Below are 49723 nucleotides of genomic sequence, written 5' to 3'. Positions count from 1 at the left end.
ATTTACTTATATTTAACAAAACAAAAAATGCAAATTATCCAAAGCCTTCATACTGCTATTCTGGTAACTGATTTAGAACGTGCTGAATATTTTTATAGTCAGGTATTAAGATTAAATAAAGTAGAACGTCCTCTAAAATATCCCGGTGTCTGGTATCAAATTGGTAATTATCAACTGCATCTGATTGTCGCACCTACTGTACCAACCGATCAGCAACAGGAAAAATGGGGGCAAAATCCTCATATTGCTTTTTCTGTGGTTGATTTGCAGGTTGTGAAAGATGAGTTAATCGCTAAAAACTATCCTTTTCAAGCTAGTGCTTCTGGTCGGGCGGCGATTTTTATTAAAGATCCAGATAGAAATATTATTGAACTTAGTCAACAATGAGATTATTTTCCATGACAAAAGTTAAAATGGATGGATTGTGAAAAGATAAATAGCAAATGTTTTGGGCTGATAAAATTGCTGCTGATGCAGTAGGCGACCAGGTAGTTAATGATTCTAAGACTCCATCAGGACGGGTACACGTTGGGTCTTTACGGGGTGTGGTTATCCATGATGTAATTTACCGTGCCTTGAAACACGCAGGTAAGCCCGTTAAGTTCTTGTATGGTGTGGATGACTATGACGCACTGGATACGGTTCCAAAATACTTAGATCAGGAAAAGTTTTCTCCTTATTTGGGTTTTCCTCTGTGTAATGTGCCTTCTCCTGGTGATAATGCTAGTGATTATGCTAAATATTTCATTGGTGAATTTTTTGAAGTTTTTGAGTATTTAGGAATTAAACCAGAAACTTATTTTCTTCGGGATTTATATCGTTCTGGAAAACTTAATTCTCATATAGATACTTTCTTGAAAAATGCTCATTTAGTAAGAGAAGCATATAAAGAAGTAAGTAAAGCTGACCGTCCAAATAATTGGTATCCTTTTCAAGTTATTTGTGAAAATTGCGGTAAGATTGCCACAACTGTCACTACAGATTATAACGGTTCAGAAGTATTTTACACCTGTAAACCAGATGCAACTGACTATGTAAAAGGTTGTGGACATTCTGGTTGGGTTTCTCCTTTTAATGGTAATGGTAAATTACCTTGGAAAGTTGAATGGGTGGCTAAATGGGATGTGTTGGGTGTAACTATCGAAATGGCTGGGAAGGATCACTCTCAAAAAGGTGGTTCTAGAGATGTTGCTAATGCTATTAGTCGCAAGGTTTTACAAAAGCAACCTCCTTTCCATTCTCCCTATGAATTCATTCTTGTGAATGGGACAAAGATGAGTTCTTCTAAAGGAGTTGGTTCGAGTGCAGAAGAAATTGCGGCTTTACTTCCACCGGAATTACTGCGCTTTTTAATGTTGCGGACTCAGCCAAGAACTGTAATTAACTTTGCGCCAAATTATGAAACTACTACTCGTTTATTTAGAGATTACGATACTTTAATTAACAAGTATTCTAAATCTCCTGAATTAACAGAGGAGTTAATGTCGTTATTTTACGCGCAATTAGGGGATGAAGTTAAAACTTTCCAACCTTTTGATTTTAGTACGTTGATTTCTCTGTTGCAAGTTCCGCGTTTAAATATTCAGGATGAGGTTATACAACGTAGTCCACAGCCTTTAAATGAGTATGATCAGCAAATTATTAATCAGAGAATTGCTGCTGCACAATTATGGTTACAAGATTATGCAGATGAGGAAGAAAAGTTAGTTCTTTATTTGGAACAAGTTCCTGATAAAGCTAATGATTTGAATGAAGAACAAGTTGCTTATTTGCAAAAGTTGATGGAGAATTTGCAGAATATTCCTAATTGGGACGCTGAGGAATTACAAACTATAATTTTCTCGACTACTAAGGAGTTAGGAATTCAACAACCAATTGCTTTTAAGGCTTTGTATCTATCTTTTTTAAATAAAGAAAAGGGTCCAAAAGCTGGTGGCTTATTTTCTTATCTGGAGAAGTCTTTTGTGCTTTCGAGGTTGCAGGATGTTGTGGCTTTGAATGCGGGTAAGGAAAAAGCGGAAGTTTAAATTATTCTTGTTTCTTGTTCCCTGTCTCTGACAGGGAATACAGTTTATGAGGCTCTGCCTCTAGATTATCAGAAGTCAGAGCCTTCTTGATAGCATTCCCAGGTAGAACCTGGGAACGAGAAAAACGTAAAAAAGATTATACAGAAAGTTTCCGTATAATAAATAGTTAGGCTAAAAATTATTGTTAGTTCTCAATCAATCAGGGAGATGATGTATCATTGAATGTAGATAAATATATATTTTTATGAAATGAAAGACCTTTCAAAGAAAATAAATACGGTTAACTTTGAAGCTTCAGATGCTATCACTAAGGTTCTAGCGAAGGAAACTTCCATTTTCCCAAGATTTTATACAACTAATCTTAGGAAAATGTCCAAAATTGATACTTCAGTGTGTCAGGAAGCATTTAATACGGTTATTGTTGAATTAAAAAACGATCATAGCAAAAAGAAATTTATACGTAATGAAGAATTTAATCAGTCTTGGGATCAAATTCCAGGCGAAGTCCGAAACCTCATAATTGAGCTTCTAGAAAGATTTTGTGCTTCTGAGTACTCTGGCTTCATATTATATAAAGAGCTATCCCATCAACTTAAGGAGACAAACAGCATCCTTTCAGAGGGATTTTCCTTGATGTCTAGAGACGAAGCCCGTCATGCTGGTTTTCTGAATCAGGCTTTCCTCGATTTTCATATTAAACCTTGTTTAGACTTCCTGAAAAAAGGAAGAAGAAAGTATACTTCGCTCCCATTTTCGTGGTTTATTTATACTACTTATTTATCTGAGAGAATTTCTAGTTGTTATTACATAACAGTTTTCGAGCATCTAGAAGCCTACCCTGAATACTCTATCTATCCTCTTTTTCAATTTTATCAGGCATGGAGTGAAGATGAGAATAGGCATGGAGATTTTTTCGGGGCAATCATAAAATCACAATCACAGCTTTCTGATGGTTTAAAGGCAAGATTATCCTGCAAGTTCTTTTTGCTATTGAGCTTCAGCATGATGTACTTAAAGTATAAACATCATAGTGAATTCTATATGTTGCTTGGTTTAGATGCTCGCGAATACAGTATTCTCGTAATAAAGAAACTTAATAAAACTATTAAAAAAGATTTGCCGACAACTCTTGATGTTGAAAATCCAGATTTTTTTCAAAAACTAGATAATTGCATTTTACATATTGCAGAGAATGAAAAGATAAATGTATCAAGTCAGCATAAATTATTTCAAATAATTAGGAAAATTCCGCATTATTTTTCTCTTCTATTAATTTTTCTAAGTCTATTTTCCATGAAATCAAATAATACTACTGTAGATAATGGTCTAGGATTAAAAGATGCGGATTAATAACCTACAGATTCTTGGGCAGTGGTGTAGCCTAAATTTACAGTTTATATTGTCTATTTCTAATTAATTGTCAATAAATGGAGATTATTGACAATTAATAACAAGTTATTTAATCCTGAAACTTTTGTCAATCAACACTTGCAGATTATTATCTTACGTCGAACTCAGGTGACGCACCCTACGATATTTTGGTTTTGATAATTTCACCGTTTGGCTAGTTGTGGAGTTTTTCCTTTTAAGCCAATCATTAATTTCAGGGCGAATATTTTAATAATGGGAACTCGCTGCATGATCCATAAACCTAAACGGCGAATTATGACTATTGGGAAGAAGTTGTTAGAAAAAACTCGATCTAATAAATCGGTGAAACCTAATATGGCGAGATTTTCTTTTTTTCTCCAGCTTTCATATTGCTTGAGTATGGAAATATTTCCAATATCTTGACGGTTTTGATGGGCGGTTTGGATAATTTCAGCTAATGCGGCTGCGTCACGTATTCCCAAATTTAAACCTTGTCCGCCGACGGGATGACAATTATGGGCAGCATCACCAATTAATGCTAATCTAGGGAGAACATAGCGATCGCTCTGCATTAACTGTACCTGAAAAATAAATCTGTCTCCCAATAATTCCAATTTGCCCATTTGATCACCATAGCGTTTAGTCAGTTCCGCTAGAAATTCCTGATCATTCAAGGCACACAAGGCTTTTGCTTCTTCGTGGGGCGCTGTCCAAACAATCCGACAACGGTTTCCTGGTAAGGGTAAAATTGCAAAGGGACCACTTGACCAAAACTTTTCGTAAGCGGTGTTATTATGAGGGTTTTCTGGTTTTACAAAAGCCACAATACATGATTGCCAATATTTCCAGCCTTTCGTTTTAATGCCCGCAGCTTGACGAATTGGTGATTTTGAACCATCGGCAGCTACTAACAATTTACTGCGAATTATCCGATTTTCGTCGGCAATTTTCATATTAATAGTAACTATATCTCTCTCATTTTTTGTGCTGACTACTTCCGCTGGACACAAAATAGTTACATTTGCACAACTTTGGACAAATTCCTGTAAGGGTGCTAACAGTGCATAATGTTCTGCAACATAACCTAACTCCTGTGTACCTAAATCAGCAGTTTGGAATTTGACTACATCGGGATAATCAGCATCGGAGAGACGAACTTGGTTATATTTGGCGACATTGGGCAGAATTTTATCCCATAAACCAATGCCTTGGAAAATTTGTGCTGATAACATATGTACAGCATAAGCCTGGCCTTTTGCTACTGCGGCTGATGCCACCCTAGCTTCAATTAACAGGATATTTAAACCAGAATCTTTTAAGGCTGCGGCTAGAGTTAAGCCGACAATTCCACCACCAACTATGACTAAATCATAGTCATATCCCCAATAGTTTTCTGTGGGGAGGTGGGGAGAGGTGAGGGTGGGAGTTAGGGACATTGTGAGGGACATTGTGAAGATAAATTACAGGGTTTTAATTATTATTGTGACGCGATCGCATCTTCCTCGCAAGGTGACAGCACAAAATTCTACGCCATGCTTAAAACCATCAAATTATCAGCCATTTCAAAGTTAGCTGTCACATTTTGGACATCATCTAACCCTTCTAGGGTATCAATTAATTTGAGGAGAGATTTAGCTTGATCTGCATCAGTAACTTCTACCTGATTTCCAGGAATCCAGCGTAGTTCTGCATCTGTGACTTGAAAACCTTTTACTTGCAATATTTGGCTAAGTTTTTCTAAATTCCCTATTTCCGTAAATACCTCAACGGTTTCCTCTGCAATCATTTCATAGGACTGGGCATTTCCTTCTAGGGAAGCTTCTAAAAGCTGTTCTTCATCAATTACACCTTCAACTACACAAACACCTTTTTGGGAAAACATCCAACTGACACAACCTATTTCTCCCAAATTTCCGCCATTTTTACTAAAGGATACTCGCAAATCCGCAGCGGTACGATTACGATTATCTGTAAGGGCTTCAATTAAAATTGCCACACCACCAGGCCCATAACCTTCATAGCGAATTTCTTCGAGGATATTACCATCACTGAAAGTACCTGCACCTTTAGCAACGGCTCTATCAATATTATCATTAGGAATCCCCGCCGCCTTGGCTTTATCAATGGCTGTTCGGAGTTGAAAATTGCCGGCTGGATCTGGGATACCGTTTCTAGCCGCAACTATAATTGCCCGTGATAGTTGGGTAAATATACTTCCCCTTTTTGCATCTACTACGGCTTTCTGGCGTTTAATAGTTGCCCATTTACTATGTCCTGACATAATTAAAAAAATATTTATAGTCTATTCAAATATAGAATAAACCTAGCAGCGCAGGGTAGAACTCAAAAGAGTAGAATTAAAAATTTCAAATTCTTCCTTTCTGAGACTCTGCGCCTCTGCGTGAGGTAAAATCTGTTTTAAAATAATTGAGAAAAGTTAAATCTGCAAAAATAAAAATGTTTTTCATCCCTAACAATTTTCGGCGACAAGTTAAAAAATACCTGAAACCCTTATTGCTAGTGTTATTTTTGGGGATTCTATCTTTAGGTGGATGTCAAGCTATTCGATCTAATAAAGTTATTAATATCACCTTGTGGCAGGGGGTAAATCCACCCCAAAATCGGGATGTTTTGCAAAAGCTGGTGGACAAATTTAATAAAAGTCACCCGAATATTCATGTTGAATCTCTTTATGTTGGTCAACAAGATCAGCAAATGCCAAAGATTTTAGCGGCTGTAGTTGGAAATGCACCGCCTGATTTATTATGGTTTAATCCCACAATTGGCGGTCAATTGGTGGAATTGGGGGTGCTTTTACCTTTGGATGATAAATTAGCTAAGTCAAAGGTGAAAGACGAAATAGATCCGGCTTTGTGGACATCTATGAAGTATAAAAATCAAACTTGGTCTGTGCCATTTGCCACAAATAACGTTGGTGTTTATTACCGTCCTAGTTTGTTTAAAGATGCAGGAATCACGAAGTTACCGCAGACTTGGGAGGAATTGCGACAAGTTGCGAAACAATTAACTCGTGATACTAATCATGATGGAAAAATCAATCAACATGGAATTATACTACCTGCGGGTAAGGGAGAATTTACAGTATTTACCTGGTTGCCATTTATGTGGAGTGGTGGTGGTAAATTGGTAAGTGATAATTCTCAAAGTGCAGCAGATGTGGTTTTGGAAAATAATCAAGGGGCGATCGCTGCTTTGGAATTATGGCAAAATTTAATTAAAGATGGTTCGGCTGTTTTATCTGGCATAGAACGGGGTTATGAAATCGAAAGTCTGGTCAAGGGTAGAGTGGCAATGCAGGTAACTGGCCCTTGGAGTTTGGGAGAATTTAAACAAAGTGGTGTAGATTTTGCAGTTTTTCCCATTCCCATGAATCAAAAACCGGCTACTGTGATTGGTGGTGAAAATCTCTTCTTATTTAAAACCACACCAGAACGAGAACAAGCGGCTTTTAAGTTTGTGGAATATACTTTAAGTGCCGATTTTCAAACAGAATTAGCTTTAGGAACTGGCTATTTACCGATAAATTTAAAATCTCGTCAAAGTCCAGCTTATCAAGAATTTCTCCAGAAACAACCACAAATTCAAGTATTTTTAGATCAAGCTAAATATGGACGTTCTCGCCCTATTTTTCCTAACTATACTCGCATTTCTGACAGTTTAGGACGGGCAATTGAAGCTGTACTCTTGAGTAAAAGTTCTCCAGAACAAGCTTTGAAAGCAGCCCAGCAACGTTTAGATTTAATTTTTAAGTAAGGGTTGAAGGGTTGCTGATGCTAATTACCAATTTCCAATTAAGGTCTAACAACCAAGTTAAAGGAATTTAAATAGCCTGTAATAGTTTTATTTAAAGTTTCATGCTGTTTTTTAGAAGTGATTGCCATAACTTTATATAATCTATTATGAGCAATAAACATCCTAGTTTTCGTAACTTTACCTATGGCATTGACATATTCAATTTCTTTGCCAGGATGAAAGTTAGAACTGCGAATATTCCGCTGATTTAATAATCTACTTTTGGTAGTTGTTAATTCTACATATTGGGCTTCATCCATAATTTTTTGAGGGCTATTCATCTGCACATAGCTATGAGGAAATTCATTGTATGTAACTATATATGCAGCTTCTTGTTCTGGTGGTTGGATTAAAAATATTTCTAATTTTATTTCCCCCATATAGGTTTTTTGAATTTGGGTTTTCCGTTTAGGCATTCCGGGCATTAAAACTGTAAAATGTCCATCTGGTGCGGTGAATTCCCGCCATTTAGGCTGTACTACTTGAGGAATAATGGGCCTTTTCTCGGTAATTGTCGGTTTAGGTGAATGCACCCCAGCGACAGCGTAACCGCTAGATAAAAAAGTGGCAGCAATCAAAGATAGTAAAATTTTGCTATTCATAAGTTATAAAATTTGTAGATGCAGATTTTACTGTTCTTGCTAGTTATAACCTAGAGGCAGACAAAGCCGCACCAATTAATCCGACTTGTTGATTAAGAATTATATGCACGGGGATTTCTGCCAGAAGAGAACCCATTCTCCCTTTTTGGGTAAAATTCACCAGGAAACTACCATTTTGCATTAAAGGTAAGATTTTAGGAGCGATACCACCAGCAATGTATAATCCTCCATAGGGTAGGAGTTTGAGTGCTAGATTGCCGGCTTCTGCACCGTAAGCTTCCACAAATAATTGCATGGTTTGTTCAGAAAGGCGATCACTTTTTTCCAGTGCCGCACTCCCAATAAAAGCACCAGGATCAAGGGTTTTTTCGGTTGTCTGTGCTTCTTGTTCCCAAGTTCTGACTGCTTGGGCAATTTCTGGAGATTCAGTGGCTATTTGTTGATCTCGTAAAAATTGGTAAATAGCCGGAATCCCCAAACCAGAAACAACTCTTTCTACAGAAACTCGTTGAATATTATATTTATCTACAATATATTTCAACAGTTGAAACTCTAACTCATTGCGAGGGGCAAAATCTGCGTGTCCACCCTCGGAAGGAAAGACTTGATATTGATTTCCCTGTTTAATCAAAAATCCCTGTCCTAACCCAGTTCCTGCACCAATTACAGCCATTGGTGCTGCTGGTTGATATTTACCAACTTGCAAAGTCAGTAAATCCTGTTTAGTTAAACCAAAAATCCCATAACCCACAGCCGCAAAGTCATTAATTAGGGAAATCGAAAGAATACCCAATTCTTTTGCTAAACGATCTGTATCCAAAAACCATGATAAATTAGTTAACTTAGCAGTATTTTCTACTACAGGCCCGGCGATCGCAAAACAAGCTTTTTCTGGTGTGCTAGAGTTAGCATTAGTCAAAAACTTTTGGACTATGGGAACTAAGTCGGGAAAATCTCCACTGCGAAAACTCTCTTCATGCAGAGTTTTTAAACCTAGTGTTTCTGAGAATTCCACCAAGCGCAAAATCGTTTTTGTTCCGCCTATGTCTCCGGCTAGTAGCAATGTCATAAAATTTATCAGCTAGTAAGTTACTTTTGCTTAGTTAGTATCAGTTGCGATTTAGAGAAAATCCCCATTAAAATATTTACACAAATCGCACCAATTCCTCAACTTTCGTCAAATGGGAAGTATCTCCCTTTAGTTCTAGCAACCATTCTGAATCTTGACGCACAACTTTTACCAAAGAACATAGAGAAGCTTTAACTTCAGTTTTAGCGATGTCTCCCACTAATCCCATGGCTGCACCCAACACAGAAGCACCATGTGCCACCAATAGGATATCATGGGGGGAAAATTCAGTAGATAGACACCTGGCAGTTTGCGCTGAACGTTCCCGCACCTTTTCATGAGTTTCCGGGTATTTTGCAGCTATGCGTGATGTGTAGCTAGTATCAATTCTGGGAAATAATTTTACTAAAGCTGAAGTTGAGAGTTTTTCTGGTTCTTCAGTCATCCATTCAGGATTAAGCCATTCACTCAAACCTACTTCTAGTTTAATCTGTAAATCCAAAACTTCAGCGATCGCATTGGCAGTTTGGATAGTTCGCAAAAACGGAGAAGCAAAAATATGGGTGATTTTTTTCCCCTTCAGTCGTTTTGCTAATTGCTGCGCCTGAATTATACCATCATCTGACAAAGGTGGATCATACCGTCTTTCGGCGGTGAGAAACCAATCGGGATATACGAAATCGAGACGGTTAGCGTGTCTTGCTATCCAAACTATTTGACTCATAGATAAAAATACGAGTGTTAATTTTTGTTATGTGGTTATAATACGATACTTTGCAAACCTTTGACTAATCTTTCTATACCTGCTTTGGCTGTATCTGCTTGTAATGCACCATAAGCAACCCGCAAATAACAAGCATCTTCCATCCCAAAGGTTGTTCCCGGAATCACCGCTATTTTATATTCTTGAATCAGTTTTTTCACTAATTCCAAATCGTTAATTTTGGTATGCACTTTCAAGAAAAAGTAAAATGCACCATTAGCAGTTGTAATAGTACATAAATCTTCCAAAGATTCTAGTGCATGAATCACTATTTCTCGAACTTGAGAAATTGTCCGAATATTATCTTTTAAATAATCATCTTTTACTTGTAATGCACCCAAAGCTGCATATTGAGAAACCACAGGTGGACAAATTAAAATAGTATCTTGGACTTTTTTTACAGCAGTTAATAAATGTTGGGGAATTACCATATAACCAATTCGCCAACTAGCAAAACCATAAGCTTTTGATAAACTAAAAAGAGAAATTGTATATTGATTACTGCCTATAAATGACCCAGGAGAAATATGTTTTATACCGTCATAAGTAAAATATTCATAAGCCTCATCACTAATATGATAAATTCCCCTATCTCGACAAATTTGATTAACTTGTTTTAATGCTGACTCTGCATAAATTACCCCTGTGGGATTATTCGGAGAAATCGTCACCACTGCACGGGTTTTATTTGTAATTGCTGCGGCTATAGCTTGGGGAATTAATTGATAATCTGTATCTGTGGCAACTAATATCGGATGACAACCCGCCATTTTAATCGCCATTTCATGATTAAAATAGTAGGGAGTATTTAAGATAATTTCATCACCGGGAGAAGTAATTGCTAAAATAGCATTCATAAACCCCATATTGCTACCTGCTGTCACCACAATAGCATTTTCATCGTTAATATCAATCCCATTGAATATTGATAATTTTGCCGCTAATGCTGTTAATAATTCAGGAATCCCGACAACAGCTTGATAAAGATGATTTTTGGGTTCAGAAAGGAATTTTGGTAATAGTTCAATTGCTGTTAATGGTGGCTGATAATGAACCACACCTTGTCCTAAAGAAATTGTTCCTGGAGAGTTTTTAATTAATTCTCCCACCACCGGAATAATTGGCGATTGAATCGCCTCCATTCGTGATAATTTATAATTCATAACTTATAAAAGGTATGTGAAGTATCTTATTCAAGAATATCATCCTTTATCCAATGTTTTTAAAATATCAGGTGCTTCATGCGTAGAGATTCCATTTTTTACAAACTATTCCAACAATATCCATCTGTGCTATTTCAACTATTAGCACAACCGCCAAAAAATGCCGATAACTATAGATTCGATTCCGTAGCAGTTAAAGAACCTAAATTTGAAATTGATGGCGTGTTTTTACCACCAGAAAATGATAGTCCAGGAGTAGTATATTTTTGTGAAGTACAGTTTCAAAAAGATGAACAACTTTATGAAAGAGTATTTGCCGAATCTCATTTATATTTCTATCGTAACCGCAATAGATTTAGTGATTGGCAAGCAGTAGTAATTTATCCAACTCGCAACACAGAACAAGGTGATATTTACCCTCATCGGGCATTGCTAAACAGCGACCAAGTACATAGAATATATTTAGATGAATTGGGAGACATTCACCAATTACCTGTATGGGTAGCATTAATGGTACTGACAACTTTAGAAGAAAGTCAAGCACCAGAAGCAGCCAGGTATTTGTTAACAAAAAGTAATCAAGAAACGTCATCTTTATCAAGTCAGGTCATAATAGAAATGATCACGACAATAATGATGTACAAATTTGAAAAACTTACTTTAAGGGAGGTTGAAGTCATGCTAGGAATTTCATTAGAAAGAAGTCGCGCTTACAGAGAAATTAAACAAGAAGGAATAGAACAAGCAACTTTCAATCTAGTTATTCGACAGTTAACAAAACGGTTTGGAGAATTACCAGAAGAACTACGCGTTTCTATTTTGGCTTTACCTTTACCTGTAATGGAAAATTTGAGTGAAGCATTGTTAGATTTTACCAGTTTAAATGATTTACAGGTTTGGTTAGCAGCAGTCAAACACTAAAGTATTTCTGATGCCGAATTGCTGGTTATGGTAAGGGTTTAGGATTGCTAAACCCTTACGTAAATTTTAATTACTCAAATGTCAATTTTTTCACTCCGCTGTAAATCTATTGATAATTTTTAGGAATACCAACTTGTGATAAACCAGCAATTGCTTTCAGGTTCTGACAACGAATTAATTCACTAAAATTTAAACCAGAACGCCCTTCTATTGTCGCTACTGTTTCAATCGCTGTTAACAAATGTTGGGCGGCTTCCGTTTCTGAATAACCCCGTCTTTGGGCGATTCTAATAGCGGCTGTATCAGCATTTAATTCTGCTTCTTGGGATTTATTCATGCGCCAAATCCGCATAGCCGCTACAGCACTTAATCCCCCAGCTATGACCACACCTACCACATCAGACTGGACTGCTTCCAGTATTCCCCCCACAAGCCCCGCTAACACCACACCTTGATAAATATTAGGTTGTAACCATTTCACCCCTATTAACCAGCTTACCTTCTGTAATAGGAGTAAATCTCGTTGGGGTTTTGTTAACCGTCGCCACAAATCGAAATTAATATATATCGGTCTTGCTTGACTTAAAGGCAGGGGAAAAGCAGCATCTATTACCTGTTTTTGTTCTGGTTTACTGACGATTTTAGTCATCATGCGCCCAGAAGCAGGCATCACATCTAACAAACGACGAATTTCAATATTTGGCTCCATAGCATCCATTATTAGTGATAATTATGTATATTCATTGACTACTTAAGATTACACTTTATATTTATATGGACGCTTTTGATCCGAATCCGCCAGAATGGACAAATCAAGCAGTACACGCCTATCAATTTCATTGTCCCAAATGCCACGCTAGTAGTCGAGAAGCCGTTAATGTGTGGTTAAATAGGCGATCGCCTGTAACTACCGCAGATCGTCGTCGGAAGTGGCAAGAATTCTATCATTGTCATTGCAATTACGTCTGGTGGGCTTGGAGTAATGATAGACCACCAACAGATTTATCTGGGGAAAAATAGAATTAAAAAATATAGGGGTTTAGCAATGCTAAACCCCTAATACAAAATCCTAAGGACTAACCTAAGTTGATTCTAGAAGCTGAAGGTAGTCCGTAGAGTACCAACATATTCAGTGCTGTTATTGTCGTTATGCTCAGGATTGAAGATTACCAATACACCAGGGGTAACAAGAATATTGTCGGAAAGCTTCATTTTGTACAAACCTTCTAAATGATAAGAAGTGCCGGAGTCAGCAGCAACGTTTTTACCACCAGTTAATTTAGGTGGTTGACCGAAGATTAAACCCAAGGTATTGCCTTGTCTACCAAAGTCTTTTACTCCCAAAGTACCAGCCCAGTACCAAATATCTGCATTGCTGCCACTACCATTTAAAGTGCTGGCAGATGTGTAACCACCCCAACCCCCAAGAGTAATATTCTTACTTGGTTGCAAGCTAAGTTGCACACCATAGTTGTTGGATTCAGTTTTGACACCACTGAAGGGATTATTAGCAATACTACTGCCAGTAGAACCAAAGAGACTGCCATCCGTACCTGCATAAGTATGGGCGTAGGTTAGACCAAGGTTAATGGCTTTGTTGGGCTTGAAAGCCAATTGACCAAGGATGGTGTTACTACCATCGAATAGTCCTTTTCCTCCGATAGGGTCAGCAGCACTATTTCTATTTGTTGCAACATAGGCTGCACTTAAGGTGAAAGCTTCAGTAGGCTTGACATTAACGGTAATACCAGCACCATCACCTGCTTGACGATAAATAGGGCTGAAACGTCCATAACGAGATAAAGCGCCTGTACCACTACTTTTAAAGTCAGGGTTGAAAACTTCTATGTTTTCGTTAAATTCAGCGCCAACAGCATCAATTTTAACGTTGATTTTATCACTCAAATTGAAAGCGTAGTTGAGTTTGTCAATAGTTACACTGTTATTACCACTAACGTCATGACCCAACCGAGTCATGTTAGTTCCTGTTACACTGGAATTATTAGTAATATTACCTGCATTTAACCGTGTTTGTAATTTATCTGTACCCATAAAGCTACTTTCTAAGCTTAAACGGACACGGTTGCCAAAAGTGGTGTTGGAATCTAAATCTGTTGTTGCACCTGCTTTTTTATCCCCAAAAGCCTGAGATACGGTGAAAAGAGCCTCACCTTTGAGCTTGGTGGTGGTGGAGAACTGATTCGCTTCCAGTTCACTTGTCCGAGCTTCTAAAGCGTCTACCTGACCACGCAGAGTTGCTAATTCAGTAGAATATTCTTCTTGTAAACGCTGTAAGGTGGCTAAATCTTGCTTGCTCACCATGTCAGCAGTAGCTGTAGCAATGAGTTCATTAACGCGGTCTAAGCAAGAATTTAAACCAGCGGCAAATTCATACCGACTCAAAGCGCGATTACCACGGAAAGTACCGTTAGGATAACCAGCTACGCAACCATAACGTTCAACTAAGGATTGTAAAGCTTGAAACGCCCAATCTGTGGGTTGTACGTCGGAAAATTGAGAAACAGATGTTACTTGACCCAGGTTGTTGGAATCTTGGGACAACTGAGCAACACTTGTTACTTGTTCGTTAGCTTCACCAGCAAAGGCACTATTACCAGTTACTAAGCTCAAAGCAATAGCGGGGCTAACTTTAAGGATATTCCAGAATGCTTTTTTCATAAATTTCAATCTCTCTCACACCTAAACGAATCCAGCTTATGGTAAATTCTCGACTAAAGAAGTTACACATAAATGTTCTGTGGAGATTGTACAACATAAATAACACTTAACACAAGTAAACATGAGAATTTTATACAAAGTTATGATTTATTTATGGTTGGGTAAACATAAGATTATACTGAGTTTATTAATCAGCCCGTTTTGTCAAGAGTAATCTATTGTTTCTATTCATATTTATCTATTCAAAATCTCATATTCAGAAGTTTAAGAATAGATGATCTTTAAGTTAAATGTATATTTTTATGCGTTTAAATAGTGATATATGTGGTGGGGAGGAGTTTTGATGGGAATTGTGAATTAATTTCTCCCCAGAATCCAATTTAACAACGTTGACCTGTAACAATATACGTGACTCGTTGCGCGATATTAGTAGCGTGATCTGCCATGCGTTCCAAACAACGAATTGCTAAAGTTAAGAGGAGAATTGGCTCAATTACTCCGGGAACATTTTCTTGGTGGGCAAAGGTTTGATAAATATCCTCATAAGCATTATCTACAGCATCATCTAATTGCTTCATTCGTTGCCCACTGGTTTCATCTAAGTCTGCCAAAGCGACCAAGCAAGTTGCTAACATTGCTTGGGCGTGTTGAGACATAATCGCAATTTCTGGTAAAGAACTATGTTGAGGATAGGGAAAGAGTTTAATGGCAATTTCCGCTAAATCCTGGGCATAATCCCCAATGCGTTCTAAATCACGAACTAACTGCATAAAAGCACTTATACACCGCAAATCTTTTTCTGTGGGTGCTTGACGGATAATAATCGTGGTGCAGTCTGATTCTATTTGCCGATAAAAGCGATCAATTTTTTTATCTAATCGGGGTATTTGTTCTGCTGCGATTAAATCACCGGCAAATAGGGCTTGGTGACTGAGCCGAAATGATTGCTCTACTAAAGCACCCATACGCAGTAAATCCCGTTCTAAACGCCTAATAGAGCGTTCTATTTGCGGTATTTCATGGTTTGGTGGATGAAAGACAGTTTTCACACTGGTCATATCAAAAGAGGATATAATTTTTTAACTATAGTCTTGACTAGGCGAATTTGTCATGATTTGAGAAAATTGAACTTGTATCCAAGCGCCACCTGTTTTTGGATGGTTCATGGCTTTAATTACACCACCATGAGCAATGACTATTTGCTGGACAATGGCTAAACCCAAGCCACTGCCGACAATTCCGGTTGTAGAATTTACTTCATTGACTGGTGAACGATAACGGGCTTTATCACCTCGGTAAAACCTTTCAAATACATGAGGTAAGTCGGCAACAGCAAAGCCCACACCGGAGTCAATAATATTTATTTCCAACATTTGGCCGTTATCAGTAGAAATTATTTTAGTCTCAATGTCAATAGTTGTCGCCGCTGGGCTATATTTGATGCTATTATCTAGCAAGTTGATAAATACTTGATAAAGTCGAGATTTATCTGCTTGAATGCAGATGCTTTCTAGACCAGAATAGGTTACGTTCAAAGACTGACGTTGGGCAATTGGTTCTAGAGTTTCCCATGCTGAGGTGATCAGCGATCGCATTTCCACCATTTCTAAATTTAACTGCATGGTGGGATTATTTTCCATTTGCGTCAGTTCCAACCAACTTTGTACCAAATTAATCAGTCGGTCAACTTCTTGCATCAGCCTATTAACCCAACGGTCTAAAGGTGGTTCTAAGCGGGTGAGGAGAGTTTCCACTACTAAACGAATTGCCGTGAGGGGCGTTCTCAGTTCATGGGCTAAATCGGAAAAAGAGCGATCTCTGTCTTGCTTCATATCTAGCACAGGTTGACAATTTTCCAAAAATACCCCCACCTGTCCTTTTGGTAAAGGTAAACTAGAAGCCCGCAAAAACATGGATTTTACTGCTGTCATTACCTTGGCATCTTCACAAGAAGGATGAAAAACCCATTCTTGCACCTGGGGCTTTTGCCAATCACGAGTTTGTTCAATTAACTGATCTAATTCATAGGATCTGACTAACTCTAGCAACAACCGCACCTGTCCTGGTTGCCATCTTTGGAGATATAAAATTTCCCGCGCTTGCTGATTGCACCACAGCAGTTGATTTTCTTCGTCTACCTGCAAATATCCCAGGGGGGCAAAATCTAGCAATTCTTGATAAGTGGATAATGACTGCTGCAAATCTTGTTGCTGTCTATTGACAATAGAAATTTCCTGCCGTAAGCGAGGTCTCAGCAGCAGTTTAATGTTGGTAATTTTATGGGAATGGCAACTTAACGGTTGCAGTAATCGCTCTAAATACCAGTTCAGATGAACCTGTTGCCAAACCCAAAAACCAAGCCCGACAGCTAAACCCAGTAAAAATCCCAGTAAAAACATTGAAGTCGTTAGTTGCTTTGTGATTAATCAAAACTAACAACTATCGTCAACAATTAACCAAATCTGTAGCCAAAACCTCTCACAGTAATAATATATTCTGGATGGCTGGGATCTTCTTCCAACTTCTCCCGTAACCAGCGGATATGAACATCCACAGTTTTGCTATCCCCAACAAAATCTGGCCCCCATATCTGATCTAACAATTGCTCCCGTGACCATACCCGACGGGTATAACTCATAAATAATTCTAACAGCCGGAACTCCTTGGGAGACAAATTCGCCTCTTCTCCACGCACAGTTACCCGACACTCTTGAGCATTTAAAGTTATATCTTTGTGCTTGAGGACAGGAACTTGTGGTAATGCACTTAAACGCTGGCGGCGAAGTAACGCCCGACACCGGGCTACTAATTCCCGCATACTAAATGGTTTTGTCAAATAGTCATCAGCACCCACTTCTAAACCCAATACTCTGTCAGTTTCACTACCTTTCGCACTGAGCATTAAAATCGGCACTGAGTTGCCTTGGTGACGCAAAAAACGGCAAATATCTAGACCATTAATTTGCGGTAACATCAAATCCAATAGCACTAAGTCTAAAGATAATTCTTCAGAATTATTTTCATAACTTTTCAGATATTCTATCGCGGCTCGGCCATCACTAGCTGTGATTACCTCGTATCCTTCCCCTTCCAAAGCGACAACTAACATTTCCCGAATCAGTTCTTCGTCTTCGACTATCAGGATACGGCTGGTTTGTCCAATATCCGTTCTCACAGAATATTTAGCTAATTCACTGGTATACATTAATTTTTTCAGTGTATAACAAAACCTAGTATATTATAAATCATACCAACGATAGATTTATTTTGTTTTTCTTTGTATTTTGTTAAATTGTAAATTTTTATATCAGTAATCCCTAACCTTATCTTGACAATTGCAGATTTGTCAATTACACTCTTAGTACAAAAGTACCATCACAGAAAACAGGGAATAACTAACTAATTTAAGGAAGTTGAAAAATGACCACAGGTGCAGTTAAAGATAACAAACAACAACTGGTACAATCTTTTCAAGAAATTCGTGCAGAAAGGAAAAAACTTGATGCCAAAATAGCTACTAAACAGGAAGAAGCTGAAAAGGTAAAAAACCAGGAAATTCTCGCCGCAGCTTCCACTTATACTGTTGATAGTATTGTGAAAGGTTTAGCTGATTTACAGTTAGAATTTGGCGGTATTGTGAATGCACTGGCAGAAAAATTAGCTCAAGAGAATACTAAATTAGATGAATTAAATAGAGCTATAGAGATTGAAACACAACGGTTACAAGAACTGAGACAAATTAGAATTGTTGCCGATACTTTAGATATTTTCACTCAAGAACATCAGGAAAAATTAAAAGTTCTAGAACAGGATACGGCAACTAGAAAAGAAGCTTTGGAAAAAGAAGCAGCAGCAAAAAGAAAAGAATGGCAAAAAGAACAAATAGAGTTTACTGAAAAATTGCAAGCCTATAATGAGTTATTGACTAAAGATAGGCAGCAAGAACAGGAAGAATATCAATATAAATTAGCAACTACCCATAAACTCACCACAGATGCTTATGAGGCTAAAAAACGCAATTTAGAAAGGGAAATTACAGAAACTACTCAACAAAAAGGGAAAGACTGGACTGAAAGGGAGAAAACTTTAACTGATCATCAAAAGTTATTTACTGAATATCAACAACAGGCTGTTAAATTTCCCACAGAATTGGAAGAAGCAATTAAAAAAGCTAGGGAAGAGGCTATTAAAGAAACTAGCCAAAAAGCTAAAGTTGAAGTTGATTTATTTGAGAAAGAATGGGAATCAACTAAACAGAGTTATGAATTAAAAACAAAATCCCTCGAAGAAACAATTGTCAAACAAACTGAGCAAATTGAAGGTATTGCGGCTCAATTACAAACTGCTTTAAAACAAGCTCAAGATTTAGCAATGAGAGCTTTTGATAGTTCCACCAATAAATAGAAAATAGAAAATTTGAATAATTTTGAGGTAAATAATGGCAGGCAAAAAACTCACTGATAAAAATACGAAAGCCGACATTCTTCAAGCTTATGAAGAATTACTTAAAGAACAAACTGCACTCAAAAGTCAATTAGAACAAAAACCTAAAGAACAGCCAAAACCAGAATCTAAACCAGAACCTAAAATAGCTATGACTCAAACTACTACTATTCAACAAAAGATGAATAATACCATTCAAAGTTTAGCTAATATTCAGCTAGGGTTTGGTAGTGCTGCGAATGAATTATCAGAACAACTCACGACAAAGGCTTCTAAATTAGCAGAAATTCAGCAAGTTGTAGAAGAGGAAGTTGCTCAATTATCCCAATTACATAATTTAGAAGTTTCTGAAGATATTTTAGATACTTTGATTCAAGCTTATGAAGATAATGAAAAAGCTTACCAGGAGGAATATAGTCAACGCTATGAAATTTTATCTCAAGAAGTTTTAGAACTGAATAATAATTGGCAAAAAGAACAGGAAGAATATCAACGAACTATTAAAGAACGCAATGAAAATCTCAACCGCACTCGACAACGAGATTCAGCAGAATATAAATATGATTTAGAACTGCAACGCAAGTTAACAAATGATGAATATGCACAGGAACAAAAGTTATTAAATAACCAACTGGAAGAACAGAAACAAACAACAGAAAAACAATGGAGTGAACGAGAAAAAACAATTGCTGACAGGGAAAAAGAATTTGCAGAATTGAAAGCTAAAGTAGAAGCATTTCCCAAAGATAAGGAAACTGCTCTCAAAAAAGCGACAGAAGAAGGGAAAGGAATTGCCAGTTATCAAGCCAAAGTAAAATCAGATTTGTATGGGAGAGAAGTAGAAGGACAAAAACGCTTTTATGAGCAAAGATTACAGTCCTTAGAACAGACAATTACTAATCAACAAACCCGACTAGAAAACCTTTCCAGACAACTAGAATCTGCCCTCAAACAAGTTCAAGATTTGGCTGTTAAAGCTATTGAAGGCAGTTCAAACATCAATTCTTATCAAGCCATGAAAGAAATAGCCTTAGAACAGGCTAAAAGCCAAGCAAAAGCCAAATAATCGGCGTTGCTGATAGCCATATTAAAATGTGAAATCTTCACCTTTGCGCCTTTGCGCCTTTGCGTGAGACGTATTCATATTCTAATCAGCATCAGCAATGCCAAACATCAACTATGAATGCTACCATCAGGCATAATCGCCCCAGTTAAGAAAGTTTCACTCATATCTGTATCATCCAAATTAGCTCCAGTTAAATTCACTTCGCACAAATTAGCCTCGCTTAAATCAGCACCACTCAAATCTGCACCTTGTAAATCTGCTTTCCACATTCTCACACCCCCCATTTTTGCACCGCTGAGGTTTGCACCCTGCAAATTGGCTGCGGAAATTGAAGCCATGTGTAAATTAGCATCACACAAGTTAGCACCACTTAACAATGCACCACTGAGGTCTGATTCATTTAAATGAGCCGTTGTTAATGTAGCTTGAGTTAAATCAGCACCACAGAGAATAACTTCAGATAAATGCGCTCTTTCTAATGTTGCTCCTTGGAGATTTGCCTTACTCAAATTAGCTCCACTTAAAGAAGCTGCTGTTAGATTTGCGCCTCTTAAATCTGCTCTACCGAAGTCTACACCACCCAAGTTGACTCCTTGGAGATTTGCTCCTGGTAACGCAATACAGTTAAAACTTCTTTCTCCTGTCGCGTACCTAGCTAAAAGTTCTTGAACATTCATACTTTTTAGACCTTGGTAGTTAGTAATTAAAAATTAAAAATTAAAAATTAATGATTGAAAATATAGTTTAACTTCGTCGTTTATTTAATCTAACCATAAATACATCTCCAATTATCAAATTATTCACATTTGTTAACTTCTAAGCAATTAATAAAACGGAAATTTAGCAAATGCTACAATAGAATCGCCACTCTCATCGCTATCCAGTATTTATGAATACTCACAATTTAAACTTAGGAAAATATCTAACTTTAGAAGAATTTTGTACCTGCACACAAACCTATCATAAATATGCCGAAAATATCAATCCCTATCCGCAAAATCTACCAGAAGTAATTCCCGCCTTACAGGATTTAAATAAATTTATCATTGACCCAATTATAGATTATTTTGGTAGAGAAAAATTTCGGCTTACCTATGGTTTTTGTTCCCCAGACTTAAAAAAGTATCTTGAGAAAAAAGACCCAGTTACAGGTCAAAAAAATGGGCGAGTAGCCCCTAATCTAGACCAACATCTCAGCCATGAAATCAATAAAAACGGTAAATACTACTGTGAAAGATTAGGTGCGGCTTGTGATTTTCTGATTACAGACTTACCCAGCACAGAACTAGTAGAATGGATATTACAAACAAAACTACCCTTTGATTCCCTCTATTTTTACAGTTCCCACCAACCAATTCACATTAGTTATGGAATTCAACACAAACGAGATATTTGGACATTTAATAATTCAGGAATCCCCACAAAAAAGGGAATCGAAAACTGGATAAAACTAGCAAAACAAACTCAAAAAACCCTCTATTCCTCCTCTCCGTGACTCTGCGCCTCTGCGTGACAAACATTCTTCCTTCTTTGTCTAGTTCTCAAAGCTGCCTTAAGTGCTTTCAACTTATAAGCATCTGCATCTTTAGCCCAAAATAACCTATAACCATCAATAACAGTACAATTTTCTTTTAAGCATTTTTTCCAGCCAGAAACATGACTAATACTGCGCCAATTGTCTAAAAGTCCCCTATCTTCTTCTTGACGAGTTAGTTTGACAAATTTCTCATACTGGGGATAATCGGGAGTAACTAAAGCATCTATTTGGTGTAATATTAGGGGGTCATCTTCCAGATCATAATCTTGATAAGTAACGTGCAAATCTCGCAAATCAATTGTCATGACTTTTGATAAAATGGGATGAGGATTAATATCAAAATCAGGATAAAATAAATAAGAAATCTTCGGTGTTTTCAGATGGAATTTAATCACATTTGCTTCTTCTAACCGTCCAAGAGTGCGACTAGCGCAACCTTCATAAAGACGTAATAAAGGGTCAACTGCTTGTAATGCAGAAATGTGAACCCAAAGGGAATTAGGTAATTTTTTCCCAACTTTGCTTTCTTGACAACGTTTAATAATGAGTTCTGTATTTCCCAAACTGCGTAACATTTGGTCAGCATCTAAACAGGCTTGTTTGTAACTACTATATAAACCCAGAATATCTTCTTGTACTGCTGGGGTTAATTGTCCTAATCGGGGACGACGGCTAAAATTGCACAGTGCTAAATAAACCATCAAATCTTGACGGCGTTTGTCTGCGATCGCTTGCCATTCATCCGAGTCAGTTGCCTGTATAATGACATTAAAAGCCCGGCGTAAACTCCCAAATTCCTCAGCAATTTCCGCTGCTTGAGGTAATTCTCCCTTCATAGGCAGCCTTCCGCGTTCCGTGAGAAAATTCATTAACGGCGTTAATAATTCCTGATGTTCCTCAAACCGTTTTACACAAAGACGGATTCTGGGAGTAGTCGCGTGGGAACGGAACCGAGAAGCGCGAAATAACTCCGCTTCAGCATCATCTCGGAAGACAAAATAAACCCCCAAAGCCACAGGAATTGCATCAACTCCTAATACTTGGTCAATGTAAATTTTTAATTCTTCTTGTTCATAATATTTCTGAAATGTGTTACGACTAGTGATAATGCCATCACCATAAGCAATTACACCCCGCTTAATATCAGATATCAACACTTGGGCGGCTACCAGTAGGACTTTTTGAGTCAGTTCCCAAGCTTGGATTAAAGCTTCTCGCCGCTCACTCATGTGTTCAATGACATTAATCACAAAACCAATATTCACAATATCCGCAGCTACTTTAGGCGTATGTGCAGAGTAATAAGGGTCCCAGCCACAACTTATATAACCCTGTTCAGCAATGCGGGTAACGTCTCCACCATGTCCACAACCATAATCAAAAAAGGTAGTTTCTGGACTAAATAAGCTTGATTCTAAAGCCAAACGCACAGGACGAGATAAATCAGGACGAATAATAGCGGCTCTATGGCGCTCTATTTTGGGAACTATATTTGTAGTTATGGGACTGCGGTCCCGTTTAATTAAGCAATGTCCTTGAACTTCCACCCCAAACACTTGTAGCCGTTGTTCCCAACCCAACTTAGTGCCAATTCCTTTAGTGTGATTAAGTAAACCTAAAGCAACTTGAGCGCGAGTTAAAGCGGCAAACTCTTCATAGAGGGGATATTCTGGAGTCACAAAAGTTTCTTTGCGGTGAAGAATGGGGGGATTTTCCGAATCGCTGTAATCCCGATAACCAACTTCTAGAGTTTCTAAGTCAACCTGAATACTAGCTTGTAAAGCCGGATGAGGATCAGTATCAAAATCAGGATAAAATAGATAGGAAATCTTGGGTTTATTAGTGCTAAATTTAACTAGAGTCGCCGACTGGACTTTAGGTAAGGCACTACGAGCGCGGCTTTCATATTCCTGAAGCCAAGGGTCAAGAGTATGTAAAGCTAAAATATGAATGTAAAAAGCATCAGGTAACATTTTGCCAACAGAATTGTTTTGGCAATATTGATTTATGCTATTTAGATCAATAGAGTGAAACGTTGAGAAGTTTTCCTCAACCGCATTCCTTATGTTATCAGGTTGAACCATTACTTTGTCATCTTGTAAAAATATAGATAACCTGGTTACATTTACTTTAGTACAAAAAATCTGAAATTGGAAGTTAATAAACTTTATGACTGATGCACAAACCTCTCAAACCCTTATCTCTCAATGTCCTGGAGCGTTCTGAAGTGGTTCGTTATTGTATTGATCAAAATTAGTAAAAATGCTAAAAACCAACAAACAAGAATTTTTACTAATTACCAATTGTGATCTGAGTTAAGTAAATTTTTGTTAATTCATATAACTTGACATTTCTTCATTTTAAGCAAAATATTTGGTCATTTATTAAATTTTTAATAATAGTTATATCTAGTTGTAGATTTAGGCAGTTAATTAATATCAGAATTGTATAATCTGAAAATAACTAAATTAATGATTAAATAGAGGTCTAATGACTCCCACAATCATGCGTCAGTTTTGGTCTATCGTTGAAGCCACCCACACAGTAACCCTCTTACAGCTTGATGATGCTAGTTTGGTTCAGTGGTTGGTTAAGCAAATTACTAATCAAGCCTTTTTAGATGCCCATGAAATTGATTTCTTGTGTGATTACATTCAATCTCGGCTGACTCTGATTCGTGATTTAGCTTATGAACGCCAACAATCATAGTTGAGTATCTATGCTAGTTATTTAATTTTTACTGGTAAATAACCTTCCACTAAGCAATCATTACCAACAACACGCCAACTGACACGCTCTAAAAGTAACGCTTCAGTCATATTGGTTAAACCTAATTCTCCCACAGGTGTAGGAGCATGATCTCCACCAATAATTTTGGGAGCGATAAATGCCATAATTTTTTGGACTGCGCCTTGAGCGATCGCACTAGCTGCTAAAATACCACCACATTCCCATAGCACGCTACAAAAACCGCGCTCATATAAATGACTCATAACTGCTTCTGGTGTGAGTGAGTTAAATTCCACCACTTCCACCCCTTTTGACAGCAGCATTTTTTGAAAAGCCTGTGAACTACCAACTGCCGTGACAACTAAAGTTGGAGCTTCTTGAGTATCCCATAGCCGAGCTTGTTCTGGTAAATTCAGACTACGACTCATCACCACTCGCAGGGGATTATGAGCCGCCACTTGATGGCTAGTTAAGTAAGGGTTATCTTTTCTCACCGTATTCCCACCAACAATCACCGCATCACAAGCGGCTCGCAATTGATGAACCTCAGTGCGAGCATCTTGATTTGTGACCCAAGCACTATGACCAGCCGTGGTTGCGATTTTGCCATCTAAGGTCATAGCATATTTCAAAATCCCTAAAGGTCGTTGATAGAGAATGCGATGAATAAAACCTTCATTTAATCGCCGACAAGCCGCTTCTTCCACACCGACCACCACTTCTATCCCGGCAGCCCGGAGCCGCGCAATGCCGCCACCTGCTACCAAGGGATTAGGATCAACCATCCCCACCACCACCTTAGACACACCAGCATTGATTAATCCTTCGGAACAGGGAGGAGTGCGTCCATAGTGGTTACAAGGTTCAAGACTCACATAAATAGTGCTTTCCCGCGCCCGTTCTCCCGCTGCTCTGAGGGCAAAAACTTCGGCGTGAGGTTCACCGGCACGGGGATGAAATCCTTCCCCCACAATCTCCCCATTTTGGACAACCACCGCCCCCACTAAGGGATTTGGTGAAGTGCGTCCTAACGCAGTCCGGGCTAATTCCACACACCTTCGCATCATACGAGAGTCAAAGTCATCACCTACTATTTCTGGGACTACAGGCTGTGCTAGAAGTTGAGGATCTTGAGGTAAAGATGCAGATGCTGGAGAGACTCCTGGAAAATTATCCATTTGACTTATGAATTACGAATTAATTTTATCTGCTGCCACCAGCGATTAAGAGGATAATAAACCACAGGCGCCCACAAACTACTCAGAATTGCTGAAGCTAAGGTCGCCCGCTGGTAATATGTCCAAATACTGTCCATATGACGATTTCCTGCCCAGGATAACTGCACAGCAAAAATAGTGTCTAGTACCACAGCCATGGCAAAGACAATTAAAGCAATAGAAATAAAGTCTTCTTGAATAAACCGCTGTTTTTGGATTAGTGCTGTTAACATTCCGACTATTCCCAAACCCAAGGCATGAGTTGGATCAGGTGATGTCATTGCGTCTTGCAATAGCCCCAAAATGATCCCGGAGAGCATACCAGAAAATACTGAGCGATTGACACTCCAAGCCACTACCCAAATTAATAGCCAGTTAGGACCTATGCGTAATAACTGCATTCCGGGGAGACGAGTTGGCAACAGCAGTAAACATAACAGTACAGTCAAAAATATGATCATCCAATCCATAAATTGATGCCACCAAGGATGCCAAAGCACTAATGGGGGAATCAAAAAATAGGATTTTTGGGCAGAGGAAGCTGCTTTTCTATTCCTGTCACCAGGAAATCCAGGTATCTTCATCGTTTTACTAATTTAGGAAACAAGCTTTTTTATTTAATTGACGGTGGTACTAGTACCGCAGGGCGGAATTAAAAATTAACAATTAAAAATTAAAAAGCAGATGTTATAAGCTTTTCAGGGATTTTTAATGGTTGCTTAACTTATGCCGTGTTGTCCTAGCAACTGAGCTTATTTAGCCACATTTGGGGTGTCTAACTCTTGTTTCTCTGGTTTAGGATAGACAGTTACCCAATCTAAATACTGAATTGGCGGAAATAACTCTACTTTGGCTATGGATGCTGGAAGTTTCTTTAAATCCAATGACTTAATTTTACCTATGGCTAAACCAGCGGGAAACTTCTGACTATAAGTAGATGTAGAAACTAAATCGCCGACTTTAACATTAGGAACTTTTTCATAAAATTCTAACACCGCTTCAGCCGAAGCATCACCTTGCAAAACCCCTTTAGCTGAGGTCCGGCTGATAGTTACTCCCACTTGGCTTTTTAAATCACTAATTAATAATACACTGCTAGTATTAGCCGTGGCATTTTCGACCAAACCGACTAATCCACCATCGGCTTTAACAATAGAACCTTCTTGAATACCCGATGCAGTCCCCCGATTTAAAATTACCTGTTGCCACCAATGATCCGCACTCCTTCCTACCACCCGCGCTATAATTGGTTTCTGTGGCAAAGATTCTTTTTGTACGTAACCTAGTAAATTTGTTAACTGTTGATTTTGACTTTCTAGATCAACTATGCGAGTCTGTAACTCTAAAAATTTCGCATCCCGGATACTTTGCTCAGGAATCGCTCCTGATTGTAACATCTGTAAGGGGCTAGTTATGCCTTGATAAATCTCCCGTAATAATGCCCCTTTTGTCTCTCTGAGTGTCCAAGCACTACCTAGAACTAAGGCCAATAAACCTATTTGTAATCCCTTATATTCCCACCAGCGTCTTAAAGTAAACATATATACCTGTATATATTTCCATAAATTATTGAGGAGTTCCCAGAATATGGCTGATTCCCACCGCTGAGATTGCTATCCGAAAATTCTGCAAGAAACTCCTGGAATTTTTCTATCAAAATAAATAATAATGGATTCTATACTTATTCATAAATACAGAACCCAATATTTCTAATTTACTAAATAGGTGGACGTTAGATAACCACAATCTGTAAAGAAAAGTAAAATTTCCCAAAAACCTCTTCCCTTTTACCTTTTGCCTTGTCATCACGACAATTTTTAACGCCAACCTACTTGTCTGCTACATATTCCGAGAACGCCCGCTGAATACCCTCTCCAACTGTTTGAAGTTTTCTAATACGCGACCTGTCCCTAAAACTACACAGCTTAAAGGATCTGCGGCAATATGGGTAACAATTCCTGTTTCGTGACTAATCAAGGTATCTAGACCTTTGAGTAATGCACCACCTCCTGCCAACATAATCCCGCGATCAATAATATCTGCGGCTAGTTCTGGTGGTGTGCGTTCTAGTGTGCGCCTAACTGCTTCTATAATCACAGCTAGAGGCTCTACCATACTTTCTCTAATTTCTGGGCCTTTGATGGTGACAGTTCTGGGTAAACCAGAAAGCAAATGCAAGCCCCGGACTTCCATCACACTATCATTATCATCTGCGGTCGGGTAGGCAGAACCAATTTTAATCTTAATGTCCTCAGCAGTCCGTTCACCAATTACCAGATTATGAATTTTCTTCATGTACTGAGTAATCGCTTCGGTTAATTCATCTCCAGCAATGCGGACAGACTCGCTAATTACTGTACCTTGAAGACTGAGTACCGCTACTTCTGTCGTTCCTCCACCGATATCAATGATCATGTTACCAGTAGGTTCAGCCACTGGTAGTCCCGCCCCAATTGCCGCGGCAACTGGCTCATCAATCAAAAATACTTCCCTCGCTCCGGCTTGAGTGGCGGCATCCATAACAGCCCGTCTTTCTACTCCCGTGACACCACTGGGAATCCCAATCACAATCCGGGGTAACATCAGGGATTTTCCTTCATTTACCCGCTGAATAAAGCTTTTTAGCATCAACTCAGCCGTATCAAAATCAGCGATCACACCGTCGCGCAGAGGACGCAGGGCAACTACATTGCCTGGTGTGCGTCCGAGCATTTTTTTGGCTTCTTCTCCCACTGCCAGTGCCACTTTGAGATTTTGATCAATGGCAACTACTGAAGGTTCTTGAAGGACAATTCCTTTACCAGATACATAAACTAGGGTATTGGCTGTACCGAGGTCGATACCCATATCCCATGATGGACGAAAATTTCTGAAAAAACCCACGCGTCTCCATGCCCCCTATTTGCGATACTCGTGACTATAAAGATAAGATTTAATAATGACGGATTTCATGATGTTTGTTGGACCCAAGCCAGTCAACTAGACTATTTTTTTATCTAGCTTTTGTCAATCTTGATTTTAATGTCAAGACTCTTATGTTCTATCTTCTCCAGGTCACTCAGTATAACCGTATATTTTTTTTAAAATACCAAGTATTCTTTGAATTTTTTGATAGAATTAATTGTGAGGATTATAACATATTTTGAAGACTTTCACAATTAGTTATTATAGAATTCAGAATAATACAATACAAATGTACCAAAAATAAAATCCATGAGCATTAATGTTGTCACCCTTATTGGCCGTGTAGGTATCGATCCTGATATGAAGTTTTTTGATTCGGGTAAAGTTAAATGTAGATTGACTCTAGCAGTCAGTCGTCGTACCCGTGAAGGAGAACATACAGACTGGTTTAACTTAGAATTATGGGGAAAAATAGCAGAAATAGCGGGTAATTATGTTCGTAAAGGCAAACAGATAGGGGTTAAAGGTTCTTTGAGGTTTGATTCCTGGAGCGATCGCCAAACTGGAGTTAATCGTTCTAATCCAATAATTCACGTAGAACAACTAGAGTTATTAGGTTCTAAGCGTGATGGTGAAGGTGGGGGAGCAGATATGTCTCCAGATAATTTCTAATTTAGTCAGTGGTCAGTTGTCAGTTGTTTTTTCTTTGCTAATGACTAATGACTAATAACTAATTTGTAATGTCACTGATGCTTGTACTTCTTCTTCACCAGCAACTATGGGAGTAGAAGCGTTAACAGTAGTTAATTTAGCCTCAGCCCGGTAAAGCATGGGTGGTGGAGGTGGAGTTGCACCATTAATTTGAATACTGACAATTTCTTTTTGTTGTAATCCCAAGCTGCTAAGAACTGCTTCCGCTTGGTTTTGAGCATCTTGGGTAGCTTTTTTTAAAGCTTGTTTTTGGGCGCTGGCGATCGCTTCATCACTGGCAATAAAACTGACACCGTTAATTTGTGTCGCTCCAGCTTTCACCGCATCATCTAATAATGTCCCAGCTTTATCTGTAGGCATACGGAAACTCACTGTATTACTAGCAGCATAACCAGTAATGCGTTGGACATTATTACTGTAGCTATACACTGGGTTAAGGCGAATTCCTGTAGTAGTTAATTTTTGGACATTGCGTTTTTTGAGCAAGGCTACCACAGCCGATGATTTGCGAGCCGCTTCTTTTTGCACATCTTCAGCGGTTTTTCCCTGAATTTCTACACCTAAACTCACTTGGGATAAGGTTGTCGAAATTGTTTCTACTCCTCTTCCCGTTACAGTTAAAGTTCGCCATAATTTTTCTTTTTCTTGCGCTGATGCAGGTAACATAAAAATCGCGCACATAAATATACTCAAAGATAGAATTTTCCCAATTTTCTTGGTTGGAAAATGAGAATTAGATACAACAGTGATAGACATTTTCCTTGACACTCCTCTAAAAACTGCTCAATTCTTGATCAACTGTTAATTACTGAGAAAACTCCACAAAAAAGATTATCCAATCTTGTGTGATGGGCATCTTGCCCGTCCTTGTATTATTAGCGGGCAAGATGCCCGCACCACAAGAAATTTTGGGATATTTTTTTAATTGGAAGTCTCTAACAGGCACCAAAATATTTTCACACCGAAAATACAATTGGCATATTTATAGTTAAATACTGCTTTAACCCAAATAAGACTTGGTTACATTTTTTGTAACGTAAAAATTATGTGTTGGGTTTCCTTGGGTCAACCCAGTCTACCGTAATTATTTTATGATAGTTCTTCCTTATCAATTTAATGATAACAGATTTAAAATCAATTGTCAACCCCCAAATCTGATTTTTTGCGCGACTCAATTGAGAGATTGAGTGATATTTTTAGATATATTAACTTTGCGTTCTTCCTTTGCGACTTTGCGACTCTGTGAGAAAAAACCATGACATCATCAACACCAGAAACCCTATCTAAATTCGTGCAATTTTGTCACCAACATATTACCGGACAAGAACGCAAAGAAGCACAAACATTTCTCGACCGATTTTTTCGAGCCTTTGGCCATGAAGGTGCATTAGAAGCGGGTGCGACTTACGAAGAAGCAATTAAGAAAAGTAGTAAAACCGGAAAAACTGGCTTTGCTGATTTAGTTTGGAAACCCCGCGTTTTAATAGAAATGAAAAAGCGCGGAGAGGATTTAAATAAACATTATCGTCAAGCCTTTGATTATTGGACAAGGTTAGTTCCAAATCGTCCCAAATACGTGATTTTATGTAATTTTAATGAATTTTGGATCTTTGATTTTGATATTCAATTAGATACACCTGTAGATAAAATTACTCTTGAACAACTGCCAGAACGGTCAGGAGCATTGGCATTTATGGAATTAGGGCAAAAAACTCCTGTATTCCAAAATAACCAAGTTGAGGTAACTGTGAAAGCTGCCCGTCGCATGGGGGAATTATTATTAGAGTTGGAAAGTAGGGGAATTGAAAAGTTAACAGCACAGCGGTTTATTTTGCAATGTGTGTTAGCAATGTTTGCGGAAGATAGACAACTTTTACCCCGTGATATGTTTATTTCTTGTGTTCAAGATTGCATGAAAGGGGGAAGTTCCTATGATGTTTTGGGTGGTTTATTTCGGGAAATGAATCAACGAGGAAAAACACCAGCGGGACGTTATCAAGGAGTTGATTATTTTAACGGAGGTTTATTTTCGCAAATTCATGCAATTGAATTAACTAGGGAAGAATTAAACTTTTTAGATGTGTCTGCGCGAGAAAATTGGAGTAAAGTCCGTCCGGCTATTTTTGGGAATTTATTTGAAGGGAGTATATATAAAGAAGAACGTCACGCGCGGGGAATTCATTACACTTCTGAAGTGGATATTATGAAAATTGTCCGACCGACAATTAGCCGTTATTGGGAAGAGAGAATTGAGGAAGCAACTACAATTAAGGAACTTTCAAAATTGCAAATAGAATTACAAAGTTATCGAGTTTTAGATCCTGCTTGTGGTTCTGGTAATTTTCTTTATATCGCATATCAGGAATTGAAACAAATTGAAAAACTGCTATTAGAGAAAATTCAATCTTTGAGTAAATCTAAGGATAAACAATTGCAAATGGGTTTGGTGACACCTTTGCAATTTTATGGAATGGACACAAATCCGTTTGCTGTGGAATTAGCGCGGGTGACTTTGATGATTGCGCGGAAGATTGCGATTGATAATTTACAGTTAACTGAACCTGCTTTACCTTTGGATACTTTGGATAATAATATTGTTTGTCAAGATGCTTTGTTTAGTGAATGGGTAAAAGCTGATGCTATTATTGGAAATCCGCCATTTTTAGGTGGTAAAAAACTACGCATAGAATTAGGAGATGAATATGCAGAAAAGATATATAAGGCTTTTCCAGATGTCAAAGGACAACCAGATTTTTGTGTATTTTGGTTTAGAAAAGCATCTGATTTATTAGCTGATAAAGGAAGAGGAGGATTAGTTGCTACAAATTCTATTTCTCAAGTTTCGGGGAGAAAAGCCAGCCTAGATTATATTGTTCATAATGGTGGAATTATTCATGATGCAATTTCTACTCAAACTTGGTCTGGAGATGCTGCTGTTCATGTTAGTATTGTTAACTGGACAAAGGAAAAACAAAAACAAAACTTTTTGGATAATGTTGAAGTTCCGTTTATTACTTCTTCGTTAAAAAGTGAGATATCAGTTACAAATGCTGTAAAATTACAAGCAAATAAAAATCTCTCTTTTGAGTCTTGTGCGCTTGGTGGAAAAGGTTTTATAATATCTGAAGAAGAAGCTAGAGAATGGATAAAAATTGATTCTAAAAATGCAAATGTTTTAAAACCAATGATTGATGGTAAAACTTTAATTAATCCTTATTTAACATTAGATTGGGTAATTGATTTTAATGATATGTCCATTGAACAAGCATCTGAGTATGAGTTACCTTTAAAAAGGGTAGAAGAGAAAGTCAAGCCGCAAAAAGATATTAATCGCAGCAATCTCTCTCAAACGTACTGGTGGAGATTTCGTCGGTATAGTCCTGCAATGAGAAAAGCTTTAAAAGGGTTAGAATGCTATTTTGCTATTCCAAAAATTGCTAAATACATTCTTTTCAGTTCTGTTGATATTTCTATTTTACCTTGTGAAGCTAATATGGTGATTGCTTCTGATGATTTTTATATTTTAGGGATAATCAACTCAAAAATACATCAAACTTGGGTAAAAGCGCAAAGTTCAACTTTAGAAGATAGAACTCGCTATACTAATACAACTTGTTTTGAAACCTTCCCATTTCCCCAAACAGCAGATATGAAAATAGTCCAACAAATCCGCACCAAAGCCGAAGAATTACATCAATATCGCACTCAACAAATGGAAACAAAACAATGGGGAATTACTACATTATATAATAAATTCTTCAACGAACCCAGCAGCCAACTTTATCAACTGCATCAACAATTAGATAAACTGGTAATGACAGCTTATAACATTCAAACCAAGGATGATATTTTAGAAAAACTGCTGATATTGAACAAAGAACTAGCCGAAAAAGAAAAACAGGGAATCAAAATTATTGGACCTGGTTCACCAAATTAGAATACAAAGTTATCGGTCGGATGCAATACAATCGAGGGCGGGGTCTTCCCGCTCCTACTCCATGAAATCATGAAAATTAAAGAAAATTTAACCCACTTAGTGGGTTTTGTCTGTGTAGACGCGGTTTATAACCGCCGATAAATTGTATATTAAAATCTATAGCTGTTATTAGCGATGTATATATACCTGAATAAATTCTTGCCACAAAAAAGGTAAAAATAAAGAAATTGTTATTCACATAATCAATGCAGCTTATCAGTGCAACCATTCCCTTATTAGCCACAGCCACAGAAACCGCAGACAGTTCCATGGTATTAGCCGCTGTGCTACTGAGTTTAGTCGTAATTTACTTTGCCAGCAAACTTGGTGGAGAATTATGCAACAAAGTAGGCTTACCAGCCGTTTTAGGTGAACTTCTCGGTGGTGTAGTTATCGGTGTCTCTGTACTCCATCTGTTAGTATTTCCAGAAGGTGGTACAGATACTTCCAGTTCTTTAATCATGACCTTCTTGCAACTGACTGCGGGATTAACCCCAGAAGCCACACCACAGGTATTTGCAGCCCAGTCAGAGGTGATTTCAGTTTTATCAGAATTGGGTGTAATCATCCTCCTGTTTGAAATTGGCTTAGAATCCAACCTCAAAGACCTCATGGCTGTTGGTATTCAAGCTGTGGTTGTGGCAATTGTGGGGGTAGTAGTCCCCTTTGCCGCCGGAACTGTGGGATTAATGACCATATTTGGTGTTGGTGCCATTCCGGCGATTTTCGCCGGTGCAGCCTTGACAGCAACCAGTATTGGTATCACTTCTAAAGTGCTGTCCGAATTAGGACGCTTGAATTCTAAAGAAGGGCAGATTATTCTCGGTGCAGCCGTTATTGATGATGTCTTGGGAATTATCGTCCTCGCGGTAGTTGCCAGTTTAGCTAAAGATGGTGTAGTTGATGTGGGTAACGTCATTTATCTGATCGTTAGTGCCACTTCTTTTATCATTGGGGCGATTGTTTTAGGTAATGTCTTTAATAAATCATTTGTAGCGATCGCTGATAAACTTAAAACTAGAGGTGAAGTAGTCATCCCCGCCTTCATTTTTGCCATAATCATGGCTTACCTCGCCTCCGTCATCCATTTAGAAGCCATTCTGGGGGCTTTTGCCGCCGGGTTAGTTCTCGAAGAAACCGACAAACGCAAAGAACTCCAAAAGCAAGTTATCCCCATTGCTGATATGCTAGTACCAGTTTTCTTTGTCACAGTCGGGGCAAAAACTGATTTGGGAGTCTTAAACCCAGCAATTCCCACCAATCGAGAAGCCTTAATCATGGCAACTTTCCTGATTACAGTTGCCATCATTGGTAAAGTAGTGACAGGTTTAACAGTATTTGGTCAACCTGGCATTAACCGCTTGGCCATTGGTGTGGGGATGATTCCCAGAGGTGAAGTCGGCTTAGTATTTGCTGGAGTAGGTGCAGCTAGTGGTGTTCTCTCAAAACCATTAGGAGCAGCAATTATTATGATGGTTATTATCACCACATTTATCGCTCCTCCCCTGTTAAAATTCGTATTTCCAGAACCAAATACCGCCGCAAATTTAGACAGTAACTCTGGAGAATCACTAGCAGTAGAATCACCACAATCTCTGATCACCACAAAAGATGATTAGTAATTTGGATGTCACATCAAATCCCCAGTAAACTTCACAGAAGATAATTAAAAATTTTATCTACTGTGGTTTCTACATCCATTAGCAAGGAGATTGGAGGAAACTTCTATAATCCAATCTCCGTCCCTTGCGATATTGGCACTGTTACACTTGTAAAATGAATATAATTCCTTTGAATACCCCAGAAATGAATTAATATAGCAACATACCGCTGATTTCACTTTTAGTTAATTAAATTTACCTCTGGTTTTATAAATTTTTTTTGTTGTCCATTCCTAGTAGTCTGAATAATGTTTTGCGTTCCCATTTTTTTTCAGGACAGTTTTTATACGTTGAAGATTTTTTTAGTAATTAGGGAAGATAACCCGCCAAGTTATGTCAGTAATTGACAGTGGTGGGTGTTTTTTATATGTGTCCATACAACAAGCACATATTCCCTAATTAATTATTAATTTAGCTAAGGAGAAAGAATTATGAAATTACACTGGTTAATACCTGGTACTGTTGGCTCTATGGTCATGCTATCGTCACCGACTTTAGCCGCAAACTTGGAATCTTGGCAATTTAATCGCAATCAAAATCTCCTAGAAATCAATACCAGTGGTGCTGTGCAACCACAAGCACAACTAATTTTCAACCCCACGCGGTTAGTGATTGATTTACCGGGTGTTAAATTGGGGAGTTCCCGTTCAACTCAACAAGCAGGAGTAGGGATTCGGGAAATTCGCATCGGCCAGTTTGACGAACAAACAACACGGATAGTTTTAGAACTAAGTCCTGGTTATACTCTAGACCCTAAACAAATAAAATTTGTCGGTAAAAATGCGAATCGCTGGACTGTACAATTACCAAAATTAGAACGTGAGTCAGTATCATCCCCCACGAGCAATACTAATAATAATAATAATAATTACAATCTAGTTAATATAGACTCCCAGACCAAGCCTGAGTTTTCACCAATTGCGAGTAGTAGTCCTAGGGGAAAAACTCAGATAGAGAACTTGCAAATTACTGGTGATGGCTTTTTTATTCGCACTAATGGCGGTAATCCTCAAACCAGAATAATTAGAAGCCGTGATAAAACCACTATATTTCTAGATATTCTCGATACAAGTTTATCAGCCAATTTAACCCAGGGAAATTTGGCGGTTAATAAACATGGTGTAGATAGAATTGAATTTAGTCAATTACAAACAGCACCAACATCTGTCCGTATGGCGTTGAAAGTAGATGAAAATAGCCCTGACTGGCGAGTAACCTCAAGTAGTGGCGGTTTAGTGATCCTTCCTTCTCGGCGGATTGTTAGCTCATCTGAGAACGAGAATTTTCCTCCAAATAGAGCAAATAATAGCTCAACCGCGATAATTCAATCTGTAGAACTCACTGATAATGGCACACAATTACTAATCAGAGCCGACCAAGCTGTATCTGCTACCAGTGGTTGGGATAGAAACTCTGGCTTATTTCGCATCACCATTCCTAATGCTAAATTAGCCAATCAGGTGAAAGGTCCGACTTTTGATCAAAATAGTCCTATTCTTAAACTCCGTCTGCAACCCCAACCGCCAAATACTGTAGTTATCTTTGTTCAACCTGCATCTGGTGTTACATTGGGCGCAATCAACCAAGTGGGAGATAAACTGCTGGCTTTACAACTGCAACGATCTCGTCAGATTAGACCACCGATGAGTTTACCGCCCCTACTACCACCAAAACAACAACTACCTGACCTAAAACCCAGACAACCACAAATTACCCCACGGCGTTCAGTTGGCAAAGGCAAAATAGTAGTTATGATTGACCCCGGACATGGTGGTAAAGATTCAGGCGCAATTGGTATCGGTGGAGTGCTGGAAAAAGATGTTATTTTACCAATTAGCAAAAGAATTACCGAAGTTTTGGAACGAAATGGTATCCAAGTAATTATGACTAGAGATTCTGACTACTTTGTGACTTTACCAGGACGGGTGACTATGGCAGAACGGGCTAATGCTGATGTATTTGTCAGTATCCACGCTAATTCAGCAGGTGCAAATCGTCCAGAAGTTAGTGGTTTAGAGACTTATCATTACAATAGTGGTTTAAGACTAGCTCAGATTGTCCACAGTAAAATTCTGCAAAGTCTCAATGTCAGAGATAGGAAAGTGCGGAAAGCTAGATTTTATGTGCTTCGCAAAACTTCTATGCCCTCAATTTTGGTAGAAACCGGGTTCTTAACTGGTAGAGACGATGCTGCCAAACTGAGAACTTCAGCTTATCAAAATCAAATGGCCGATGCGATCGCCCAAGGGATACTTCAGTATTTAAGGTCAAGATAAATAGTAATTTATAACACTCACTATATGCCATCGCCAATACTGGAAAAATAAATTTCCTTAAAAAATCACAACACTAAAGTTATATGCTATAATGTTACGCCATTAGCCGTGTCTTAATATCAACACAACAATTTTTTACTTAAGTAAAGTAAAATTTGAGGCGGTGATGGTGTGAAGATTAGCCCATAAGTTGAGATATTGACAGATCCCATGAATGCGAATCAGGAGAAAGGATTGTGAAACTACATTGGTTAATACCTAGCACTTTTGGAACAGTCTTCATGCTGTCTGCGCCTGTTTTCGCAGCAAAATTAGAATCTTGGCGGTTTGATACTAATCAAAACCACTTAGAAATTAATACATCTAGCGCTGTCCAACCCCAAGCCCAACTTATTTTTAACCCCACTCGCTTGGTAATTGACTTACCAGGAACTGAATTTGGTCGTCCGTCCTTAACCCAACCGATTGGTGGCAAAATTCGCTCTATTCGCATTGGTCAATTTGATGACCAAACAACCCGCTTAGTTGTAGAACTAGCCCCTGGTTACACCTTCAACCCTAAGCAAGTCAAATTTGTTCCCAGTACAGGTAAACGCTGGATAGTAAAATTACCACAGCCAGAAGTTGCTTCGGCAGAAAGTGGCGAACCGTCACTACCTCCAACCTCAGATCAAGCACCTGAGTCAATACCTGACTCCAGAAGTATTTACAACGTAGTAAGAACAAATCGGATTACCCCATCAAACCGAGAAATAACCCCAGGAGTAGTGCAAATTGATCAATTGCGGGTTACAGGTGATGGGTTTTTCATTAGTAGCAGTGGTGGTAATCCTCAACTGCAAGTCAATCGTAGTCAAGATGATCGCTCTGTCAACATTGATATCATTGGTGCGGCCTTATCACCAAATATGAGACAACGGGATCTATTGATTAATCGCTACGGAGTCCGTCGGATCCAATTTAGTCAATTATCCAGTAATCCATCTGCTGTTCGCATGACCTTGCAGTTAGATAGCAATAGTCGCAGTTGGCAAGCAATGGCTAGTGGTAACAGCGGTTTTGTCGTGATTCCAGATCGCTTGGCCAAATTATCTGATGATAATCAATCCTCAGCACCATCAGTTAGTGACTCCCCCGCAATTATTCAATCTGTAGAAATAGGTGGCAATGGCACACAATTACTCATTAGAGCCGATCAAGCCATATCTGCTACCAGCGGCTGGGATAGAAACTCCGGTTTATTTCGCATCACCATTCCCAATGCTAAGTTAGCTAATCAGGTCAAAGGTCCTGCTTTTAATAACAATAGCCCTATTCTGAAAGTCCGTCTCCAACCCCAAGATGACAATACTGTAGTTGTGCTTGTTCAACCTGCATCTGGTGTTAGCTTTGGGTCGCTCAATCAAGTTACCACTCAGTTGTTAGCGCTACAATTACAAACTAACCTCCGCGCTCAACGTCCTGGGATTACACCCCCTATACCTCCTATCCCACGACTAGATCCCCCAAGTTTTAATACAGAGCCTCCGCAAACAAGATTCCAGCCCCGTCTACCAGCCCCTAGAGGGAAAGTTTTAGTAGTTATTGATCCGGGACATGGTGGTAAGGATTCTGGCGCTCCTGGACTGGGTGGGTTACTAGAAAAGGATGTCGTTCTGCCTATTAGTACAAAATTGGCGAGAATTTTGGAGCAAAACGGTGTCCAAGTTGTCCTCACGCGGGATGCTGACTTTTTTGTGGAACTCCAAGGACGGGTGGATATAGCCAAGCGGGTTAATGCTACTTTATTCGTCAGCATTCACGCTAATGCTGTAGATAATCGGTCTGATGTCAATGGTTTAGAAGTCTATTATTATGACAGTGGCTATGGTTTAGCCGAAACGGTTCGGCAAACTATTCTCCAAAATATTAGTACCCTGAAGAATAGAGGAACTCGTAAAGCTAGATTTTATGTGCTGAGAAAAAATTCTATGCCTGCTATTTTAGTGGAAACTGGCTATATGACTGGTCGTGAAGATAATCCCCGCTTAGGCTCATCAGAATACCAAAGTCGGATGGCTGAGGGCATAGCTAGTGGTGTTCTGAATTATTTAAAACAAAGATAATGATCGTCAGTTGTTCTTTGTCAGTTGTTCGTTGTTTTTTCTTTACCACTGACCACTGACTACTAACCACTGACTACTGACCACTGACCACAATCTAAATTAATATTTGCTGTGTATTCATCTTCTATTTTTGATCCTCATTTTGATAATTTTTCCCCTCAAGAACCTCAACGCGCTCCGATTGGGGTATTTGACAGCGGTGTTGGTGGACTAACTGTACTGCGACAAATTTATCAACAACTTCCCAATGAATCTATTATTTATGTAGGGGACACAGCCCGTCTTCCCTATGGTATTCGTTCCCAAACAGAAATTCTACAATTTGTTCGAGAAATCCTCCGTTGGATGCAGCAGCAAGGGGTGAAAATGGCAATTATGGCTTGTAACACCAGTTCTGCTCTGTCCTTAGATATAGTTCGTCAAGAATTTAATTTCCCCATTTTAGGAGTGATTCTACCAGGGGCAAAGGCAGCAGTCCAAGAAGGACAGCGCATCGGTGTAATTGCTACTCCAGCTACTGCTCAAAGCAATGCCTACCGTCAAGCTATTTTAGAAATTCAACCTAATGTTCAAGTTTGGCAAGTCAGTTGTCCAGAATTTGTCCCACTAATTGAACAAAATCGCATCCATGACCCTTATACTACTGAAATCGCCAAAACTTATTTAGAACCTTTGCTGAAGCAAAAAATAGATACTTTAGTCTATGGTTGTACCCATTATCCCCATTTGTCACCAGTTTTGCGATCGCTCCTGCCCTCTCAAGTCAAGCTAATTGATCCAGCGGTTCATGTAGTAGCTGCTTGCTCTCAAGAGTTAGATATACTAGGTATTAAGAATACTCATCCACCCATGCCTACCCGCTTCGCTGTTAGCGGTTGTCCTCAACAATTTACTCAGTCTGGTTTACAGTGGTTGGGTTATACTCCAATGGTAGAGCAAGTATGTTTTGCTGATGCTGTCGTATCTTAAATGAAGGCAGGAGTTAGGAGTCACCGAGTCAGGAGAAAGAAAATTCCACCCCTAAACCCCTAAACCCCTAAACCCTTTCATTGACTATTAACAGCTTCCGTCACATTTGCCGTTAATCCTCTCTGCTGCTTGTACTTATCTTTTACATTATTAGAATCGCTTTGAGAAATATCTTTTCTGCCTGCTCGCTTGGCCAATGCCAATAACAAGTACACACTGAATAAATAGCCAGCAGCTAAAATAAATATCATCATGGGCATATTTCCGTAAATCATTGTTCCCCCATTTTTAATTGCTAAGGAATATAAAATTGCATACAAAACTAGCAGGACTCCAGTTAATCAAGCACATCCTTGATAACTGTAGTTAGCTATACCAAACTGTCCAGTAGAAAACCAATTTTCTCTGGTCAATTAATTTATTTTCTTTAATATCAACTTTCCCAGGCCATACATCCGACAGCAGTAAAATTGCTAAACAGCAATTTTAAACTGCGCTCATCAGCAGTCTACCTAGCCTGTATTATTGACCTCACACCAAGTTAAATAAATATACGCTAATACCCAACGTGCGCTGAATACGTTGAGTTAGTTCCATAACTGGAAAAGCATAATTCAACTCAAAAGGTATGGCTATAGCCCAAAATCTAGGAATAATTTCCATCTTCTCTTGGGCGACGAGTTATTTTAGACCCACAACACTATTGTGTAAAATCACCAAATGATGGTTTTACTTCGGAAGTGAATAATCTGAAAAATTTAACATCTCTAAGTATTAGCCTAACACAGCCATCTTGAATTTGAAGCTAATTTCTAGACGAAATTTAAAAATTTTTCGTGGCTGACAGCCAATTTAAATTTACTGGTAGTGCCTGTTAATTTATTGACATAATAGCTTGAATTATTACGCACTTATAGATGAGTTTGGCAAAAACCAACCTGAAGAGGATTTTAATCGTAACATATTTATAATCTAATGTATGAATAACTTAATAGATATTAAAAATCAGATTTCCAGAGGAAAACTTTGCGCTGACACTGGGTTATCTTAAAATTAAAGAATATGTAAACTTTCGTAACCTAAGCCAGAGTCCGCCCATCCATGACCCCAGCCACCTCCCTGTTTACCCCTGTGGAAGCAGACCTGCAAATACTAGCAGATAACCTTAAACAGCTAGTTGGAAATCGCCACCCCATACTCTATGCCGCAGCCGAACATTTATTCGGTGCTGGGGGGAAGCGCATTAGACCCGCCATAGTGCTACTTATATCGCGGGCGACCATGCTAGACGAAGACATTACAGCACGTCACAGACGACTGGCGGAGATTACAGAAATGATCCACACAGCCAGTTTAGTACATGATGATGTGGTAGATGAGTCAAATGTCCGGCGTGGTGTACCGACAGTACATAGTTTGTTTGGTAATCGTATTGCTGTGCTTGCAGGGGATTTCCTCTTTGCTCAATCCTCCTGGTATTTAGCAAATCTCAACAACTTGGATGTTGTCAAACTGCTTTCGGAAGTAATTATGGATTTAGCTGCTGGAGAAATCCAGCAAGGGCTAAATCGTTTTGATGCTAGTCTTTCTACGGAAACCTACCTGCAAAAGAGTTATTACAAAACAGCGTCATTAATTGCCAACAGCGCCAAAGCCGCTGGATTAATTAGTGAAACATCCCTAGAAACTGCCGAACACTTGTACAGTTATGGTCGCCATCTAGGTCTTTCTTTTCAGATAGTAGATGATATTCTTGATTTCACCAGTTCAACAGACACCCTGGGTAAACCAGCCGGTTCTGATCTCAAAAGTGGCAACCTGACAGCGCCAGCTTTATATGCCTTGGAAGAAAAACCTGACTTGGAAATCTTGATTGAACGAGAGTTTGCCCAAGAAGGTGATTTAGAGAAGGCATTGGCACTAATTCATGATAGTCGAGGTATCCAGCGAGCTAGAGAATTAGCGGCTCACCATGCTAAATTAGCCACCGAGCATATCGGTATTTTAGAACCATCAGCATCACGGGAAGCACTCATGAATTTGACCGACTATGTACTAAGTCGGCTTTACTAAACAAAAATTAGGGCGATTTCAGATTTGGGATTGAGGAGATTTAACATCCAAAATCCCAAATTTGTTTAGGCAATATTGGGAGGAACTGTTTTTTTGGTTTTAAATTCTTGTAATCGTTGCTGAATCAGCCTTTCTAGCTCAGAACGCCGCACTTCTACAGTATTTTTTATATTTCCTGGTGTTTCGATAAAAACTATGCTGTGTACTGGTTTCAGGGCTACTAATTGGAACAAAATTTGGGTAACATCCATGAGGGTTGGCAGCAAGTGAGGGTCACGCCCAGCACCTGAGATTAGGGAAACATCTTGTATGGTAGGGAAAGCGTAAATAACTTGCTTTTCTATTCCTGGATTTGCGCGGTTGCTCAATGTAGTTAAAACCCAATCCTTCTCAGAATTTTGGAGAATAAAGTATTGGTAGTGGTTTAACTTTTGGGCAATGGCGATTAATACAGGAGCGATTGATACCATAATTTCTGGTGTCACGCCATCCTGGGGTGCATTGTCTATCAGCAATTGAATTTGTGCTTCTAAATCCATCATGAGTTGTAAATGAATGTTGGATAATGGCTAAAACATGAGCGCAAAATATCCCACAAAAATGGGGTTCACAAGTTCAATCTTCTTACGCCACATATCCTCACTGTAGATTGGTTTGCGTTTGACTTGTACACAAAAACCATGAAGCTATTATCCAAATTCTGACAAGTCGTGTCCAAAGTATGTTAGGGTCTTTTTGAGAACTGGGACTATGAATTCAGCCGCAATCGCAACTACTCAGGGGAAAATTTCTATCAGCGTGGAGGTCATCTTTCAATTCCTATTTAGGGAACTTCAACAGTCAACTAAGGCTTCCGAGCAAAATTGTCACGATGTATCTGTGAGAATTACCAACGAAGTCCTGCGGATTTGTAATGAAAGTAAACGCATTCAAACTTCCGGGTCTGTAGAAAGTTCAGCCATGAGCCTAGCTAAACATCGGTTACAACAGTGTATCCGTTACTATCAGTTAGGTTCAAGTCGTGGCAGGGTAGAACTACACAGCACCTTAAGTGCCATTGTTTACCGTTATATTAATCCCCCTCATAAGCAATTAAGCTATCAAGGGCGATTGACAATCATTGAAGATTTTCTCCAGAGTTTTTATCTAGAGGCTTTAAATGCTTTTAGAAGGGAGAACCAATTAGGTCCTACCTATCGCCCTCAGACTCTATTGGAATTGGGAGAATACATGGCATTTACCGAACGATATGGTAAACGTCGGATTCCCCTCCCAGGCAGGCAGCAACAGCTAATTATTCTGCGAGCGCAAACTTTTTCCAAACAGCAGCCTCCAGAAACAAGTGTAGATATAGAACAGGCATCTGAAAGTGGTAGCGGTGAGTATGACGGTTCTTGGGAAGAGCCAGCTATTCACAAATTGCGCTCGGCTATGGCAATGCAGCCCGAACCCGAAGAAGATACCCTGCGCTCGGTTGTGATTACCGAATTAATCGGCTATTTAGAAGAAAAAGAACAATCTGACTGTGCTGATTACTTTGCTCTTCGTCTTCAGGATTTATCAGCACCAGAAATTGAGTCAATTTTAGGTTTAACATCTCGGCAGCGTGATTACTTACAGCAACGGTTTAAATATCATTTAATTCGGTTTGCTCTTTTACATCGCTGGGAATTAGTACATGAGTGGTTAGAAGTTTCCTTACCCACTAATTTGGGTTTAACTCCAATTCAATGGGAAACTTATCTGGCACAGCTAGATGATAAACAAAAGTCTATTTTAGATTTGAAGCAAGAAGGAAAACCTGACGAACAAATAGCCAAGACTGTAGGCTTGTCAATGGCACAATTACAGAAACGGTGGTTTAAGATTCTGGAACAAGCTTGGGAAATTCGTAACTCATTAGTGTCCGGATCTAGTGCATCTACCCATGAATGGTGACTCAGAATCCTCACAAAATTATTAGCTGACTTGGGTATTGGAAAATTACAAATTCAACACTTAAGTGTATAGCTTGTTAGAATGTGAGGAAATTGACGGGGTAGACATTCATTTCAAGATGGTAGCCAAATAATTGGTGAACTAAACTTGACAAGAAAAGCCCCAAACCTTTCAATTGGGAGAAATTCCTACTGTGCAAGAACGTTTTCAAGCTATTCTTAAGCGTCGTTTACAAGACCAAGTAGAAAAAAATCCACCGTTGTTCCCCTGGGAAACACAATCAGTAGAGTATCCTGACTGTGTAGAAGAACAATCACTAGGATTAGTTCCTGTTTGGGGGTGGACAGTCCACCAGTCTAAGCTGAATTTGCCGATTCCTTTGCCAGAAAAAGTTTTTTGGCAATTGTTAGAAAAATGTCAAGTGTTATTGACATCTTCCGTACCCCTGGGAGCTAAATTAGTTCAGGTGGTAGAAAGTATGTTCCCCACGGATACCCAAGCCATCAATGATTTGGCTGGATTAGTCCTGAGAAGCTCTTATCGTTCGGCTGATACTTTGACAGCTACTCCCGATGTTGAGAGCGATTATTTTGATTTATTACCACGTCAACAAATGGCATTGTCATTAATGGCAGCCAAGCAACTGTTAGAAAATTTAACTTTACCGATTTCATTTACTCAGCCACTGCTAGAAAGACAATGGCTGACTACTGTGGGGACTCTGAGTATTCGAGTAGAATTACGGAATTCAGGTAAATTCACGATATTAACAGTTCAGGGGGAATTACCTACGCCAGGGATTTTACAACTACAAAGTAGTAATACTCAAGATATGGTAAAATCTGGAACTTCTGAAATACCAGTTATAGAGTTAAAAATTGATAAAAGTCAGCCAACTTATACTTTGGCAATTGAGTTCCCCGAATTAGATCAGCAGCCTTTATTGTTGGCGATTCAGGTGAAAATCTAACTCAAAATTACCATCTCTAGTAATTGGATGGGAGGAATGGCAAGCGATGTATAATAATCTTGATTAATTTCCGAGGTTTAAACCTTAATTCTCTTTGCAATCAACAATATTAAGGGCATCTCTAGAACCTTAGCTATGAGCAGGATACTTGTACTCTTAGGGAGTCTAACGCTAGGATAGGGGAAAGTTGAAGGTAAGACCATAGTTTTTACCTAGCATGGTATCCGCAGCGTCTACATCATAGCTTTGCTTACTTAAAAATGTTTAATTTATCCAGGATGAATCGGTTTTGGCGTTTACCTGTAGGTAATCACTGGCCACAAACTAGAGGAAAATCACCAGTAAAAGAAGTGGAAGATTCAATTCCTTTACGGGTGCTAGTGATGGCCTTGGTAATTTTGGGGATTGTGGCCACGGATATTGCTGGTGAAACTCAATTTAGTCTGTGGACAGTACCACTGACTATGGTGGGTACAGGCTGGAGTTACTACCGTCGCCGTAGTCCTAATATTCCGATCCAGTTTTGTATTGCAATTGGAATGTTATTGGCTTTAGGTGCTTTTTTTGGGCGGTTTATCGGCAATTGGAATGATACCCGGCTGAGTTTGGCAGAGTTATTAATTCAATTGCAAGTGCTACACAGCTTTGATACGCCCCGACGCAAAGATTTGGGCTATTCCATTGTGATTGGGTTAATATTGGTGGGCGTGGCGGCAACATTGAGCCAAACTATGGCGTTTGCACCTGTGTTGCTATTATTTTTAGGAATCACTCTCCCAACTTTAGTTCTAGATTACCGTTCCCGCTTAGGTTTTAAGGAATCAACTTCAGAAAAATCTCCCAAAAAGAATAAGAATTATAATTTCAATTTTAAATTTCTAATTTTAAATTTTTTGTTGATTGTGACTTTGGGACTGGGGATTTTTGCAATTTTACCCCGGTTTCCCGGTTATCAACTCCGGTCTTTTCCTGTGAGTGCGCCGCTTAAAGTTCCAGACAATTTTACAGGACGGAGTATTATTAACCCTGGTTATGTCCGTGAAGGCAAGGGTAATGGTCAAGGAAATGGTAGCGGTAGCGGTGGAAATGCTGGTGAACCAGGAACAATAGACAATAATTTTTATTACGGTTTCAATAGCGAGATGAACCAAAACCTGCGGGGAGAGATGAAACCCAAGGTGGTAATGCGTGTGCGATCGCAAGCAGAAGGTTTTTGGCGCGTCCTGGCTTTTGACAATTATACAGGTAAAGGTTGGAAGATTTCCCGTAATGATCAAGTTACTACCCTCAGACAATCACCTTGGACTTCCCGCATTTCTATTGACCCCCCACTGTTCACTACTCCCACAAAAGAGGTAGTCCAAACTTATAATTTGGTGTCGGAGTTACCTAACCTAATTCCGGCAATGTCCTATCCTAAAGGGTTATACTTTCCTACACCAGCAATAGCGGTTGATCAAGAAGATGGTTTACGTGCGCCAGTGCAGTTGTCAGAAGGGCTAACTTATACTGTAGTTTCAGATGTTCCTTACCGCGATCGCTCTTTATTGGGTAAAGCCTCAACCAAATACCCAGCTAATATTAAACAGTATTATCTACAAATCCCCCCAGCAATCGCCGATAAAGTCCGAAAACGGACTGAAGAAATGCTGGCTAGTTATGATCAACAGCGAGTTTCCCGTTCTCCAGGGACGAAAAGCCTAGATTCAACTTACGAAAAAGCTCTTTACTTAGCCCAGTATGTTAAACAAAATTACACCCTCCCCACAAATCCCTTAGACTTGCCTTATTTGGATGACAAGGATGATTTAGTAGAAAGTTTTTTATTCAAAAATAAAGGTGGCTATCCAGACCATTTTTCTACTACGTTAACCGTGATGCTGCGTTCCATAGGCATTCCAGCCCGGTTAGTAGCGGGATTTGCACCAGGAGAATTTAATCCGTTTACAGGGATGTATGTTGTTCGTAATACTGATGCCTATGCGATGACGGAAGTTTATTTCCCTAAGTATGGCTGGTTTACCTTTGATCCAATTCCTGGCCATCCTTTGATTCCCCCTTCGATAGAAGAAGATCAGACTTTTAGTGTGCTGCGTCAATTTTGGAATTGGGTGGCTGGTTGGCTACCTTCACCAATTACAGCTATTTTAAATACTGTGTTTGGGACGATATTTAGCTGGTTATTCCAAGGAATAGCTTGGTTTTTGGCTTTATTTACTAAAGGTTGGTTGGGGATATTAACCGGTTTAATTGTGGGGACAATCGCGGCTTTCTTAGGTTGGCTGAGTTGGGGGCAATGGCGTAAGTGGCTGAATATCCGCTGGTTAAAGAAATTACCCCCAATGGAAAGACTTTACCAACAAGTCCTGCAATGGACTGCTAACAAGGGTTTAGGGAAGCATCCCAGTCAAACACCTCTAGAATATGCCCAGTTTTCACGCCGACACCATTCTCCAGAAATAGCTGAGGTGATAGATGATATCTGTCAAGCTTATGTGAGTTGGCGTTATGGTGGACATAATCCTAACTGGCAACAATTACAACAAAGATGGCAAGCATTGAAGAAAGTTGAGAAAAATCGCGTTTCTTGATAATTTGGGGCAATTCAAAAATGCCCCTACAGGTTTTACCGTTGTTATTGCTCCTGAATCTTGCAAAAAAGATGTCTTTGAGTCTAAAATAGTAATTGCCAATGGTGTGTGCTTTACTTTATTTAACTCCTCAAATAGTACTGCAGTACCATTAATTATTCATTCTTGCCTTCAAAAAGCTCATTTCACCTATATTTTTTTAAATTCAAAGGAAAGCGTGACTAGCTTGTATGGATGTGATTCTGCGTATATCATAAGGAATATTTTTAGTAGATTTGATTGATAATACAGCTAAAAAAAGCATTTGTTATGAAAAAACTGGGGATAACGTGGTTTAAATCGTTGTAACTCCGATTCTTTAGCGATAACATGGAAATAAGTTTACTACAAGCTTTTCATTTCTGGTTTAGCTGAAATTTTTTTTATGGAAATTCAATTAATCAATATCGGGTTTGGTAATATCGTCTCTGCCAACAGAGTCGTTGCCATCGTTAGTCCAGAATCTGCTCCCATTAAGCGGATTATCACCGATGCTAGGGATAGAGGTCAACTGGTTGATGCTACCTATGGACGACGGACAAGGGCGGTGATTATCACCGATTCTAGTCATGTTATTCTCTCGGCAATTCAGCCAGAAACCGTAGCCAATCGGTTTGTGATTTCCCGTGATCATCATGTTGTAGATAATTAATCGTCGGAATAGTTATCAACCCAACTCTATTTGTACCATATCGGCCGTACCATGTGAATTAGACTGGTTTTCTGTCACCAGTGCTACAAATTCTTTAGTCTTGATGCCAATTGGAATTGTGAGGATGAGAGATGCAGCCGAAAAACTGCTACTGTAGGTATTTGATCATCTCAAATCTCAAGTTCAAAATGGTATTAGTTGTTTTAGCAGCTAAAACAAGACTAATGAATAATTTATATTTATTAATTCACAAATTCAACGGATAATGCAAGTCTTACCTATCTATAATGGTGCAAATACGAAACAATTCCCGCCTCTAGGCAAGCTAATTGTTTTAACAGGTCCGAGTGGAGTTGGCAAAGGTACTTTAATGAATGCAATTCTCCAGCGTTATCCAGAATTGCATTATTCAGTATCTGCAACAACTCGTTCTCCTCGTCCGGGAGAAATCAATGGTAAAAACTATGACTTTATCAGCCGGAGTAAGTTTGAACAATTAGTTACTCAAGGTGAATTTTTGGAATGGGCAGAATTTGCTGGGAATTTTTATGGTACACCCCGTGAAGCTGTCCTTAACCAGATTCAGTCTGGTAAGTTGGTGGTGCTAGAAATTGAACTAGAAGGAGCAAGACAAATCCGTAATACTTTTCCTAGCGCCCTGAGTATTTTTATTTTGCCACCTTCGTTTTCAGAATTAGAAAAACGGATCCGTGAACGGGGACAAGATTCTGAAGAAGCTATCACTCGTCGTTTGCAACGTGCTGAAGAGGAAGTTGCCGCTGCTAATGAATTTGATATAAAAATTATCAATGATGATTTTGAGGAAGCTTTAAATGAAATTGAAAAAGCTATTTTTGGTTCAGAGTCTCCTGTATAAAGACAATTAAACTTTATAGGCGATTCCTAGGTCGTGCTATCTCTTTCGAGACGCTACCGCCTGATTCCGTCCCTGATTCTTTGCAGAATAAAGAGCTTTGTCAGCCTGGGATATTAAGTTTTCTAAACTTTGCTCTCCTGTGGGAATTTCACAGGCAATTCCCATACTCAAGGTAACGCTACTGCTGACATCAGAATTTCGGTGAGGAATAGCAAGATTGGAGATAGCGAAGCGCTCCGTAGGAATCGCTTCTCTAATGGAATCAGCAATAATTAACGCGCCTTCACTGTCCGTATTTGGTAGAATTATGGCAAATTCTTCACCACCATAACGTGCCACTAAATCGGTTGGGCATCAAGAACATTATTAATTAAGGTTAATAAATACTCACCACTTCTTTGAATAATTCCCGCATTGTCATATTGTTCTAAAGGCAAATTTTTCGTGCGTAACATTAACTGAGAAAAACCAATAATTGCATTGAGGGGACTCCGCAATTCATGACTCATATTCGCAATGAATGAACTTTTAGCTTGATTGGCAACTTCCGCCTTTTCCTTGGCAATAACTAATTCTGATG

General features: G+C 38.9%; 44 protein-coding genes (1 of these 44 running past the window's edge). 22 read left to right on the top strand and 22 right to left on the bottom strand.

The features are described 5' to 3' along the window. The first annotated feature begins 27 nt into the window (after positions 1-27). The 3 genes from FJR11_RS09040 (at position 28) to acsF (ending at position 3377) form a co-directional block, all read left to right on the top strand. Positions 28-387 carry a VOC family protein gene (locus FJR11_RS09040; protein ID WP_168503356.1) on the top strand — a complete coding sequence of 120 codons (360 nt, stop codon included), beginning with the start codon at positions 28-30 and terminating at the stop codon, positions 385-387. Positions 388-443: 56 nt separating this feature from the next. Further along, positions 444-2027 (top strand): lysine--tRNA ligase, encoded by a 1584-nt coding sequence (lysS, locus tag FJR11_RS09035; RefSeq protein WP_168503355.1) that lies wholly within the window; start codon positions 444-446, stop codon positions 2025-2027. A 249-nt stretch (positions 2028-2276) separates the two neighbouring features. Continuing rightward, positions 2277-3377 carry a magnesium-protoporphyrin IX monomethyl ester (oxidative) cyclase gene (gene acsF, locus FJR11_RS09030; protein WP_168503354.1) on the top strand — a complete coding sequence of 367 codons (1101 nt, stop codon included), beginning with the start codon at positions 2277-2279 and terminating at the stop codon, positions 3375-3377. Positions 3378-3580: 203 nt separating this feature from the next. On the opposite strand, the gene FJR11_RS09025 is transcribed toward acsF, so the two are convergent. Together FJR11_RS09025 and FJR11_RS09020 are read right to left on the bottom strand one after the other, a co-directional pair. Beyond that, entirely contained in the window at positions 3581-4834 is a 1254-nt protein-coding gene (locus FJR11_RS09025; protein ID WP_168503372.1) for an FAD-dependent hydroxylase, read from the bottom strand. A gap of 89 nt (positions 4835-4923) precedes the next feature. Then, positions 4924-5679, bottom strand: a complete 756-nt coding sequence (locus FJR11_RS09020) for a YebC/PmpR family DNA-binding transcriptional regulator (protein WP_168503353.1) — start codon at positions 5677-5679, stop codon at positions 4924-4926. Positions 5680-5855: 176 nt separating this feature from the next. Between FJR11_RS09020 and FJR11_RS09015 the strand changes: the two genes are divergently transcribed. Continuing rightward, entirely contained in the window at positions 5856-7172 is a 1317-nt protein-coding gene (locus FJR11_RS09015; RefSeq protein WP_168503352.1) for an ABC transporter substrate-binding protein, read from the top strand. Positions 7173-7210: 38 nt separating this feature from the next. Here the strand turns inward: FJR11_RS09015 and FJR11_RS09010 are convergent, their stop codons facing one another. The 4 genes from FJR11_RS09010 to FJR11_RS08995 all read right to left on the bottom strand — a co-directional run bounded on the left by FJR11_RS09010 (position 7211) and on the right by FJR11_RS08995 (position 10808). Beyond that, complete coding sequence (locus tag FJR11_RS09010) at positions 7211-7813, bottom strand: hypothetical protein (RefSeq protein WP_168503351.1); 603 nt, start codon at positions 7811-7813, stop codon at positions 7211-7213. Positions 7814-7856: 43 nt separating this feature from the next. Next, on the bottom strand, positions 7857-8882 hold the full coding sequence (locus tag FJR11_RS09005) for a glucokinase (protein WP_168503350.1): 1026 nt from the start codon (positions 8880-8882) through the stop codon (positions 7857-7859). 76 nt (positions 8883-8958) lie between these two features. Continuing rightward, positions 8959-9606, bottom strand: coding sequence for a histidine phosphatase family protein (locus FJR11_RS09000; protein WP_168503349.1), 648 nt, complete (start codon positions 9604-9606; stop codon positions 8959-8961). Between the two features lie 35 nt (positions 9607-9641). Beyond that, positions 9642-10808: a pyridoxal phosphate-dependent aminotransferase gene (locus FJR11_RS08995; protein WP_168503348.1), complete on the bottom strand. Its 1167-nt coding sequence runs from the start codon at positions 10806-10808 to the stop codon at positions 9642-9644. Between the two features lie 78 nt (positions 10809-10886). Between FJR11_RS08995 and FJR11_RS08990 the strand changes: the two genes are divergently transcribed. Further along, the gene (locus FJR11_RS08990) at positions 10887-11729 is read left to right on the top strand and encodes an Rpn family recombination-promoting nuclease/putative transposase (protein WP_168503347.1); all 843 of its coding nucleotides are present in this window, start codon (positions 10887-10889) and stop codon (positions 11727-11729) included. Positions 11730-11835: 106 nt separating this feature from the next. Here the strand turns inward: FJR11_RS08990 and FJR11_RS08985 are convergent, their stop codons facing one another. Next, positions 11836-12438, bottom strand: a complete 603-nt coding sequence (locus tag FJR11_RS08985) for a DUF3318 domain-containing protein (protein WP_168503346.1) — start codon at positions 12436-12438, stop codon at positions 11836-11838. A gap of 65 nt (positions 12439-12503) precedes the next feature. Between FJR11_RS08985 and FJR11_RS08980 the strand changes: the two genes are divergently transcribed. After that, complete coding sequence (locus FJR11_RS08980) at positions 12504-12749, top strand: hypothetical protein (RefSeq protein ID WP_168503345.1); 246 nt, start codon at positions 12504-12506, stop codon at positions 12747-12749. 72 nt (positions 12750-12821) lie between these two features. Here FJR11_RS08980 and FJR11_RS08975 read toward each other — a convergent pair whose 3' ends face one another. From FJR11_RS08975 to FJR11_RS08960, 4 genes are all read right to left on the bottom strand, one after another. Next, a complete protein-coding gene (locus FJR11_RS08975) occupies positions 12822-14408 on the bottom strand; it encodes an iron uptake porin (protein ID WP_168503344.1) in 1587 nt (528 codons plus the stop codon). Between the two features lie 380 nt (positions 14409-14788). Next, positions 14789-15466 carry a phosphate signaling complex protein PhoU gene (phoU, locus tag FJR11_RS08970; RefSeq protein WP_174762984.1) on the bottom strand — a complete coding sequence of 226 codons (678 nt, stop codon included), beginning with the start codon at positions 15464-15466 and terminating at the stop codon, positions 14789-14791. A 21-nt stretch (positions 15467-15487) separates the two neighbouring features. Continuing rightward, positions 15488-16807 carry a cell wall metabolism sensor histidine kinase WalK gene (locus tag FJR11_RS08965; protein ID WP_168503343.1) on the bottom strand — a complete coding sequence of 440 codons (1320 nt, stop codon included), beginning with the start codon at positions 16805-16807 and terminating at the stop codon, positions 15488-15490. Positions 16808-16860: 53 nt separating this feature from the next. Further along, positions 16861-17613, bottom strand: a complete 753-nt coding sequence (locus tag FJR11_RS08960; RefSeq protein WP_168503342.1) for a winged helix-turn-helix domain-containing protein — start codon at positions 17611-17613, stop codon at positions 16861-16863. A gap of 215 nt (positions 17614-17828) precedes the next feature. Between FJR11_RS08960 and FJR11_RS08955 the strand changes: the two genes are divergently transcribed. Together FJR11_RS08955 and FJR11_RS08950 are read left to right on the top strand one after the other, a co-directional pair. Next, complete coding sequence (locus tag FJR11_RS08955; RefSeq protein ID WP_168503341.1) at positions 17829-18812, top strand: hypothetical protein; 984 nt, start codon at positions 17829-17831, stop codon at positions 18810-18812. A gap of 34 nt (positions 18813-18846) precedes the next feature. Further along, positions 18847-19917, top strand: coding sequence for a hypothetical protein (locus FJR11_RS08950; protein ID WP_168503340.1), 1071 nt, complete (start codon positions 18847-18849; stop codon positions 19915-19917). A gap of 107 nt (positions 19918-20024) precedes the next feature. Here FJR11_RS08950 and FJR11_RS08945 read toward each other — a convergent pair whose 3' ends face one another. Next, on the bottom strand, positions 20025-20594 hold the full coding sequence (locus tag FJR11_RS08945) for a pentapeptide repeat-containing protein (protein ID WP_168503339.1): 570 nt from the start codon (positions 20592-20594) through the stop codon (positions 20025-20027). Between the two features lie 212 nt (positions 20595-20806). On the opposite strand from FJR11_RS08945, the gene FJR11_RS08940 reads away from it, so the two are divergent. Beyond that, entirely contained in the window at positions 20807-21412 is a 606-nt protein-coding gene (locus FJR11_RS08940) for a hypothetical protein (protein ID WP_168503338.1), read from the top strand. Here the strand turns inward: FJR11_RS08940 and FJR11_RS08935 are convergent. Then, positions 21394-23538 carry a DNA phosphorothioation-associated putative methyltransferase gene (locus tag FJR11_RS08935; protein WP_168503337.1) on the bottom strand — a complete coding sequence of 715 codons (2145 nt, stop codon included), beginning with the start codon at positions 23536-23538 and terminating at the stop codon, positions 21394-21396. The genes FJR11_RS08940 and FJR11_RS08935 overlap by 19 nt on opposite strands. A gap of 406 nt (positions 23539-23944) precedes the next feature. On the opposite strand from FJR11_RS08935, the gene FJR11_RS08930 reads away from it, so the two are divergent. Continuing rightward, a complete protein-coding gene (locus tag FJR11_RS08930) occupies positions 23945-24163 on the top strand; it encodes a hypothetical protein (RefSeq protein WP_168503336.1) in 219 nt (72 codons plus the stop codon). Between the two features lie 17 nt (positions 24164-24180). Here the strand turns inward: FJR11_RS08930 and ribD are convergent, their stop codons facing one another. The 4 genes from ribD to FJR11_RS08910 all read right to left on the bottom strand — a co-directional run bounded on the left by ribD (position 24181) and on the right by FJR11_RS08910 (position 28248). Further along, entirely contained in the window at positions 24181-25362 is a 1182-nt protein-coding gene (gene ribD / locus FJR11_RS08925) for a bifunctional diaminohydroxyphosphoribosylaminopyrimidine deaminase/5-amino-6-(5-phosphoribosylamino)uracil reductase RibD (RefSeq protein WP_168503335.1), read from the bottom strand. Between the two features lie 5 nt (positions 25363-25367). Beyond that, entirely contained in the window at positions 25368-25985 is a 618-nt protein-coding gene (gene mreD, locus FJR11_RS08920) for a rod shape-determining protein MreD (RefSeq protein ID WP_168503334.1), read from the bottom strand. A 168-nt stretch (positions 25986-26153) separates the two neighbouring features. Further along, positions 26154-26942 carry a rod shape-determining protein MreC gene (mreC, locus tag FJR11_RS08915; protein ID WP_168503333.1) on the bottom strand — a complete coding sequence of 263 codons (789 nt, stop codon included), beginning with the start codon at positions 26940-26942 and terminating at the stop codon, positions 26154-26156. Between the two features lie 298 nt (positions 26943-27240). After that, positions 27241-28248, bottom strand: a complete 1008-nt coding sequence (locus FJR11_RS08910) for a rod shape-determining protein (RefSeq protein ID WP_168503332.1) — start codon at positions 28246-28248, stop codon at positions 27241-27243. A gap of 366 nt (positions 28249-28614) precedes the next feature. Here FJR11_RS08910 and FJR11_RS08905 point away from each other — a divergent pair, with 366 nt between their 5' ends. Further along, positions 28615-28977 carry a single-stranded DNA-binding protein gene (locus FJR11_RS08905; RefSeq protein WP_168503331.1) on the top strand — a complete coding sequence of 121 codons (363 nt, stop codon included), beginning with the start codon at positions 28615-28617 and terminating at the stop codon, positions 28975-28977. Between the two features lie 51 nt (positions 28978-29028). Here FJR11_RS08905 and FJR11_RS08900 read toward each other — a convergent pair whose 3' ends face one another. After that, complete coding sequence (locus FJR11_RS08900) at positions 29029-29772, bottom strand: SIMPL domain-containing protein (protein WP_168503330.1); 744 nt, start codon at positions 29770-29772, stop codon at positions 29029-29031. Between the two features lie 499 nt (positions 29773-30271). Between FJR11_RS08900 and FJR11_RS08895 the strand changes: the two genes are divergently transcribed. From FJR11_RS08895 to murI, 5 genes are all read left to right on the top strand, one after another. Further along, positions 30272-32953, top strand: coding sequence for a DNA methyltransferase (locus FJR11_RS08895; protein WP_168503329.1), 2682 nt, complete (start codon positions 30272-30274; stop codon positions 32951-32953). Between the two features lie 245 nt (positions 32954-33198). After that, on the top strand, positions 33199-34611 hold the full coding sequence (locus FJR11_RS08890; RefSeq protein ID WP_168503328.1) for a cation:proton antiporter: 1413 nt from the start codon (positions 33199-33201) through the stop codon (positions 34609-34611). Between the two features lie 473 nt (positions 34612-35084). Next, positions 35085-36929 carry an N-acetylmuramoyl-L-alanine amidase gene (locus FJR11_RS08885; protein ID WP_168503327.1) on the top strand — a complete coding sequence of 615 codons (1845 nt, stop codon included), beginning with the start codon at positions 35085-35087 and terminating at the stop codon, positions 36927-36929. A gap of 236 nt (positions 36930-37165) precedes the next feature. Then, positions 37166-39034 (top strand): N-acetylmuramoyl-L-alanine amidase, encoded by a 1869-nt coding sequence (locus tag FJR11_RS08880; RefSeq protein WP_168503326.1) that lies wholly within the window; start codon positions 37166-37168, stop codon positions 39032-39034. 111 nt (positions 39035-39145) lie between these two features. Next, on the top strand, positions 39146-40003 hold the full coding sequence (murI, locus tag FJR11_RS08875; protein ID WP_168503325.1) for a glutamate racemase: 858 nt from the start codon (positions 39146-39148) through the stop codon (positions 40001-40003). Positions 40004-40080: 77 nt separating this feature from the next. Here the strand turns inward: murI and FJR11_RS08870 are convergent, their stop codons facing one another. Then, entirely contained in the window at positions 40081-40278 is a 198-nt protein-coding gene (locus FJR11_RS08870; protein WP_168503370.1) for a hypothetical protein, read from the bottom strand. Positions 40279-41104: 826 nt separating this feature from the next. Between FJR11_RS08870 and sds the strand changes: the two genes are divergently transcribed. Then, a complete protein-coding gene (sds, locus tag FJR11_RS08865) occupies positions 41105-42076 on the top strand; it encodes a solanesyl diphosphate synthase (RefSeq protein WP_168503324.1) in 972 nt (323 codons plus the stop codon). Positions 42077-42141: 65 nt separating this feature from the next. On the opposite strand, the gene FJR11_RS08860 is transcribed toward sds, so the two are convergent. Further along, positions 42142-42615 (bottom strand): hypothetical protein, encoded by a 474-nt coding sequence (locus FJR11_RS08860; protein WP_168503369.1) that lies wholly within the window; start codon positions 42613-42615, stop codon positions 42142-42144. Between the two features lie 211 nt (positions 42616-42826). Here FJR11_RS08860 and hetZ point away from each other — a divergent pair, with 211 nt between their 5' ends. The 5 genes from hetZ (at position 42827) to gmk (ending at position 49143) form a co-directional block, all read left to right on the top strand. Next, positions 42827-44014: a heterocyst differentiation protein HetZ gene (gene hetZ / locus FJR11_RS08855; protein ID WP_168503323.1), complete on the top strand. Its 1188-nt coding sequence runs from the start codon at positions 42827-42829 to the stop codon at positions 44012-44014. A gap of 193 nt (positions 44015-44207) precedes the next feature. Further along, a complete protein-coding gene (locus tag FJR11_RS08850; protein WP_371417490.1) occupies positions 44208-44984 on the top strand; it encodes a PatU in 777 nt (258 codons plus the stop codon). A gap of 260 nt (positions 44985-45244) precedes the next feature. After that, entirely contained in the window at positions 45245-47575 is a 2331-nt protein-coding gene (locus FJR11_RS08845; RefSeq protein WP_254444721.1) for a DUF3488 and DUF4129 domain-containing transglutaminase family protein, read from the top strand. A gap of 424 nt (positions 47576-47999) precedes the next feature. Then, a complete protein-coding gene (remA, locus tag FJR11_RS08840) occupies positions 48000-48266 on the top strand; it encodes an extracellular matrix/biofilm regulator RemA (protein ID WP_015080662.1) in 267 nt (88 codons plus the stop codon). A 262-nt stretch (positions 48267-48528) separates the two neighbouring features. Continuing rightward, complete coding sequence (gene gmk / locus FJR11_RS08830) at positions 48529-49143, top strand: guanylate kinase (protein ID WP_371417491.1); 615 nt, start codon at positions 48529-48531, stop codon at positions 49141-49143. 36 nt (positions 49144-49179) lie between these two features. On the opposite strand, the gene FJR11_RS08825 is transcribed toward gmk, so the two are convergent. After that, positions 49180-49482, bottom strand: coding sequence for a diguanylate cyclase domain-containing protein (locus FJR11_RS08825; protein ID WP_168503320.1), 303 nt, complete (start codon positions 49480-49482; stop codon positions 49180-49182). Then, a protein-coding gene (locus FJR11_RS23865) for a histidine kinase dimerization/phospho-acceptor domain-containing protein (protein WP_168503319.1) crosses the window boundary here: on the bottom strand, positions 49482-49723 show its 3' portion. 793 nt of this gene lie beyond the right edge of the window; only the last 242 of its 1035 coding nucleotides appear in the window; its start codon lies off the right edge, out of view — the gene reads right to left on this strand; it ends in the stop codon at positions 49482-49484. The genes FJR11_RS08825 and FJR11_RS23865 overlap by 1 nt, the downstream gene beginning before the upstream one ends.

This window comes from Anabaena sp. UHCC 0187 (genome assembly GCF_009712035.1).
Classification (GTDB): Bacteria; Cyanobacteriota; Cyanobacteriia; order Cyanobacteriales; family Nostocaceae; genus Dolichospermum.
The sequence above is the reverse complement of the archived record's forward strand: the minus strand, read 5'-3'. Positions and strand labels throughout refer to the sequence as shown.

Bases quoted from the DNA above. Each gene is read 5' to 3' on its own strand.
- lysS (WP_168503355.1), top strand. From the start codon at position 444: ATGTTTTGGGCTGATAAAATTGCTGCTGATGCAGTAGGCGACCAGGTA.
- mreD (WP_168503334.1), bottom strand. From the start codon at position 25,985: ATGAAGATACCTGGATTTCCTGGTGACAGGAATAGAAAAGCAGCTTCC.
- FJR11_RS09040 (WP_168503356.1), top strand. From the start codon at position 28: ATGCAAATTATCCAAAGCCTTCATACTGCTATTCTGGTAACTGATTTA.
- FJR11_RS08900 (WP_168503330.1), bottom strand. From the start codon at position 29,772: ATGTCTATCACTGTTGTATCTAATTCTCATTTTCCAACCAAGAAAATT.
- acsF (WP_168503354.1), top strand. From the start codon at position 2,277: ATGAAAGACCTTTCAAAGAAAATAAATACGGTTAACTTTGAAGCTTCA.
- FJR11_RS08985 (WP_168503346.1), bottom strand. From the start codon at position 12,438: ATGGAGCCAAATATTGAAATTCGTCGTTTGTTAGATGTGATGCCTGCT.
- ribD (WP_168503335.1), bottom strand. From the start codon at position 25,362: ATGGATAATTTTCCAGGAGTCTCTCCAGCATCTGCATCTTTACCTCAA.
- FJR11_RS08945 (WP_168503339.1), bottom strand. From the start codon at position 20,594: ATGAATGTTCAAGAACTTTTAGCTAGGTACGCGACAGGAGAAAGAAGT.
- remA (WP_015080662.1), top strand. From the start codon at position 48,000: ATGGAAATTCAATTAATCAATATCGGGTTTGGTAATATCGTCTCTGCC.
- FJR11_RS08960 (WP_168503342.1), bottom strand. From the start codon at position 17,613: ATGTATACCAGTGAATTAGCTAAATATTCTGTGAGAACGGATATTGGA.
- FJR11_RS09020 (WP_168503353.1), bottom strand. From the start codon at position 5,679: ATGTCAGGACATAGTAAATGGGCAACTATTAAACGCCAGAAAGCCGTA.
- hetZ (WP_168503323.1), top strand. From the start codon at position 42,827: ATGAATTCAGCCGCAATCGCAACTACTCAGGGGAAAATTTCTATCAGC.
- FJR11_RS08860 (WP_168503369.1), bottom strand. From the start codon at position 42,615: ATGGATTTAGAAGCACAAATTCAATTGCTGATAGACAATGCACCCCAG.
- FJR11_RS08890 (WP_168503328.1), top strand. From the start codon at position 33,199: ATGCAGCTTATCAGTGCAACCATTCCCTTATTAGCCACAGCCACAGAA.
- mreC (WP_168503333.1), bottom strand. From the start codon at position 26,942: ATGTTTACTTTAAGACGCTGGTGGGAATATAAGGGATTACAAATAGGT.
- FJR11_RS08990 (WP_168503347.1), top strand. From the start codon at position 10,887: ATGCGTAGAGATTCCATTTTTTACAAACTATTCCAACAATATCCATCT.
- FJR11_RS08845 (WP_254444721.1), top strand. From the start codon at position 45,245: ATGTTTAATTTATCCAGGATGAATCGGTTTTGGCGTTTACCTGTAGGT.
- FJR11_RS08980 (WP_168503345.1), top strand. From the start codon at position 12,504: ATGGACGCTTTTGATCCGAATCCGCCAGAATGGACAAATCAAGCAGTA.
- FJR11_RS08930 (WP_168503336.1), top strand. From the start codon at position 23,945: ATGACTCCCACAATCATGCGTCAGTTTTGGTCTATCGTTGAAGCCACC.
- FJR11_RS09010 (WP_168503351.1), bottom strand. From the start codon at position 7,813: ATGAATAGCAAAATTTTACTATCTTTGATTGCTGCCACTTTTTTATCT.
- FJR11_RS09000 (WP_168503349.1), bottom strand. From the start codon at position 9,606: ATGAGTCAAATAGTTTGGATAGCAAGACACGCTAACCGTCTCGATTTC.
- FJR11_RS08965 (WP_168503343.1), bottom strand. From the start codon at position 16,807: ATGTTTTTACTGGGATTTTTACTGGGTTTAGCTGTCGGGCTTGGTTTT.
- FJR11_RS09025 (WP_168503372.1), bottom strand. From the start codon at position 4,834: ATGTCCCTAACTCCCACCCTCACCTCTCCCCACCTCCCCACAGAAAAC.
- phoU (WP_174762984.1), bottom strand. From the start codon at position 15,466: ATGACCAGTGTGAAAACTGTCTTTCATCCACCAAACCATGAAATACCG.
- FJR11_RS08950 (WP_168503340.1), top strand. From the start codon at position 18,847: ATGGCAGGCAAAAAACTCACTGATAAAAATACGAAAGCCGACATTCTT.
- FJR11_RS08885 (WP_168503327.1), top strand. From the start codon at position 35,085: ATGAAATTACACTGGTTAATACCTGGTACTGTTGGCTCTATGGTCATG.
- FJR11_RS09015 (WP_168503352.1), top strand. From the start codon at position 5,856: ATGTTTTTCATCCCTAACAATTTTCGGCGACAAGTTAAAAAATACCTG.
- FJR11_RS08895 (WP_168503329.1), top strand. From the start codon at position 30,272: ATGACATCATCAACACCAGAAACCCTATCTAAATTCGTGCAATTTTGT.
- FJR11_RS08975 (WP_168503344.1), bottom strand. From the start codon at position 14,408: ATGAAAAAAGCATTCTGGAATATCCTTAAAGTTAGCCCCGCTATTGCT.
- FJR11_RS09005 (WP_168503350.1), bottom strand. From the start codon at position 8,882: ATGACATTGCTACTAGCCGGAGACATAGGCGGAACAAAAACGATTTTG.
- sds (WP_168503324.1), top strand. From the start codon at position 41,105: ATGACCCCAGCCACCTCCCTGTTTACCCCTGTGGAAGCAGACCTGCAA.
- FJR11_RS08910 (WP_168503332.1), bottom strand. From the start codon at position 28,248: ATGGGTATCGACCTCGGTACAGCCAATACCCTAGTTTATGTATCTGGT.
- FJR11_RS08940 (WP_168503338.1), top strand. From the start codon at position 20,807: ATGAATACTCACAATTTAAACTTAGGAAAATATCTAACTTTAGAAGAA.
- FJR11_RS08995 (WP_168503348.1), bottom strand. From the start codon at position 10,808: ATGAATTATAAATTATCACGAATGGAGGCGATTCAATCGCCAATTATT.
- FJR11_RS08935 (WP_168503337.1), bottom strand. From the start codon at position 23,538: ATGGTTCAACCTGATAACATAAGGAATGCGGTTGAGGAAAACTTCTCA.
- FJR11_RS08955 (WP_168503341.1), top strand. From the start codon at position 17,829: ATGACCACAGGTGCAGTTAAAGATAACAAACAACAACTGGTACAATCT.
- FJR11_RS08905 (WP_168503331.1), top strand. From the start codon at position 28,615: ATGAGCATTAATGTTGTCACCCTTATTGGCCGTGTAGGTATCGATCCT.
- FJR11_RS08870 (WP_168503370.1), bottom strand. From the start codon at position 40,278: ATGATTTACGGAAATATGCCCATGATGATATTTATTTTAGCTGCTGGC.